The organism is Absiella sp. AM09-50 (genome assembly GCF_003433845.1).
Classification (GTDB): domain Bacteria; phylum Bacillota_I; class Bacilli_A; order Erysipelotrichales; family Erysipelotrichaceae; genus Hoskinsella; species Hoskinsella hominis.
In genome coordinates, this window is record NZ_QVFI01000007.1 from 1 (window position 1) to 57,671 (window position 57,671).

The 57,671-nt window shown below is 34.2% G+C and carries 52 protein-coding genes, 6 tRNA genes and 1 pseudogene (1 of these 59 running past the window's edge); 9 read left to right on the forward strand and 50 right to left on the reverse strand.

Annotation, left to right across the window (positions count from 1 at the left end):
• Window positions 1-425: 425 nt before the first annotated feature.
• Window positions 426-968 (reverse strand): NADH peroxidase, encoded by a 543-nt coding sequence (locus tag DW114_RS07955; RefSeq protein ID WP_117453251.1) that lies wholly within the window; start codon window positions 966-968, stop codon window positions 426-428.
• Window positions 969-1,127: 159 nt separating this feature from the next.
• Here DW114_RS07955 and DW114_RS07960 point away from each other — a divergent pair, with 159 nt between their 5' ends.
• Window positions 1,128-2,603 carry an alpha-amylase gene (locus DW114_RS07960; protein ID WP_117453252.1) on the forward strand — a complete coding sequence of 492 codons (1,476 nt, stop codon included), beginning with the start codon at window positions 1,128-1,130 and terminating at the stop codon, window positions 2,601-2,603.
• On the opposite strand, the gene DW114_RS07965 is transcribed toward DW114_RS07960, so the two are convergent.
• From DW114_RS07965 to DW114_RS08005, 9 genes are all read right to left on the reverse strand, one after another.
• Complete coding sequence (locus tag DW114_RS07965) at window positions 2,551-3,318, reverse strand: YwaF family protein (protein ID WP_117453253.1); 768 nt, start codon at window positions 3,316-3,318, stop codon at window positions 2,551-2,553. The genes DW114_RS07960 and DW114_RS07965 overlap by 53 nt on opposite strands.
• A 67-nt stretch (window positions 3,319-3,385) precedes the next feature.
• On the reverse strand, window positions 3,386-4,756 hold the full coding sequence (locus DW114_RS07970) for an MATE family efflux transporter (protein WP_117453254.1): 1,371 nt from the start codon (window positions 4,754-4,756) through the stop codon (window positions 3,386-3,388).
• A 45-nt stretch (window positions 4,757-4,801) separates the two neighbouring features.
• Window positions 4,802-5,359, reverse strand: coding sequence for a DUF1836 domain-containing protein (locus tag DW114_RS07975; protein ID WP_117453255.1), 558 nt, complete (start codon window positions 5,357-5,359; stop codon window positions 4,802-4,804).
• A 92-nt stretch (window positions 5,360-5,451) separates the two neighbouring features.
• A complete protein-coding gene (locus DW114_RS07980) occupies window positions 5,452-6,132 on the reverse strand; it encodes an ECF transporter S component (protein WP_117453256.1) in 681 nt (226 codons plus the stop codon).
• A 276-nt stretch (window positions 6,133-6,408) separates the two neighbouring features.
• Window positions 6,409-7,260 (reverse strand): hypothetical protein, encoded by an 852-nt coding sequence (locus DW114_RS07985; RefSeq protein WP_117453257.1) that lies wholly within the window; start codon window positions 7,258-7,260, stop codon window positions 6,409-6,411.
• A 25-nt stretch (window positions 7,261-7,285) separates the two neighbouring features.
• A complete protein-coding gene (locus DW114_RS07990) occupies window positions 7,286-8,251 on the reverse strand; it encodes a P1 family peptidase (protein ID WP_117453258.1) in 966 nt (321 codons plus the stop codon).
• A 131-nt stretch (window positions 8,252-8,382) separates the two neighbouring features.
• Complete coding sequence (locus DW114_RS07995; protein WP_117453259.1) at window positions 8,383-11,850, reverse strand: MBG domain-containing protein; 3,468 nt, start codon at window positions 11,848-11,850, stop codon at window positions 8,383-8,385.
• Between the two features lie 271 nt (window positions 11,851-12,121).
• Window positions 12,122-14,206 (reverse strand): elongation factor G, encoded by a 2,085-nt coding sequence (gene fusA / locus DW114_RS08000; RefSeq protein WP_117453260.1) that lies wholly within the window; start codon window positions 14,204-14,206, stop codon window positions 12,122-12,124.
• 13 nt (window positions 14,207-14,219) lie between these two features.
• Window positions 14,220-14,891, reverse strand: coding sequence for an ankyrin repeat domain-containing protein (locus DW114_RS08005; protein WP_117453261.1), 672 nt, complete (start codon window positions 14,889-14,891; stop codon window positions 14,220-14,222).
• A gap of 402 nt (window positions 14,892-15,293) precedes the next feature.
• Between DW114_RS08005 and DW114_RS08010 the strand changes: the two genes are divergently transcribed.
• The 6 genes from DW114_RS08010 (at window position 15,294) to DW114_RS08035 (ending at window position 20,308) form a co-directional block, all read left to right on the forward strand.
• Window positions 15,294-15,755 (forward strand): MarR family winged helix-turn-helix transcriptional regulator, encoded by a 462-nt coding sequence (locus tag DW114_RS08010; RefSeq protein ID WP_117453262.1) that lies wholly within the window; start codon window positions 15,294-15,296, stop codon window positions 15,753-15,755.
• A complete protein-coding gene (locus tag DW114_RS08015) occupies window positions 15,745-16,383 on the forward strand; it encodes an HAD family hydrolase (protein ID WP_117453263.1) in 639 nt (212 codons plus the stop codon). Before DW114_RS08010 ends, DW114_RS08015 begins: the two co-directional genes overlap by 11 nt.
• 12 nt (window positions 16,384-16,395) lie before the next feature.
• The gene (locus tag DW114_RS08020; RefSeq protein WP_233509441.1) at window positions 16,396-17,205 is read left to right on the forward strand and encodes a putative ABC transporter permease; all 810 of its coding nucleotides are present in this window, start codon (window positions 16,396-16,398) and stop codon (window positions 17,203-17,205) included.
• Entirely contained in the window at window positions 17,205-17,750 is a 546-nt protein-coding gene (locus tag DW114_RS08025) for a CDP-alcohol phosphatidyltransferase family protein (RefSeq protein ID WP_117453264.1), read from the forward strand. Before DW114_RS08020 ends, DW114_RS08025 begins: the two co-directional genes overlap by 1 nt.
• 12 nt (window positions 17,751-17,762) lie before the next feature.
• On the forward strand, window positions 17,763-18,836 hold the full coding sequence (ytvI, locus tag DW114_RS08030) for a sporulation integral membrane protein YtvI (protein ID WP_117453265.1): 1,074 nt from the start codon (window positions 17,763-17,765) through the stop codon (window positions 18,834-18,836).
• Between the two features lie 140 nt (window positions 18,837-18,976).
• Window positions 18,977-20,308, forward strand: coding sequence for a polysaccharide deacetylase family protein (locus DW114_RS08035; protein ID WP_158552221.1), 1,332 nt, complete (start codon window positions 18,977-18,979; stop codon window positions 20,306-20,308).
• A gap of 57 nt (window positions 20,309-20,365) precedes the next feature.
• On the opposite strand, the gene DW114_RS08040 is transcribed toward DW114_RS08035, so the two are convergent.
• The 31 genes and pseudogenes from DW114_RS08040 to DW114_RS08195 all read right to left on the reverse strand — a co-directional run bounded on the left by DW114_RS08040 (window position 20,366) and on the right by DW114_RS08195 (window position 47,989).
• A complete protein-coding gene (locus tag DW114_RS08040; protein ID WP_117453267.1) occupies window positions 20,366-21,316 on the reverse strand; it encodes an L-lactate dehydrogenase in 951 nt (316 codons plus the stop codon).
• Window positions 21,317-21,444: 128 nt separating this feature from the next.
• On the reverse strand, window positions 21,445-22,488 hold the full coding sequence (locus tag DW114_RS08045; protein WP_117453268.1) for a ribonucleotide-diphosphate reductase subunit beta: 1,044 nt from the start codon (window positions 22,486-22,488) through the stop codon (window positions 21,445-21,447).
• A 15-nt stretch (window positions 22,489-22,503) separates the two neighbouring features.
• Window positions 22,504-25,017, reverse strand: a complete 2,514-nt coding sequence (locus DW114_RS08050; RefSeq protein WP_117453269.1) for a ribonucleoside-diphosphate reductase subunit alpha — start codon at window positions 25,015-25,017, stop codon at window positions 22,504-22,506.
• Between the two features lie 103 nt (window positions 25,018-25,120).
• Entirely contained in the window at window positions 25,121-25,765 is a 645-nt protein-coding gene (locus tag DW114_RS08055; protein ID WP_117453270.1) for a hypothetical protein, read from the reverse strand.
• Between the two features lie 70 nt (window positions 25,766-25,835).
• Window positions 25,836-28,457 carry a heavy metal translocating P-type ATPase gene (locus DW114_RS08060; RefSeq protein ID WP_117453271.1) on the reverse strand — a complete coding sequence of 874 codons (2,622 nt, stop codon included), beginning with the start codon at window positions 28,455-28,457 and terminating at the stop codon, window positions 25,836-25,838.
• 10 nt (window positions 28,458-28,467) lie between these two features.
• Window positions 28,468-28,731, reverse strand: a complete 264-nt coding sequence (locus tag DW114_RS08065) for a metal-sensing transcriptional repressor (protein ID WP_117453272.1) — start codon at window positions 28,729-28,731, stop codon at window positions 28,468-28,470.
• 143 nt (window positions 28,732-28,874) lie between these two features.
• Window positions 28,875-29,591, reverse strand: coding sequence for a purine-nucleoside phosphorylase (deoD, locus tag DW114_RS08070; protein ID WP_117453273.1), 717 nt, complete (start codon window positions 29,589-29,591; stop codon window positions 28,875-28,877).
• Window positions 29,592-29,850: 259 nt separating this feature from the next.
• Window positions 29,851-30,864, reverse strand: coding sequence for an RNA-guided endonuclease InsQ/TnpB family protein (locus tag DW114_RS08075; RefSeq protein ID WP_117453274.1), 1,014 nt, complete (start codon window positions 30,862-30,864; stop codon window positions 29,851-29,853).
• Window positions 30,865-31,172: 308 nt separating this feature from the next.
• Window positions 31,173-31,246, reverse strand: a tRNA-Gly gene (locus DW114_RS08080).
• 6 nt (window positions 31,247-31,252) lie between these two features.
• Window positions 31,253-31,328, reverse strand: a tRNA-Lys gene (locus tag DW114_RS08085).
• A gap of 17 nt (window positions 31,329-31,345) precedes the next feature.
• Window positions 31,346-31,421: transfer RNA gene (locus DW114_RS08090), tRNA-Gln, on the reverse strand.
• Window positions 31,422-31,428: 7 nt separating this feature from the next.
• A tRNA-Tyr gene (locus tag DW114_RS08095) sits at window positions 31,429-31,512 on the reverse strand.
• Window positions 31,513-31,530: 18 nt separating this feature from the next.
• Window positions 31,531-31,606 (reverse strand) — tRNA-Thr (locus DW114_RS08100).
• A gap of 7 nt (window positions 31,607-31,613) precedes the next feature.
• Window positions 31,614-31,689, reverse strand: a tRNA-Val gene (locus DW114_RS08105).
• A 162-nt stretch (window positions 31,690-31,851) separates the two neighbouring features.
• Entirely contained in the window at window positions 31,852-32,148 is a 297-nt protein-coding gene (locus DW114_RS08110) for a cyclic-di-AMP receptor (protein WP_158552220.1), read from the reverse strand.
• 146 nt (window positions 32,149-32,294) lie between these two features.
• On the reverse strand, window positions 32,295-33,746 hold the full coding sequence (locus tag DW114_RS08115; protein WP_233509439.1) for a deoxyguanosinetriphosphate triphosphohydrolase: 1,452 nt from the start codon (window positions 33,744-33,746) through the stop codon (window positions 32,295-32,297).
• Window positions 33,747-33,810: 64 nt separating this feature from the next.
• Window positions 33,811-36,399 carry a translation factor GTPase family protein gene (locus tag DW114_RS08120; protein WP_117453276.1) on the reverse strand — a complete coding sequence of 863 codons (2,589 nt, stop codon included), beginning with the start codon at window positions 36,397-36,399 and terminating at the stop codon, window positions 33,811-33,813.
• 102 nt (window positions 36,400-36,501) lie between these two features.
• Window positions 36,502-37,482 carry a diaminopimelate dehydrogenase gene (locus DW114_RS08125; protein ID WP_117453277.1) on the reverse strand — a complete coding sequence of 327 codons (981 nt, stop codon included), beginning with the start codon at window positions 37,480-37,482 and terminating at the stop codon, window positions 36,502-36,504.
• Between the two features lie 227 nt (window positions 37,483-37,709).
• Window positions 37,710-38,081, reverse strand: coding sequence for a hypothetical protein (locus DW114_RS08130; protein WP_187426191.1), 372 nt, complete (start codon window positions 38,079-38,081; stop codon window positions 37,710-37,712).
• 256 nt (window positions 38,082-38,337) lie between these two features.
• Entirely contained in the window at window positions 38,338-38,649 is a 312-nt protein-coding gene (locus DW114_RS08140; protein ID WP_117453279.1) for a helix-turn-helix domain-containing protein, read from the reverse strand.
• Window positions 38,650-39,153: 504 nt separating this feature from the next.
• Window positions 39,154-39,933 carry a hypothetical protein gene (locus DW114_RS08145; protein WP_117453280.1) on the reverse strand — a complete coding sequence of 260 codons (780 nt, stop codon included), beginning with the start codon at window positions 39,931-39,933 and terminating at the stop codon, window positions 39,154-39,156.
• Entirely contained in the window at window positions 39,920-40,573 is a 654-nt protein-coding gene (locus DW114_RS08150) for a hypothetical protein (RefSeq protein WP_117453281.1), read from the reverse strand. The genes DW114_RS08145 and DW114_RS08150 overlap by 14 nt, the downstream gene beginning before the upstream one ends.
• Before the next feature lies 1 nt (window position 40,574).
• Entirely contained in the window at window positions 40,575-41,681 is a 1,107-nt protein-coding gene (locus tag DW114_RS08155) for a nucleotidyltransferase (RefSeq protein WP_117453282.1), read from the reverse strand.
• Between the two features lie 47 nt (window positions 41,682-41,728).
• Complete coding sequence (locus tag DW114_RS08160; RefSeq protein WP_117453283.1) at window positions 41,729-42,745, reverse strand: DUF6076 domain-containing protein; 1,017 nt, start codon at window positions 42,743-42,745, stop codon at window positions 41,729-41,731.
• A gap of 556 nt (window positions 42,746-43,301) precedes the next feature.
• Window positions 43,302-43,502, reverse strand: a complete 201-nt coding sequence (locus tag DW114_RS08165) for a hypothetical protein (protein WP_117453284.1) — start codon at window positions 43,500-43,502, stop codon at window positions 43,302-43,304.
• 33 nt (window positions 43,503-43,535) lie between these two features.
• Window positions 43,536-44,348 carry a hypothetical protein gene (locus DW114_RS08170; RefSeq protein ID WP_207732771.1) on the reverse strand — a complete coding sequence of 271 codons (813 nt, stop codon included), beginning with the start codon at window positions 44,346-44,348 and terminating at the stop codon, window positions 43,536-43,538.
• 344 nt (window positions 44,349-44,692) lie between these two features.
• Window positions 44,693-45,293: pseudogene (locus tag DW114_RS08175) on the reverse strand (recombinase family protein).
• Window positions 45,294-45,334: 41 nt separating this feature from the next.
• Complete coding sequence (locus tag DW114_RS08180) at window positions 45,335-45,685, reverse strand: TnpV protein (protein WP_117453285.1); 351 nt, start codon at window positions 45,683-45,685, stop codon at window positions 45,335-45,337.
• Entirely contained in the window at window positions 45,672-46,949 is a 1,278-nt protein-coding gene (locus DW114_RS08185; RefSeq protein WP_117453286.1) for a relaxase/mobilization nuclease domain-containing protein, read from the reverse strand. The genes DW114_RS08180 and DW114_RS08185 overlap by 14 nt, the downstream gene beginning before the upstream one ends.
• Entirely contained in the window at window positions 46,949-47,266 is a 318-nt protein-coding gene (locus DW114_RS08190; RefSeq protein WP_117453287.1) for a plasmid mobilization protein, read from the reverse strand. Before DW114_RS08190 ends, DW114_RS08185 begins: the two co-directional genes overlap by 1 nt.
• 198 nt (window positions 47,267-47,464) lie before the next feature.
• Window positions 47,465-47,989: a primase-like DNA-binding domain-containing protein gene (locus DW114_RS08195; RefSeq protein ID WP_233509436.1), complete on the reverse strand. Its 525-nt coding sequence runs from the start codon at window positions 47,987-47,989 to the stop codon at window positions 47,465-47,467.
• 167 nt (window positions 47,990-48,156) lie between these two features.
• Between DW114_RS08195 and DW114_RS08200 the strand changes: the two genes are divergently transcribed.
• Complete coding sequence (locus DW114_RS08200; RefSeq protein ID WP_117453288.1) at window positions 48,157-48,591, forward strand: helix-turn-helix domain-containing protein; 435 nt, start codon at window positions 48,157-48,159, stop codon at window positions 48,589-48,591.
• A gap of 111 nt (window positions 48,592-48,702) precedes the next feature.
• On the opposite strand, the gene guaA is transcribed toward DW114_RS08200, so the two are convergent.
• Window positions 48,703-50,010: a glutamine-hydrolyzing GMP synthase gene (guaA, locus tag DW114_RS08205; RefSeq protein WP_117453289.1), complete on the reverse strand. Its 1,308-nt coding sequence runs from the start codon at window positions 50,008-50,010 to the stop codon at window positions 48,703-48,705.
• Window positions 50,011-50,126: 116 nt separating this feature from the next.
• Window positions 50,127-51,545 carry an amidophosphoribosyltransferase gene (locus DW114_RS08210; protein WP_117453290.1) on the reverse strand — a complete coding sequence of 473 codons (1,419 nt, stop codon included), beginning with the start codon at window positions 51,543-51,545 and terminating at the stop codon, window positions 50,127-50,129.
• A 234-nt stretch (window positions 51,546-51,779) separates the two neighbouring features.
• Between DW114_RS08210 and DW114_RS22080 the strand changes: the two genes are divergently transcribed.
• Complete coding sequence (locus DW114_RS22080) at window positions 51,780-51,965, forward strand: rubredoxin (RefSeq protein ID WP_117453291.1); 186 nt, start codon at window positions 51,780-51,782, stop codon at window positions 51,963-51,965.
• Between the two features lie 77 nt (window positions 51,966-52,042).
• Here the strand turns inward: DW114_RS22080 and DW114_RS08220 are convergent, their stop codons facing one another.
• The 7 genes from DW114_RS08220 to rhuM form a co-directional block, all read right to left on the reverse strand.
• The gene (locus DW114_RS08220; protein WP_117453292.1) at window positions 52,043-52,489 is read right to left on the reverse strand and encodes a hypothetical protein; all 447 of its coding nucleotides are present in this window, start codon (window positions 52,487-52,489) and stop codon (window positions 52,043-52,045) included.
• The gene (locus DW114_RS08225; RefSeq protein WP_117453293.1) at window positions 52,467-52,874 is read right to left on the reverse strand and encodes a hypothetical protein; all 408 of its coding nucleotides are present in this window, start codon (window positions 52,872-52,874) and stop codon (window positions 52,467-52,469) included. The genes DW114_RS08220 and DW114_RS08225 overlap by 23 nt, the downstream gene beginning before the upstream one ends.
• 3 nt (window positions 52,875-52,877) lie before the next feature.
• On the reverse strand, window positions 52,878-53,456 hold the full coding sequence (locus DW114_RS08230; RefSeq protein WP_117453294.1) for a hypothetical protein: 579 nt from the start codon (window positions 53,454-53,456) through the stop codon (window positions 52,878-52,880).
• Window positions 53,457-53,685: 229 nt separating this feature from the next.
• Window positions 53,686-54,303 (reverse strand): sugar O-acetyltransferase, encoded by a 618-nt coding sequence (locus tag DW114_RS08235; protein WP_117453295.1) that lies wholly within the window; start codon window positions 54,301-54,303, stop codon window positions 53,686-53,688.
• A gap of 9 nt (window positions 54,304-54,312) precedes the next feature.
• Window positions 54,313-55,443 carry a GNAT family N-acetyltransferase gene (locus DW114_RS21630; protein ID WP_233509434.1) on the reverse strand — a complete coding sequence of 377 codons (1,131 nt, stop codon included), beginning with the start codon at window positions 55,441-55,443 and terminating at the stop codon, window positions 54,313-54,315.
• A 120-nt stretch (window positions 55,444-55,563) separates the two neighbouring features.
• Window positions 55,564-57,240, reverse strand: coding sequence for a recombinase family protein (locus DW114_RS08245; RefSeq protein ID WP_117453296.1), 1,677 nt, complete (start codon window positions 57,238-57,240; stop codon window positions 55,564-55,566).
• 55 nt (window positions 57,241-57,295) lie between these two features.
• Window positions 57,296-57,671 carry the 3' end of a virulence RhuM family protein gene (gene rhuM, locus DW114_RS08250; RefSeq protein ID WP_117453297.1) on the reverse strand. Its footprint extends 632 nt past the window's final position, so 376 of the gene's 1,008 nt are visible here — the last part of the coding sequence; its start codon lies beyond the right edge, outside the window — the gene reads right to left on this strand; it ends in the stop codon at window positions 57,296-57,298.

Here is a 57,671-nt window from a genome sequence, read left to right on the forward strand (position 1 = left end):
ATTGTAATCTCTGTTACGGCAACATTCAAGCCTTTGGTATTTGATAGAGTTCAGTTCATAAGAGAATATATTGAGCCATTTGTTTTAGAATAACAAATTCCAGTTTGTAGAAGAACTTAATAAAAGGGTAATCAAGAGGTTGTTAAACAAGGACTGTTTAGCAACCTCTTTTTCTATGGTTTAAGTTGTGATACTTGTAAATGGTTTGTTTCACAAACTTTTTGTGCCAAAAAGCAAGCCATTGACAAGTGTGGAGGCTGTTACTTTCCCCCACATTTTATGGTGTGGGGAAGTATAAAAAACAAAGGTATAAAAAATCATTTACCCACACTTTTCCACAACCACTTAAATAAAAAATAAGGTGTGTGAGAAAATTCCCACACACCCCAAAGTGCTTAAAAGTATTGATTTTACAAGGTTTCTGATTAGCCGAAGTATCTCTTTAACAGACCCTCAAATGCTTTACCATGACGAGCTTCATCACGAGCCATTTCATGAACTGTATCGTGAATTGCATCTAAGTTTAATGCTTTCGCACGTTTTGCAAGATCAAATTTACCAGCTGTTGCGCCATTTTCAGCATCTACTCTCATTTCCAAATTCTTCTTTGTTGAATCTGTGATTACTTCACCTAACAATTCTGCGAATTTAGCTGCATGTTCTGCTTCTTCATAAGCTGCTTTTTCATAATATAATCCGATTTCTGGATATCCTTCACGATGAGCAACACGTGCCATTGCAAGATACATACCAACTTCACTGCATTCACCTTCAAAGTTCATACGTAAATCATTGATAATATCTTCTGGTGCACCTTTTGCAACACCAACAACATGTTCAGCAGCCCAGCTCATTTCACCTTCTTGTTTTGTGAATTTTTCTGCTGGTGCCTTACAAATTGGACAGAATTCAGGAGCTGCATCTCCTTCGTATACATAACCACATACTTGACAAACAAATTTAGCCATTTAGATTTCCTCCTTCTAACTTTTACAATAACATTGTAACGCAAATGTGATAAAAAGAAAATCCATTTGCTCATAAAAATGTAAAAAATTTTTTTATCTTATATTTCACATTTTTCTCTAACAAAACTATGTTACCATAATAACATATGAGGTGATGTTATGACTAAGACAAATGGTGTAATTTTACAATATTTTGAATGGTATCTACCTAATCAGCCCCATCTTTGGAAGCTGTTAAAACAGGATGCAAAACATCTAGCTGATATTGGCATTACAGCAGTATGGATTCCCCCTGCATATAAAGGAGCTGCTGGTAATCAGGATGTTGGATATGGGGTATATGATCTATATGATTTAGGAGAATTTCCACAAAAAGGGAGTATTGAAACAAAATATGGCACAAAAGAAGAACTGTTAGATGCAATCAATGCCTTGCATATGTATGATATCGATGTGTATGCGGATATTGTATTTGATCATAAAATGGGGGCTGATGCGACAGAACAGATTTTAGCTGTATCTGTAGATCCTAGAGATCGTGAAGAAATAACCAGTAATGAAGAAACCATTGAAGCATGGACCAAGTTTACATTCCCTGGCAGAAATGGCAAGTATTCTGATTATATCTGGAACTGGGATGATTTTGATGGAATCGATTATGATCAGGCAACAAAAGAAAATCGTATCTTCCGCTTTTATGGCAAGGATTGGGATCAACAGGTAGATGGTGAATATCAAAATTATGATTATCTGATGGGCGCAGATATTGATTTTCAAAATCCGGATGTTATACAGGAATTAAATCGATGGGGTTCATGGTTTGTGGATACAACCAAAATCGATGGTTTTCGAATGGATGCAGTGAAACATATTCATTTTGGTTTTTATAAAAACTGGCTGGAAAAGCTACGTAAAGATACTGGCAAAGAATTATTTTCTGTTGGTGAATATTGGAGTGGGGATATTAATAAATTGATCCATTATATGCAAGTAGATGATTATATGATGTCTTTATTTGATGTTCCGCTACATTATCATTTCTATGATGCCAGTAGAAGCAATGGCCATTATGATATGTCCAAATTATTAGATGGTACACTTGTTTCTTATGATGAATTTAAAGCAGTTACCTTTGTGGATAATCATGATACACAAATTGGACAATCCCTTGAATCATGGGTATTAGATTGGTTTAAGCCGATGGCATATGCAATGATTTTATTGCGCCAGCAAGGATATCCTTGTATTTTTTATGGAGATTATTATGGTATCCCTCATAATCAAATTTCTGGACTTCGTGATACTTTAGATATCCTTTTATATCTTAGAAAAAACCTTGCTTATGGTATCCAGCATGATTATTTTGATGATCCTCATGTAGTTGGATTCACAAGAAGTGGGGATGCCAAGCATACTGGTGGACTTGCTGTTTTATTAAGTGATCAAATGGGAGGACAAAAAAAGATGTGCATCGATACGACGTATGCACATGTATGTTATCGTGATTGTCTACATCCAGAAAAGGATAGTGTAATTCTTGATGAAAACGGCTGTGGAAACTTCCTTGTGGATAGTGGAAGTCTTAGTATTTATATTCCTGATACGGATGGTTTTTTCGATAAAAAACCTGTCTAAGTAAAAATACCACAACCACCTGGATAATTGATAAAACGATTAAAACCACTGGTAAGAAAAATACGATGCCTGTCATTTGATATACACTGGCAATAAAAGAAATCTTTGGTGGTATTCCCACAAACATATATTGCGTATTATACATGACATTTACAATAAAGGCTATTGTGAACATACAAGACAGTATCACAAAGTTTTTCTTCATATGTTCATAGCTTAAAAGCGTTTCATCTTTTAGCTGTATCAAAGAAAACAAGATAAAAGCGCCATGCAACATATAGAAATTGATGGTACGATAAGAGAATACTGGATATAATCCACTAATATTCGCTGGATAAATCATTGCGACACCACCTGCAATCAAACCAACCACTGCACTGAAAAAGCGTAAGCTTTCCTTTTGTGTAAATACACAGAAGGCATTCATATAAACACATAGACTGCATAATTCTAAAGGCAGAATTTCTAACAGTACATGATCATGACATTTCCATAACAGCCATGCAGTATAGAGCGCTTCTTCTATTAAGAAATAGATTGCCATTTTAACCTGAAAACGTCTTTGTGCTATGGTATTTAATTTACCATAATAGCGATACAGTTTCATAATCAAAAACAAACTGATTGCCAGAAATACAATATGTATCAGGGAGAATGCCTCAAAAGGCAGCTGCATTCCCTGTATGTCTTTATAAAAAGTAAAAAAATCTTTCATTTTTCATCACCAAAAAAAAGTTTACCACAATCTTGTCTGTTTGGGTAAACTTTTTTCTTATGAATCCTTAATTTTCTACTGTGATATGTTTTGGAATCAGGAAATCAGGCTTTTTTATATTATGGATAAACCATGTAAATAGTACACTGCCTTTTCCTATAGAACTGATGGTGATTGCCCACCAGATCCCATTTAAACCAAATAAATCACTTAATACCATTGCCATTGGGATCCTTGCGGATGTTAATGTAATGCTGACAATAGAAGGCGGCATTGTTTTTCCAAGACCGCTGAATGCTCCTGCAGTCGTAATTTCCATACACATAAATAACTGGGAGAAGCCTAAAATCCGTAGATAATCCACACCTAATGGTAAAACATCTTGTTCATGAATAAATATCTGAAAGATAACTTGAGGACATAAAATCAATACCAGTGTACAGAATACTCCCCATGCCAACATTACAATCATAGAAATACGATAACCTTCTTTTACTCGTTTTGGATTTTTCGCGCCATAATTCTGCGCCACAAAACTGTTTAATGCGGCAGCATATCCTTCTGCGCTCATCCATGAAATGGATTCTATCTGTGATCCAACCTTTTGTACTGCGACAGCACTATCTCCCCATCCGGCAATCAAACGTGCAATCACCATGGATATGGTAGAAAACAACATACTTTGTAAAGCTGATGGAAGACCAATACGAAAGATTTCTTTCATATATAAAGGATGTGGTTTATGCAAGATATGTACCTCATGAAATAAAATCTGATCTTTTCTTATAGCAAGAATAAATAGCAACATTACCAGAAACTGTGCAATGATCGTCGCAAGTCCTGCGCCAAATACGCCCATAGCTGGTATAAAGCCAAATCCAAAGATGAATAATGGATCTAATACAATGTTTAAAAGCAATCCTGTTGTGGTTGCGATAAATGAAGTTTTACTATTTCCCATCGCTGTTAATATACCGGTAAATATCTGATTCATAAATGAAAAAATCACAAAACCACAGGTAATCATCAAATAATATTTTGCATCATGTATGACATCAGCACTGTTTAATTTAAAAAATCCTATCATTGGATCCGCAAAAATAACGGATAATATTCCAAATATAAGCGCAAACACGATTCCCATTTGAATAGAGCTTTGCGCATACCATGCGGCTTCTTTTTTCGCATCAGCACCCAGTGCATGGGCAACCTTGATTTGTCCTCCCATTTTCGCTAAGGTCGCAAGTCCATTTGATAACCACATAAACATACCAGCGGCACCAACAGACGCAACAGCAGCACTGCCAATCGCACCAATCCAGATCATATCAATCAAATTATATGCCATTTGTATGAAACTGGTTGCCATAATTGGCAAAGCCAGTTTACTTAATACGGGCAGAATCGGCCCATTCAATAAATTTAACTGCTTTCTCATAATGACTCCTTTTCCCATAAAAAAGCCTGTATCTTTACGACAAGGCTATTTTGTTTCCTCTTGTTCTTCCTGATAGGAATTCTGTAATCGTACCATCTTCTCTGCGACAAGTTTACATGCAAAGGAGATAGTCACAAACTTCATGGCACTATTGCGTAATTCCATACTATCTAATTGAAAAGCGCCTTCTCCGTTTTTCAATTGATTCGCAATCGTTGACAGGCTGCTTTCCAATTCTTCACAAAACATATTGTAAGCTTCTTTTAATCCACTGATATTGGACTGATATTCAATGCCTTCTTTTACTTTTGTGATTGTCAATACCTGTTTTAACACTGTAATTGCGATTAAATATGCCATATGCATACGATTATACCGTTTTTTTTCTGCTTTTGGAACCAGTTTCTGTTTCACATAATTATTAATCATTGCACTGGTTAATACATTTTCTTTGCCATCAGATAAAATGTATAGATATCCTTCGATCAGTGTAATGACCTGATCCATATATAAATCAAAGTTTGGCAGTTCTTCCCAACGTGGCAAATGAAATTCCATCAGAGAATCACTCCAGCTCATCAAATCTTTTTTTAGCTGTGTCATAGATTATCACTCTTTCTTCCTTATTAAGTATACCTGTATTTTAGGAAAAAGAAAAGGTGAAACTGCCTGCACTTGTTTCACCTGATATATTTTTAAGCAATGTTTTCGTTTAGTGTTTCCTTAACATTGACTGCTTCTTTTTTCTTTGTTTTTTGAAATTTTCTGACAAATGGTTCTAATGCCTTACAAACTGCCACACTGACTACAGAGCCAATCACCGCTTCAAACAGACCGTTTGTTGTGACAACTGTCATGATCGCACCAACCAAAGCATCAAAGCTGATTCCAATTGCCTGTGCATATGGCTGACCAAAGAACACATAAATACCACCCATAACTAGAATCGTATTTGTCATAGCACCAACAAGTGCTGATATGATCACACTGATGTGTTTGTTGCAGTTTTTATCCGTTAATGTTTCATATGTCCATCCTGCCATAAATCCTAACAGAATTCTTGGAACAAATGCGATAACCAAGCTTGTCCAGTTACCTGATACACCACCAATACTATAGAATGGTGTAAATATGAAAGATGTTAAACCAGGACGGAAAGTCGCATTTAAGAAGCTACATAATCCAAATACAAATCCCATCTGTGCACCTGCTTTTTTACCAAGTGTAATACCCGCGATAATAACTGGAATATGCATAAGTGTCGGGTTCAATGGTGGAATTGGAATAAATCCAAGTGGTGTAAATACCAAGACAGCTTCAATGGCTAAGAACATTGCCATAAAAGCAAGACGTTTTGTTTTTTCTGCGTTTTTCATGTTTTCTCCTCCTACTTTCGTTCCTTTAGGATACGATGTATTATCAAGGTGTCAAAGGGCATTGTCCCATTTCATTAATGTGCAAGCATCACTATGAAATATCTTCTATATGTTCCTTCAACGTTTTTATTATAGAGAAATTGGTAAACTTTTACAATATAAAATTTCAATGTAACCGTTATCACTTGTGATTTTTTTATCTTTTATCCGCTATTGCCTAATTTTCATACGAAAAAAGATGTCAAATCTTTTGATTGGCATCTTTTATTCTTGTATCTATTTACTTAATTTATCAATTACCTCTTGAAATTCGCCAAAATAGATATATCCAGATAAAGGATAAATTTGTGAAGTATATGTTTGGTAATAACAAACATAGGTAATGGTTTTCCATGGTTCTTTTCCATCCAGAATCAGTTCATCTGTTTGTGTATCATAGGTTGCTTCCATCTTTGTATCATCATAAACCAAATCCTTCATATCAAATGTTTTCATGTCTTCCCCTATATTTGAGAATGTAAATCCACCACGATTGGTATCAAAACTGCTTTTTTCCCTTATCGCTTTATAATTAGAGGCATAATTCACATTTAAATCTTTAGAAAATGCTTCTACATGAACCTGTATATCACAATCTAAATTCTTTACAGTACCATCCTTCATCGTTAATTGTACACGATCTGATATTACGTCATCTAACGCATTGAAAGATATCACCAAATCTCCCTGAATTTTACCATCAAGTTCATTATTTGTTTTTGCTTTTCCAGGCGCAGTATCTATCTTTTTTATGTTGTATAGATTTGCAGTAGCGGATATTTCATGATCTGATGTTATGATACCTACAGATGTAATCTGATTTTGAAAGTTCTTTATATCTTCTTCGCTATCTGATAGCACCTGTACGATAAATGATATTTTCTTTTCTTCGGGATCAAAGATTCCTTCTGTCCCATTGGACAATGTGGAAATCATCTCTTTACCAGGATCACCAACGTAATAAAATGCTGATGGAAAAAAACGCACATTTTCCTTTTGAAATATATCTGTTTTTGCCTGACAGGCCACTAGTAAAAAGCTGAAACACAATACGAATAATTTATAACCACTTTTCACATGATACTTCATAAAACTTCACCCCCGGTTCCTATCCTTATGAATGGATATCTTTATACGCTTTTAATCCATATGCGCTATCCGCTGCCTTTACTGCACGATTAATTGCTTTTGCCATCACTTCAGTTGCTAAAATACCAATGGCATCCGGCATCGCTTCTACTTCACCTGTGCTTAATACAAAAATCGTATCTCCATCACTCATCGTATGTACAGGATGAATCGCTCTAGCATATCCATTATGCGCAATTCCCGCAATCTTTGTACATTGTGCTTTATCTAATTTCGCATTTGTGACAATACAGCCAATCGTTGTATTTCCCTGTGCCAATGCTGCCATCTGTTCAATCTGTGCAATCACGGCATCCTTTGCGTCAATGATTGTATTCGTAGCCGCATCATAAATACCAGCTAATTGTTCATTTGTTTCATAATCCACTACATTTCCACAAGCATTTACTGCCACAACAGCCGCAACCTGAATGCCACCGGTTTCCATACCACTCATACCAATACCACTTTTCATCGCTTTATCAAAACCAAGTACTTTTCCTACACTGGCACCAGTTCCTGCACCATGGTTGCCTTCTTCAAACAGATTTTGTTCACTGTTTAAACATGCCTGATATCCCATTGTTTTATCTGGTCTTACCTTAGGGTCACCTACAGATAAATCAAATAATGAAGCACCACAAACGATTGGAACATGTGCAACTTGCATATCAAATCCACAATCATGTTCTTCCAAGTATTGCATAGCACCACTTGCGGCATCAAGGCCAAAAGCACTACCACCACTCAACATAACGGCATGAATTTGTTGTACCATATTGATTGGATTTAATAAATCGGTTTCTCTTGTGGCTGGTCCACCACCTCGTACATCTACACCAGCTGTGGCACCTTCTTTACAAATGATGACGGTACAACCAGTTCCTGCATTCTCATCTTCAGCTTGTCCAATTTGTATACCTTTGATATCTGTAACTTTGATTTCTTTCATATTATCGCCTCTTTGTCTTTCCTTACTTTTATTGTAAAACAAACATCTGTAAATAGCTATCTTATTTTCTACTTATTCTGATATCTTTGAAAAAGGTTTTCACACCATAGTTGATATGAAAACCTTTTATGTTATTTTTTAATTGCCTTTTTTCTTTTGTCCAATACAGCTAACGCCGCAAGAGATACCATTCCCATCATTGTGAATAACCCTGCTTTTGTATGATCTCCAGTTTGTACAGTAGTTACTGTATTGTCTTTCTTCACCATTTGTTGCGTTGCTTCTTGTTTAACTTCTTCTTTTTCAGGTACTTCTACATTACCATGAATAATGGTAGTAATTTCTTTAACTTTAATTTCAAATGCAATAGGTTCACTTACCAATCCATTATAATTATCGTTATCCATTACAATCGCCTTTACATACCAGGTACCTTTTTGTGTTGGTTGTGTATTGGTGTAAATACCATATTTTTCTTTGCTGTATACATAATGTACATCTCCATAAGCAGCTTTCGCATATGGTGCATTAGGTGTCTGTCCCTTATACCATCCCTTTATTTCTAAAGGCGTTATCCATGCATTCTTCGCTTTTTCCACATGTACAATAACATCCACATCTACAGAATTATAATTTTTTGTATCTGCTGGGGTATATAATGCTTTTAATGTATAATCTCCTATATGATCAAATGTAACAGGTTCTTGTGTCCATGTAAATCCTTCTGGTAAGGCAACATCATTTGATGTTTGTTGATAGCTTGTAAATAATTGTGGAGAATTTATAATAGGTGTAGCTTTATGAATGGTAAAAGATGCAACAGCACTTAATTCCACATATCGATCATCTTCTACGCTTGCTTTTACATACCATGTACCTGCATTTGTTGGAACATCTGTTGTGAAAGTTCCTGTTTCACTATCGCTATATGTAAATGTAACATCTCCATATAAAGCTTCCCCTTGAGGTTCTTTAGGTGTATCCCCATAAGTCCAATCAGATATTGTCAATGGCGTTTTCCAAGCATTATTCAATACAAATCTCAAAGTAACATCCAATTTTATGCCATTTTTATAACTGATTGTATATGTAATATCTGTGCCTCGTTTGATATCTTTTAAGATCATGCCATCTAAAGTAGCACCTTTTAGATTACTGATTTCTACATCTTTTCCATATAATTCTTTTAAATCATATGTGTCTGTATCTTCAAGAACAATTGTATTTGCCTTTTGATTTTTACCCATAAAATTTCTCACGGAAGCATCTTGTGCGAATTGTATATCATATAGATGATTCTTTCCACAATTTAATAGCTTCAGTTTTGCGTTATGTGTTAAGTCTAATGTTGAAAGATCATTGCTTTCACAATCTAATTTTATTAATTCAGGATTTTGTTGAACATCCAGTTTTATTAGTTTATTACCTGATACTTCTAAATATTTTAATTTTTTATTATTCTCCACATTTAATTCAGTAAAATTATTATTATTCGCAAATAGATTTACTAAATATAAATTTTGTGTGATATCCAAAGTATCCATAAAACAATCATGAATGGTTAGACTTTGCAAGTTTTTATTTTGTGATACATCAATTGATCTGATTTTTGTATTAGCTAATTGCAGGTCAATTAATTTTAGATTTTTTGTTACATCAAGGGTTGATATATCCGTTCCTGTAACACATAAATTAAATAAAGTAGGATTATGTGAAACATCAATACTTGTTAATTTCGTTTTTGAACAATCTAATGTATCCAATTTTGGATTTTTTGTCACATCCAAAGAAGTGATTCCAGTATTTTTTAGTCTTAATGTACTTAATTTATCACATCCAGTCACATTTACACTTTTTAGATTAGGAACATTATTCGCAGTAACTATTTGCAAAGACTTTATCTTGCTGACATCCATAGTTGTGATGTTTGTGTTATCACAATGCAAATTAACAAGGTATGTAAAGTTTTCAAGTCCTGTTAAATCTTTTATGTTTTTATTACCTGAAAGATCAATAGTCGTAGCTTTGCTTAGTTCAGAATACTCTAATCTGCCATCTTTATTTGTATCATACTTCGTTTTTATAAATTCCCTTAAGGCTACATCTGGGAAAGTTAATTCATCACAATAAATTTCTGGAAAAACAACAAAAGTCATTGCTGATTTCTTACTAATTTCATATTTGATATAATAGGCTTTATTTAGCTTAAGACCTTTTAAAATACTACCTTCAAATTGTGCATCTTCTATAAGATGATTGTTACCATCTTCAATACTGATAATTTTATCAGGATCAAAATTTGGATTCAATTTACTAAAGTCATAGCCATCCTTCACATGTGCATCCTTTAAATCAATATATTGATAATTATGACTCATATAGACAACATCTTTTGCTTCATCCGCTAATTTTAAATCAATCAAATGATTTTCGTTACAGTCTAAAAGCTTTAAATCTTTTTGATTGGTTAAATCTAAATAAGAAAACTGATTACGGGCACAACTTAATAATTGTAATTTCGTCAGATTTGTTAAATCTAAATTTGTTAATTCATTGTAACCACAATATAAATTTATTAATTCCTTTGAATTATGAACATCAAGCGATGTCAATTGGTTGCCTAAACAATTAAAATCTTTCAAATTCAAACAGTTTTCCACATTCACATGAGAACATAAGTTATTTTGAATATATGCAGTTTCAAGCTTCGTATTATTTGATAAATCTAAACCATCTAATGGTGTGTCAGCACGATTAGATTTATGTATATCCAAATATGTTAATTCCGTTAACATACTGACATCTAATGATGTTAATTTGACATTAGATCCAATAAGGTTTTTCAAGTTTGTATTATGCGATAAATCAATAGAAGTGATGTTTGTTTCACTGAAATTAAATAATTCAAGCTGCGTTAATGCACTTAAATCAATATCAGCGATTTTGGTTTTCTCAAGATTTACAATTTTTAATGCTTTATTTTGACTTAAATCAATGGAAGCGATAGGATTCTCGTTCAAAAGTAATAATTGTAAATTCGTATTCTTTGAGAGGTCAATATTTTCAATATCATGATGGGTAAGATACAAATTTTCTAATGCTGTTAAATACTCAATACCTTTTACACTTTGAATCCTATCATCGTCTAATGAAAGATACTGATTCACATCAAGACTTCTAATATTTGCGTTTTCCTGATCTGAAATATAGCCATTATTATTAATATCATATACTTTTTTCACAACCCGACGGAAAATTTCATCCGGGAAGTGTTGTTCATCTATTGGAACCCCTTTTTGTACATTTGTTTCAGCGATAGCTTCAGGTATAATGGTTTCCTGAAGAGTAGTTTCTGGTGTTTCTTCTTTGACAACTTGTGAATCTGTATTTTCATTTGTCGTAACACTTTCTGTTGTGTTTTCCACATCTAGTGTTTCTTGATTAGTTGTTACGTCGTAGATGTTTGTTTGATCCGTTGTGATTTCAGGGTTTTGTTCTTGTGCATAAACAATCGGACTTACCGATTGGAAAGCCGCAGTTACCCCCATAACAGCAGCCATTGTTGCTGCTGTTTTATTGGTTCTTTTTTTCTTTTTCATTCTTAAATCTTCTCTCCTCCTGTTGAGATTGTAGTCTTGTATAATTGTAAGACTACTTTTACGAAAAAAAGCATAGAATACAGAAGTAGCCAGCTTCTTCATTCTATGAGAGTGTATTCATAAAACTCAACATGACTGTATTGTAGTAAAAACAAACATCTATGTCAAGGTATATTTTCATTTTATTTCATTTTGTTACAATTATCTTACATCCGTCATATGACAGGCATAAAATAAAGGTAGAAATCATGATGGTTTCTACCTTATTTGTTTATTCTTCTTCCTCTTTTTTCGCATCCGCAATGATACGGTCTACTAGGTTGCTTGGTACTGGATCATAGCGGTCAAATTCCTGCGTATAAGTTCCTCTACCCTGTGTCATAGCACGTAATTCTAATGGGTAACGCATAACTTCCGCAAGTGGTACCTGCGCTTTGATTTCCTGATATCCATCAACCATATCCATACCCATGATGGCACCACGGCGTTTATTGAAATCACCAATGATTGTACCAGTGAATTCATCTGGTACACGTACAGTAACATTCACGATTGGTTCTAGCATGATTGGATTTGCCTGTTCCATACCTGCTTTAAATGCAAGACGGGCAGCCAGTTTAAATGCCATTTCACTGGAGTCTACATCGTGATATTTACCATCTAATAAAGTGGCTTTGATATTTACAACTTTATAGCCGGCAAGTGGTCCATGATGCATACATTCACGAAGTCCTGTTTCTACGGCTGGGAAGTATTGGCGAGGCACAGCACCACCAAATACTTTTTCTTCAAATACCATTTCTTCTTCATCTGGATTTGGTTCAAATTCTACAAATACATGACCGAACTGACCATGTCCACCAGATTGTTTCTTATGACGACCTTCACCAACGACTTTTTTACGAATGGTTTCATGGTATGGTACTTTTGGAGTTTCCAAGCGTACTTCCACTTTATATTTGTTGCGCAGTTTTGCCAAAATGACTTCTATATGCTGATCTCCGATACCATACAATATGCTTTGTTTGGTTTCTGGATTATTTTCCAAGCGAAGTGTTGGATCTTCCTCTACCATACGAGCTAGTGCATTACTCATCTTGTCCTCATCATTTTTAGATTTAGGGAATACAGCCATGCCATACATTGGTGTAGAGAATTTGATAGGATCTGCCACAAATGCTTTTCCTTTTTCACAAAGCGTATCATTTGTTTGTGTATATTGCAGTTTTACAACAGCACCGATATCTCCTGTAAACAACTTACCAACAGCAGTTTGGTGTTTTCCTTTAACGATAAAGATTGTTGAGATTTTTTCCATTTTATCCTTATTAGTGTTATAAACGTTAGAATCAGAACTTAATACACCAGATAATACTTTGATATAAGAGATACGTCCAACGAATGGATCGACAATAGTCTTAAATACCTGTGCACAAAGTGTTTCTTTTTCATTTGTTTCTAACATCACTTCTTCATTGGTATTGGCATCTTTGACGATGATACTTCCAGCTTCTCCATATGTTGGGAAGTATTTTACAATCAGATCCATCAAACGCTCAATACCAACGCTGTGTGTTGCGCTGCCTGAGAATACTGGACGGATTTCCCCATTACGTACGCCAAGACGTACCCCACGGGTTAATTCAGCTTCTGAGAATTCTTCTCCACTGAAGTATTTTTCCATTAATTCATCATCGCTCATTGCGATTGCTTCGGCAATCTGGTTTTTGTATTCCGCAACCATTGCTTCCATATCTTCTGGTACAGCCTGCGCTTTTTCAGGATCTGCCAAAGGTCCTTCAAAATACCATGCTTTATCTCTTAAGATATTGACAGAACCGATTGTTCTGCCATTTTCCATAATTGGTACTTCAAATGGAATAACAGCTTTACCAAAAGTATCACGTAATTCGTTATATGCTTTATCAAAAGATGTGTTTTCTTCATCCAGTTTATTCACAAAGAAGATTGTAGGCAGTTTTTTTGCCTGCGCACCTTCCCATGCTTTGATTGTTCCAGGCTGTACAGCATTTTTTGCGTCTACGACGATCAATGCGCTGTCGCCAACAGATAATCCTGCTTCACTGCCTCGGATAAAATCCATGTATCCCGGTGTATCGATAAAGTTGATTTTACAATCCTTCCATTCAATTGGCACAAGACTTGCATAAACGGAAATACCTCTGCGGATTTCTTCTGGATCATAGTCGATCAAAGAACTTCCTTCACTGGTTTTACCAAAACGATCACTTGCTTTTGTGAAGTACAGCATACTTTCCATAACTGCTGTTTTACCAACGCCACTGTGTCCTAAGACAACAACGTTTCTGACTTCATGTGATAAATAATCTCTCATATGGCTGCCCTCCTCACTTTAGAATTGGCTTCAACTGAGCCAGGCAGTCTTCACGTACATAGTGAATTGCTTTGTGACCTTCTTTATCAATCAGATCTTTATCAGCTCCATTTGCTAATAAGTCTTCTACTAATCCTACATAGCCACCATATGCAGCACGCATAAGGGCAGTACATCCATTATTATCGCAGATATTGACATCAGCACCACGTGTAATCAGTAAGCGGATGACTTCTTTCTTAAATGCAACACATGCTTCCATTAAAGCAGTTCTACCTACTTCATCCTGTGCATTAATATCTGCACCAGCATCAAGCAATACTTCTACACAACGATCGTGTCCTAAGAAGGCTGCACGCATTAAAGCAGTTCTGCCACGGTCATCTTTCATATTTACATCAGCACCTGCTTCGATTAATTTTTTACAGATTGTCTTATTGCCTTTTTTGGCAGCACCCATAATTGCTGTCTTGCCTTTATTATCTTCCACATTTACATCAGCACCATTGTCTAACAGCACACGAACGATATCCTTGTAATCACGTTTAGCTGCACGCATCAATGCCGTTCTTCCATCACCGTTCTGATAGTTGATATCTGCGCCTTTCTTAATTTCTGCACAGACTGTTGCAAAATCACCGTTTGCACAAGCATCCCAAAAAGCTTTGTTAAATTTCTGATCCATGATAAGTTCCTCCTTTTATCTGTGATGAATCAAAAGAAAAAAATAGACGTGAATTAGCGCAATCTGTTAGCTTTGCCTTTCACATCTACTTATAGCCGTGTTGAAACCCAGTACACTTTTTACTGGTACGTCACCTAAGCGCTCGCCAACTCCATGTTTGATATTCATATTGACGCACGCTCCTTTCATCACTTCGTTATCTGCTTATATTGTATCTTATTTTAATATTTTTGCAAGCGATTTCATTAACATTTTTCATTTATTTTTGTGACTGTAAGCATTTTCATTATTTTCATCCTATTTCTTACGATTTTGTCATTTTCTTACAGTATGTTTGACTTCTATATAGAAAACATATAAAATATGTAAAACACAAGTAATTAAGAAAGGATGCGAGTGCGCATGAATTCTGAAGTATATCAGCATCAGGTACAAGAACTAAACAAAAAACTAAGACATCACTTTTCTCATCTGCTGCGTATTGAATTTGACCACTTTCATATCACAGATATGCAATATAACGTTTTATCGGCAATCGATGAGCATGATGGCATCACAATTGGTGAATTAGCCAAAATGCTACAGCAGGATGCTGGCAATATGAGCAATCTGCTGAAGAAACTGGAACGTTTAGCTTATGTGATTCGTACACGCAGTGCAATCGATGAGCGTGTGATCAATCTGCATTTGAGTAAAGATGGCAGACATTGTGTAAAAACTATCAATGCCAAGATACAGACATATTATGAAAAAGAATGGAATCGTTATAACGATAAGGATAAAGAGATTATCTTACATGGATTAACGAAATTAAATCAGTTCTTTGAATCTTTTCTGGATAAGGAGGAACATGATGGAGAATAAAAAAGGCGTGCTGTTTGATATGGATGGCACTTTGATCAATACATATGAAAATATCAATCTGAAACAAGTACTCAGTGAATTAAAAACAGTCCCAAAAACATTGATACTGAAGATACTGGCATCCCGTGTAAAAAGTTTTGCACAGCTGGAAACAAAGATCTATGAAGAAATCGAAGATCAAAAGGAAGCACAGTGTTTGATCGATCGGATATCTAAATTTCTGGTGGAGCATTACGATAACACCACAATGAAAAAGGATGCTTTGGCTTTTCTGGATTATTTAAAATCAAATGACTATAAAATCTGTTTATGTACAAATAATGCCACAAGTCTAGTCGAGCATATTATTCAACATAAACAACTAGAAGGTTACTTTGATTATGTAATCACCTCGCAACAGGTAACACGGGCCAAACCCGATCCCCAAATGTATTTAGAAGCCGTTTCCCATATTGGTTTATCGTGTGAAGATTGTGTGGTATTTGAAGATGCTGAAAATGGTGTTATGGCAGCGAAAAATGCTGGGATCGATGTTATTGCGATTTGTGATAAAGAAAAGAAGAAATTTTCAGACTGTTCGATGATCATTAAAGATTTTAGTGATGAACGATTGTATGAAATATTTTAAAGGAGAAGGCCTATGTTGATCGAATGGATTTTATATTTCTTTATATACAGCTTCTTAGGCTGGGTATGTGAATGCATTTATTGTGGGGTACCCGCAAAGAAATTTATTAACCGTGGCTTTCTAGCCGGGCCTTATTGTCCTATCTATGGATGTGGTGCATTAGCTGTCATTTACACCCTGACCCCTTTCTCAGATAATGTTGTGATCTTGTTTGGCATGGGCGTTATCGTCACAAGTGCTTTAGAATATATCACAAGTTATATGATGGAAAAACTGTTTCACACCAAGTGGTGGGATTATTCAAAACATCCCTTTAATATTCATGGGCGTATCTGTTTAAAAAATTCTATCCTGTTTGGATTGATGGTACTAGTTGTATTTTATGGTGTTCATCCTGGTATTATGGATATCGTTTCTTTGATACCGGATACCATACAGAAAGTTGTTGTGGTTATCATAAGCGCTGCCTTCCTATATGATGGATACACTACAGTACATGCATTGCTTCGCAAAAATGTGGACTTCAGGGAAATTGAAAATAGTATTAAAGAATTGCGTGAAGCATTTAAAAATGCCAATTTATTCCCTTTGACACAGCCATTAACAGATAAGGTTCAACAAGTTTTAGACAGCACGAATGCGGATGAAATCTTACTAGCTCATATTGATAAGATTCGTATGAAGTTTGATAGTTTTTATCAAAAACGTAAGTTTACATATGATCGATTAAGCAAAGCATTCCCTAATCGAATCGAGGCGATTTCACGTAAAAATGCGGAACGCCTGTTTGAAATCATAACACGTCATAAGGAGGACCGCTGATGAAAAAGAACGAAATATTCACGATACCAAATTTTCTAACGCTGCTGCGTATTATCTTCGTACCTGTATTCATATATTTATATATGCAGGGAGAACATCTTGCAAGTGCCGTCATGATTTTGGTATGTGGGGCAACTGATTTTCTGGATGGTTATATTGCACGTCATTATCATCAAATATCAGAACTTGGAAAGGCAATGGATCCTGTTGCGGATAAGCTGCTTCAGTTTGCGATTGTTTTCTGTATGATTTTTACAGTAAAACATATGATCTGGTTATTCTTATTATTTATGATCAAAGAATGCAGTATGTTGGTCTGCTGGTTTATCTTAAAGAAAAAAGGCGGCTATATGAATGGCGCCATGTGGTTTGGGAAAATCAGTACTGCAGTATTCTATATAGCAATGTTTGCGTTAATTGCGCTGCCAATTCAAAATACATTGTCTGGGACAATATTAATGATTGTTACAGCATTCTTCCTTGCATTATCTTTCATTTTATATATGAAAACATACTTCTCTATGTTTAAAGATTTAAAACATTAGGCAGGTGGACATATGGATACAGAAAAACAGAGAGCATTTATTATACATTTCCTTTATTTTCTTATTATATTCACTTTGATTTTCATCTTTTTCCGCTATGTGATTTACTTTATTATGCCTTTTTTGATTGGATTTGCGATTGCCTTTATGCTGCGTCCTGTGATTAAGCAACTGGCAAAGAAAACCGGTGGACACGATAAGACCTGGGCCATCATTACCATTTTGTTGTTTTATTTAACCATTGGTATCTTCATTACCCTGTTGTCTGTCAAAGGGTTTCATGTATTAAGAGATTTCTTTGAAAATGTACCCCAGTTATATGAAATGTATTTACAGCCATTGATTGATAACATTTTAAGCAGTGTGGAAAATATCTGGTTAAATACTGATCCTGTGATTGCCAGCAATATTGAATCATTCTTGAATGATATATCATCCTCTCTTACAAGTATGATATCTTCCATTTCTAAAGGTGCCGTTTCTGTGATCAGTGATTTTGCGACAAGAATTCCTAATATGGTAATTTCTTTCTTCTTTGCGATTATCTCCAGCTTCTTTATTTCTGCGGATTATACGCATATTACATCCTTTATCGCACGACAGCTTCCTCCAAAACAGCGAAACATTATGTTTGCGATTCGTCATTATATTAGTGATACCATCATGTCTTTCATCATTGCTTATGGTAAATTGATGAGTTTGACATTTATTGAATTAAGTATCGGGCTTCATTTTATTGGCGTGGAAAATGCTTTGGTCATTGCTTTTATTATAGCGGTATTTGATGTATTGCCGGTGCTTGGTACTGGCGGCATCATGATTCCATGGATTCTATTTTCCTTTATCAACAGTCAGCCAAAGCTGGCGATTGGATTGTTGATTATCTATTTGGTTGTTACGATTATCCGAAATATCGTGGAACCGAAAATTGTTGGGAAACAGATTGGTTTACATCCATTATTGATGTTGTTATGTATGTATCTGGGTGTGAAGCTGTTTGGTTTCTTAGGTTTATTTATCATGCCATTCTTGATTTTAATCATACAAAATTTAAATCAGGAAGGACTGATACGCTTATATCGTTGAAAAGACCGATTTGGTCTTTTTTTTAAGATTTGTTAAGAGATTGATGATTGTATTTTAATGATACCTATGACATAATAAAAACGCTCTTTCAAGGGATAAGTATCAAAAAATTATCCATGATAAATAAAGGAGGTTTTCCTATGTATGAAAAGGCAAAAAAACGTAACATTAAAATATTAATCGCACTATTATGTCTTGCTGTCATTGCAGGCAGCTATGGCATTTATGTATTTATGACGAAGGATCCATATAAAGCGTATACTGCATATAAAGAGGATAATAAAAAAGCTGGTACAATGAAACATGAGGTACAAGATGAAGAAAAATTTTATCTTTCTGTTTATTATCCCGTGTTTGATAATGAAGTCTTAGATCAGGCTGTAAGTGCTTATCGTAATGACAAGATACAATCCGATTTAAAACAGAACAGTAAAATTATTATCAATGTGGACTACGACAGTTATGATATTTTCGATGCTTATATCTCTATCGCATTTCATCAAACATTGATGGATGAAGATGGTCATGCGTTAAAAACAACAACTTCTACCATTAATTATGATAAGAAACGAAATAAAATTATGGAAACGAAGGATGTTTTAAGAAGAGATTATATGAGCTTGTTGAGAAACAAAGCAAAAGATGCCAATGTGGATGTGGAAAAAGTAACGAAAAACAATACGAATAATTTTATCATTGGTGAAAAAGAAGTACGTTTCTTATATGGAAACAGTATGGATCGCATGATCACAATTCCTTATGATGAAAATAAAGAATATATCGCATTGACAAATCCTAACATTCCTTCCCTGTATCAAAAGGAAGCTATCGTACCTAAACAAAAAGATCAGAATATTGATCCTAATAAACCGATGATTGCATTTACTTTTGATGATGGGCCAAGTGATTTGACATTAAAACTGATGGATGCTTTTGATAAATATGATGCCAACGCAACCTTCTTTATGGTCGGACCTAATGTGGAAAGACGAAGCGATGTGGTCAAAGAAATGTATGCACGAGGATTTCAATTAGGAAATCATACCTGGACACATGAAAAAGAACTGACGAGATTAACCCACGCACAATTAATGAAAGAAATCTATGATACGCAGGATGCGATATTTAAAGCCTGTGGTCATGATGCTGATTATTTGCGTCCCCCTTATGGCAGTTATGATACAAATGTATTAAAGGCCAGTATCATGCCAGTGGCATATTGGGGTGTGGATTCAGAAGATTGGAAAAGCCGCAATGTGGATAGTATCAAGAAAGAGATATTAAAAAGTGTATTCGATGGCGCCATTATTCTGGAACATGATATTTATGGCACAAGTGTTGATGCTGCTATTGAATTATTGCCTGAGTTAAAAGCGAAAGGATATCAAATCGTTTCTTTGGATACATTGATGAAATATCGTGGAGATAAGCTGACAAAATCTTCTTATATCACTCCATCTTTATATGAATGATGAAAAGCGTACATGATACGCTTTTTTTGTTAAGAAAAAGTCATCCGAAGATGACTTTTAAGCAATCGATTCCATACTTTTTTCATTAATTTCTCTAAGTGTATCACAACTGTGATTGAATTTTGCCTGATCAACTTCATTCAAAGCCAAAGGAATAATTTCCTTTATCCCCTGTGCATTGATCATTGCTGGAACACCTATATATAAGCCTTTTTGTTTATATTCACCATTTTGATATGCAGATACGGTTAATATCACATTTTCATCGTCTAAGATTGCATGCACCAAACGATTTAATGATAACCCAATACCATAATAGGTAGAACGTTTCCGTTTGATAATTTCATATGCGGCTTGTTGTACCTGTGTATAAATCGCATGCAGATCAGATAGATCTTTATGTTTTTCATCCAGTAAATCTAGTAAGCTTTTTGCGCCAACATAGGCATGGGTCCATGGTACAAAGCTGGAATCTCCATGTTCTCCCATGATATAAGCATGAATATTGCTGCTAGAGATATTTAGATATTCACTCATCAAATAACGCAAACGCGCCGTATCTAATATCGTGCCTGAGCCAATGACACGCTCTTTCGGATAACCACTGACCTTCCATGCTAGATAAGTCATAGAATCAACCGGATTACTGGCAATGACCAGAATCCCGCCAAAGCCACTATCACGAATCTGTTCTACGACACTTTTCATGATTTTCGCATTTCGATTCGTTAACTCTAATCGGGTTTCCCCATCCTTTTGCGCAACACCTGCGCTTACAACAACAATACTTGCATCTTTACATTCTGAATAATCTCCTGCTTTGATGCTCATTTTACCTCTTGCATAAGGCAGCCCGTGTTGTAAATCCATCGCTTCTCCGATAGCTTTTTCTTTATCTACATCAATTAATACCAGTTCATCAATTCCTCCGGTATTTAAAAAGCTGTATGCCATACTCATTCCTACAAAGCCTGTTCCTACCAGAACCAGTTTTCTTTTATCATTCATGATCAAGACCTCCTTATAGTAGTATTCATTAGATTTAAGATTCTATGCATTCATTTTCACGGTTACCCAAATCTAACATTAGTATAGCATAAGCAGTCTTATTGTACGTTGATAACACCTTGTAGTTTCTATAGATCATCTACCAGTGCCGTACTTTTTGCATAAGCAGAGCTTCTGGCCTCAAAGAAATCAGTTTTGATTAGATTTGCGTTTGCGTACATGGATACCCATTCCATACTGGATGGCTCTTTTTCATAGCCTTCATAAAGAGGACCAAAATCTAAAGAGGTACTACGCAGATTTCCCAGGTAATAAATATAATCAGATACCATTTCCATCGTTAAACCATCAATATCATTACCTAACACATATGCACCCCAGCGGATTTCTTCCTCTACACCATGGCGCAGCATAGCTTTATATTCTTCTATTAATTCCTCTGTGAATAATTCAGGATGTTCTTTGCGAAGCTCTAAAATCATAGAACGGAAAAGCCATAAATGTGTGTTTTCATCACGATTGATATAACGGATTTCCTGTACAGAACCAGGCATTTTTCCCATACGTCCCAAATTATAGAAAAACATAAATCCAGAATAGAAATAGATACCTTCCAAGATGTAATTCGCCATCATGGTTTTTACCAGATGATAAGCATCCTTATGTTCCTGAAAATCGTTGTATAAATTTCCAATAAATTTATTACGTGCCAATAGATGTGGATCATCCTTCCATTGATACAGGATATCATTTCGTTCTTGTGGAGAACAGATACTGTCCAGCATATAGCTATAGCTTTGTGAGTGCACTGCCTCTTGGAAGGCCTGAATCGTTAAGCACAGATTGACTTCATTTGCTGTGATATATTCTCCAACATTGGGTAAATTTGCTGTCTGGATGCTATCTAAAAATATCAAAAAACTTAATGTTTTATCATATGCTTTTTTTTCCGCATCCTTTAAGCGACGATAATCTTTTACATCCTGTTGAAGATTGATTTCCTCAGGAATCCAGAAATTATTCATTGCCTGACGATACCAGTCACTGGCCCATGCGTATTTCATATTATTAAAATCATTCAGATTGGTGGTGTTTCCATTGATCATACGGCGGTTTCTAACATCACAATCTCCAAATTCATTAAACAGTGGTTTTCTTTTTAACGTTTCCATACAAGTTTTCCTTTCCTATGAGGAGCATGATTCACATTCCTCTACTTCTAATGATTTACTGCGTACATAATATAATGTTTTTACACCATATTCCCATGCGTGAATAAACAGCATCAATACCTGTCGCAGAGTAAATTCATTGGTAATATACAGGTTCACAGATTGTGCCTGATCAATATGACGTGCGCGAATTCCGGCACTTTTTACGATCCATTCCTGATCAATCAGGTGTGCGTTTTTATATAGCCAGAATGTTTTTGCGTTTAAATCCGGTGCAACACGGGCAATCATACTACCTTTTTTCTCTTCTAAAAAATATTTATTCATGATTGGATCTACTCCAGCGCTGGTACCGGAAATAATACTGGTAGAACTGGTTGGTGCAATTGCCAGAAGATAACCATTTCGCATTCCCTGTGCTTTAACAACAGATTGTAGATCTTGCCATGCCGCATTTTTATAATTGCGTTTTTCAAAATATGCTCCTGTTTGCCAGTCACTTCCCATAAAGCAAGAATAGCAGCCCTTTTCTTTTGACAATGCACTACTTGCTTCGATTGCATAATAATTGATTTTCTCAAATAACTGATCAACAAAGTCTAAATGCTCTTGTGATTCAAAGCGGATTCCTTGTTTTACCAGCATATGATGATATCCACTGACACCCAGTCCTATCGCACGATACTTTTGATTGGTAATTTTCGCATAAGGTATTGGATAATAATTTAGGTCAATGACATTATCCAGGGCACGAATGACATGATGAATGATGGTACGTAAATGTTCATGATCGTTGACATCAAGATTACCTAAAGATAAGGAGGCAAGATTACATACCACAAAATCCTGAGGCTTGCTTTTGGATACCACGATGGTTTCTCCATTGATTTCTACGATTTCATCATCATATAATTCTATAGGACTCATATTTTGTGCGATTTCGGTACAAAGATTACTACAGTAGATAATCCCTTTATGATGATTAGGATTACTACGATTGACTAGATCCCGGTTAAATGTAAATGGTGTACCGGTTTCCACAGCACTTTTTAGAATTAGACGGACAAGGTCCTTTAAAACCACGGCACGTTTGGGTAAGGCAGGCTCTTTGATACAAGCCAGATAACGCTGTTCCCATTCCTCTCCATAATAATCCTCCAGATGATAACCCATCACCTTATAAACTTCATGTGGACACAATAGATACCATGTCGCATTTAAATCTTCTTTGGCCATTTTCCAGAACAAATCAGGATAACATATCGCCGGGAATACATCGTGAGCTTTCATACGATCATCCCCATTGTTGGTTCGCAATGCTAAAAATTCAGGCAGATCTTTGTGCCATGCATCCAGATAAACAGCCACAGCGCCCTGACGAACGCCCAATTGATCAACTGCTGTAGCAGTATCATTTACCAATTTAATCCAGCGGATCACACCTCCAGCAGCGCCTTCAAAGCCACGGATATCACTGCCATTTGCTCTGATTTTTCCAAAATACATTCCCATGCCACCGCCATACTTGCTTACCTGCGCAAAGTTGTCGATACTTTTATAAATGTTTTTTAACGTATCATCTACCGTGTCAATAAAGCAGGAAGATAGTTGATGAAATGGTTTTCTGGCATTCGACATGGTTGGTGTAGCCATCGTTACCTCCAGCTTGCTTAACATATCATAAAACTGTTTTGCCCAGTATACCTGATCTTGTTCCTTCATAGCTAAATGCATGGCAATGCCCATAAACATTTCCTGTGGTGTTTCCATGATCTCATGTTGATGGGAACATAGAAGATAACGTTTCGATAACAGATCCAAACCGCTATAGGTGAACAAATGATCGCGTGTATCATCCAGATATGCCGATAATTCATGAATGGATTTTGCGTCATATGCTTTTAAGATATAATCTCCATATATTTTTTGATTCGTTAAGTATACGATTTTATCATAAAAACTATTGATTGATAAGCGTTTCATGCGTGCGGAAATATCCTGATGCAGCTGATAGGATAAAAAACGTGCTGCGATATGCTCCCATTTAGGTGCTTCCTTACTGATGGATTCTACACTGGCTTTGATCAGCATTGCCAGGCGTTCATCCCGTTCCATATCTGGTTTCAAAAAAGTATGAAATTTCTGTTTTAACATAGATAATTGATATGCTTCCTGCGGGAAATCCTTTTGTATCTGTTGAAAAATATGCATCAATTCTTCATCCAGTAGTTCTTCACAAAATTGTTTTAATAATAATCGATTTTCACTTCGCTTAGATCGATAAAGAATATAATTTTTTGCTTCTTTGTAAAACTGGAATTTCATCAGCTGTTCCTCTACCATATCCTGAATCCATTCCACACTGATTTCCTCTCTTTGTGACATCTGCTTTTTTATTGCATCACAAATTTCTTCTAATGTTGTTTCCTTTATTTCGTTATGGGTAGCGATGAATGCTTTTTTTATTGCCTGTTTGATTTTTTCTTCATCAAATACCTGATAACTGCCATCTCGTTTACGTATATTCATAATTTACACATTCCTTCCTTGGCATTAGTATAACGAAATATGAAAAACTCATGCAATTATGATGCCCATGAAATATCAGGAAAAAGAAAAGACAACGCCATCCTTAGGACTTGTTGTCTTCTTTCATTTTGTTTATTTTCGCTGCATATGGGGATTCTTTTAACTCTTCTGAAGCCATATCCAGGTATTTCTTTTCATTCTCTTTGTCTTTCTTGTTGTGATATTGTACGGCCAGCATATAACAGATCATACCTTTATTCCAGCCTTCCACTTGATCTAATTGTTTTTGCATAGAATCAATATAATCAAACTTATCACATAATAAAATATCATACATCATCTTACATTCTTCATAAACTGCATCTTGACCCAGCGATTTGATACGCTCAAGCAATTCTTTACATTTCCCTCTTTTTTCTTCATCAAGATAGTAATAAAATGCTTTTACACTTACATCAAGATTTTGTTTTTTATTCAAACGAAGGGATAATAATTCATCAAAGGTTTCTTCCACTTTTTTATAATCCGGCATCATCATATAGGCATTCATTTTCATATATAGACGATTGAAATAAGGAAAGAAATATTTGCTGGCAAACCCATCAGCAATCTTAAAAAATGCATCAAACTCACGATTTTTCAACGTACTCATAAAACGTTTTAATAGATATCGTTTATATAGCTGTGTTCCTACAACCATAACAACCATAATAACAATAAATAGGATCCAAAATTTTGTATTATCCATAAGACACCTCTTTCTTGATGAGATAATTGTACTATATTTTCCTTATGAAATCACTATCCTATTCATAAAGTTATTTAAAATTTCTCAAACGCAATGCATTGGATACTACGCAAACAGAGCTTAATGCCATTGCCCCGCCTGCAAATACCGGCGATAACAATGGGCCGCCAAACAGATGTAAGACACCAGCCGCAATTGGGATACCCAAAGAATTATAGAAGAATGCCCAGAATAAATTTTGATGAATGTTTCTGATAACAGCTTTTGACAAGCGGATTGCTTGTAAAACGTCCTGAAGATTATCTTTCATTAAGACAATATCCGCACTTTCTAAAGCAACATCGCTGCCACTGCCAATAGCAATTCCTACTTCACTTTGCATTAAGGCAACTGCATCATTGATACCATCACCAACCATGGCAACTTTTTTACCTTGTTGTTGCAGCATCTGTACCTGATTTCCTTTTTGATCAGGCAGTACCTGTGCAATCACATGTTCAATGCCTGCCTGTTTTGCGATTGCCTGCGCTGTAATTTTGTGATCTCCTGTCAACATTACAACATCAATGCCCTGATTTCGTAGTTGTGTAACTACTTCTTTCGCATTTGATTTTAACTGATCAGCAATTGCAAATATTGCTAAAAGTTCATCTTCCAAATACAGATAGACCACAGTTTTACCTTCTTTACGATATTTTTCTTCCTGATTTTGAAATTGCTTTGACACTGTGCTATCTGATTTGTTTCCGATAAATAATTTTTTACCTTCATAATCAGCTTCCAATCCCTGTCCATTGATGGTTTTAATTTGTGCTAATGATGGAATTTTGATATCCTCATCTGCGGCTTTCTTTAAGATTGCAGTTGCAAGAGGGTGCTTACTGCCTTGTTCTAAAGCTGCAGCCAATGCCAGAACTTCTTTTTCATGTTTTGAGGTTGCTATATCTGTAACAACTGGCTGACCAATGGTTAAGGTTCCAGTTTTATCAAAAACAATCGTATCAATTTGGCTGGCAGTTTCCAGTGCTTCCCCACTCTTGATAAATATACCCAGCTGGGCTGCTTTTCCAGTACCAACCATGATTGCTGTAGGAGTTGCTAATCCTAAAGCACATGGACAAGCGATAACCAGAACGCTTACAAATATTGTTAATGCAAAAGAGAAATCTTTTGTGGCAATATACCATAATATACCGGCAATAAAAGCGATAAGCATAACTGTAGGTACAAAATATAAAGAAATACGGTCCGCAATACGGGCAATTGGTGCTTTTTTGCCCTGTGCCTCCTCTACCATTTGAATTATCTTAGATAATGTTGTATTTTCCTGTGTAGCGCTGCATTTCATAACCATACGTGCATCAAGATCAATCGTACCCTGAATTAAAGCATCTCCATTTTGCTTTTTGACTGGCATACTTTCACCTGTCAACATGCTTTCATCCACATTTGCACCTGTGCCTACCACAATTCCATCAACTGGGATATGCTCTCCAGGTTTCACTACCAGCAGATCTCCTTCATTGATTTCATCTATTTGAATCGTGATTTCTTTATCATCTCGAAGTAAGGTTGCCTCATCAGGGCGCAGCTGCAACAAAGCAGATATCGCACCTGTTGATTTTTTCTTTGAAATACTTTCTAAGTGCTTGCCAAATTGAACAAGTGCAACAACCACGCCTGCTGATTCAAAATATAAAGTGTGAACAGCATGCATGTTGCCCTGCATAATTTGAATAAGCGATACTAAAGAATATAAATAGGCACTTCCTGTACCAACTGCGACAAGTGTATCCATATTTGGTGATTTATGAATAAGTGCTTTAATTCCACGTGTAAAGAAATGGCTGCCTAAGATCAATATGATCGTTGCTAAGATGAATTGGATAAACGCAAAATTAAAAGGGTGTGTCTTATAGTAAATGATATCAGGTAATGGTAACTCAAAACTACCCAGCATGTGTGACATTCCGATATATAATAAAACTGCAGCAATGCCTAAGGTGATATAGACACGTAGACTTTCATAGTCTTTTTTTATTGTCTGAGTTTTCTCCTCTTTATGGATATGTGCATGAAAACCAGCCTTTTCAATTGCTTGTATCATTTCAGAGATTTTAATTTTTTGATGATCATAAGATATGGTTGCCTGATTCATCACTAAGTTTACATCTGCAGAGATGATACCTTCTTTTTTTCTAAGTACTCGCTCAATAGAACTGCTACAGGAAGCACAGCTCATCCCTTCGATATCTAAAAGGCAAGTCGATGATACTGCATTTTCCTTCAGCGTGAAACCAGCTTTTGCGATTGCTGACTTCCATGCGTCAAAGTCACGTTTTGTGTATGATATCGTAACCTGATTCAATACCAGATTTACGCTCGCCTGCTGGATATCGTCAAATTTTGATAGAATTCTTTCCACACTGGCAGCACAGGAGGCACAGCTCATTCCTTCCACAGCGAATGTTTCACTATGAGATTCTTCTTTTTCGCTTAAAGAAAAGCCTGCTTTTTGTAATGCTCTATCACATGTTTCTGTGTTGATTTTTTGTTTAGAAGTGATGGTTACTTCATTCAAAATCAAATTTACTTCTGCATTTTCAATACCATCCTGTTTTTTTAAAATTCTTTCAACAGCAGCTGCACAGGACGCACAGCTCATGCCGTCCACATGATATGTTTTTCGCATAATAACCTCCTTATTTCAATAGTATAGATATAATATCCTCTATCTCTTTTAATTTTTCATCACTGTCTTGTTCGTTCATTGCGTTTTTTACACAACTTTGTAAATGCCCGCTTAGTATATGCATATTTGCTTTTTTCAACAAGGCAGTGGAAGCGAAAATCTGATTTGAGATATCAATACAATAACGATCATCTTCAATCATTTTAATGATACCTTCCAGCTGACCTTTTGCTGTTTTTAAATTCTGTAATGCTTTTTTTCTTTCTGGCGTCATAGATTACCTCCCCCCACCGGTGGTGGGATATTCACATTATAGGAAATAATATATAAGAAGTCAAATCATATGCCTTTATGCTTTTTGTAATAGTGACTAGATAAAAAAAGTATTCCTTAAACGATTAAGGAATACAATTTTGATTATAATTGAATCGTGGCTTCCAATGCAACTTCCATCATATTATTGAAAGAAGTTTGACGTTCTTCAGCACTCGCCCCTGCATGTGTAACCAAAGAATCAGAAATCGTCAATAAACAAGCCGCCTTTTTGCCTAGAATCGACGCATTGTGGAATAAAGCAAAGCTTTCCATTTCAACACATACACATCCATGTTTCTGATAAAAATCATTATGATCATCAACATTATCTTCGTGATAAAATACATCACTTGAATGGATACGTGCTTTTGTTAAATGCTTGTTTAATTTTTGTGCTGCGTTTTCTAATACGTCATTTAAAGAATCACTAGGATATTGAATATCACCAGATTTACCAGCCTGAGCCAAAGCAAATGTAGATTCACTCCAAGCACTTTCTGCTAAAACCAAATCGTATAATTCTAAAGTATCCGTATAAGCACCAGCACTGCCGATACGTATAATGTTTTCAACATCATAAAATTTATATAACTCATAAGAATAGATACCAATACTAGGCATTCCCATACCAGAGCCCATTACAGATACCTTATGTCCTTTATATGTTCCTGTATAGCCAAACATATTTCTGACTGTATTAAACTTGACTGGATTTTCTAAATAAGTTTCTGCGATATATTTCGCACGCAAAGGATCTCCAGGCATTAAAACTGTTTTGGCAATATCTCCAGGTTGTGCTGCATTATGTGGTGTTGACATAAAAATTCCTCCTTATAAACTACTCATTCATTATATCATTAGAAATATAAATTTGCATTATAATCCAGCACCAAATACTGTAAATTTAGCGTCAAATACTTGTAAATACTCAAAATAAAAGCATGCTGAAACCAAAATTTCAACACGCTCTTTTAAGGTTCGAACTCTATGGCAGGTTTCGTGCATTTCGCATGTGGAGTGCCTTCTCCCGTCCCATAACTGTATACAAGGATATTATGGGCTAATCACATTTCTGTGATTATAGTGTTTGTAGAATATTAAGTGCTCCTACAACATCACGATGGGCATGATAACCACAGGAGCAATGATAATCACGATCATCTGCATGGTTGATTTTACCACATTTCGGACATTTTTGTGAAGTCATATATGGATTTATATAACGTACTTCTATTCCTTCCAGCTCAGCTTTATATTCAATAAATTCCTGTAAACGTCGATATGACCATAAATATATATTTTCACATTTACGAACATTGAACCTTCGATTGATTCTTGTTAATTTTTCCATTTTTATAACACCAATATTTTCTTTAACAGCAAAATCTACAATTTGTCTTGATATTTGATGATCATAATTTGTTAATACATGGCTTAATTTATGCTTAAAAGCGATTAGTTTCTTATATTGTTTCATTTTTTGCAGCTTTTTGATGTGACCACGTAATTGTCTTTGACGATAACGTATTTCACGACCATTACCAAAAAAGCGAACTTTACCCTCACTCGTTGCAACAACAGCAGGTACCTTGATTCCGATATCAATTCCCATCTGTTTTTTCGAATATATTCGTCTTTCTTGTAATTGCAAATAAATGACAGCGTACCATTTCTGATGGCTATGTACAATTTGGAGATTCATTGGTTTTCCCATCTTCAATCGTTTTAATTGTTGCTCATTTTGATAAAAAGGAACATACAACTTACGTTTTCTATCCGACAGCCCTAACTCTAAAATCAAATTTTCTTTAATCCAATATGAGGAATTACTCCAATAACTGGAATAGCAAAATCGAAATGGTGTTTCTTCTTTCTCATTAAACCAATTTTTTGCTTCTGCCAAAACCAGATGCTTAGAGTTGTAAGATATCCGATTGCTAATATCCTTATAGCGATATTCGTATGTCTTATGCTCTTTCAAAAAGATGTCGTGAATTCTTCCTACTTCTGATTTAAAATTTTTCTCATAATCTAAAAGGTCTTTTTCTATCTCATTGTTAACAATTAATGAGAGTTTTATCATTAGATACATATTATCACACTCCCTACATTATATATATACGTAAAAAAGGTGTGAAAATCCTAAAAAATTTTTAAAATAGCAAAAACAACCTATGACTAGTTAAAAAAGTGCAATTATCGTAATGGTCAGCGGAAAACATTGTCCCCACCATGTCATATTAATAAAAATGCACCTTAAATGTTCGTAGGCCAAGCGATCGCATTCCAGGTTCGTCCCCAGCCAATCAATCTATATAACCAAATCCCCCACAGGAACCGTCCAATAGCAGACTTCAGCCAAAAAAACACCAACCTTGCGATTGGTGTACGTTTCATAGATGGAGCGGATGATGAGAATCGAACTCACGTAGTCAGCTTGGAAGGCTGAAGTTCTACCATTGAACTACATCCGCAATAAATGGTGACCCGTGGGCGATTCGAACGCCCGACCCTCTGATTAAAAGTCAGATGCTCTACCAACTGAGCTAACGGGTCATTTATTGTTTATTGATTGGCTGGGGTAACTGGACTCGAACCAGTGGAATGCCAGAGTCAAAGTCTGGTGCCTTACCGCTTGGCTATACCCCAAGAAGTATGGTGGGGAGGGACGGATTCGAACCGCCGAACCATAAGGAACTGAGTTACAGTCAGCCGCGTTTAGCCTCTTCGCTACCTCCCCAGCATTTTTTTATTAAGATGGTGCCGACTAGAGGAATTGAACCCCCAACCTACTGATTACAAGTCAGTTGCTCTACCAATTGAGCTAAGTCGGCAAATTCATGGTGGAGGTTAACGGACTTGAACCGCTGACCCTCTGCTTGTAAGGCAGACGCTCTCCCAACTGAGCTAAACCTCCAACTCTTTATTTCTTAGCACTTCCTTGCCTCAGTGCCCTAATATAATACCATCTACATTTATATCTGTCAACAACTTTTTTTCTTTTTTTTAATTTTTTTATTTATTTTTTTCTTAAGCCTTAAATCTCCCTTAATAAAAGGCCTTTAGACGATTTACAAAACTAACTGGCACCCATTCCAATAATCTTTGCATACTCATCTAACGCAATTTGATAGATTAAAACCTTGCCAAAAAACGGTAAATTTTTATCTTTATTATGATGGCGGCTTGCATTACGCAATTTATCAATCACTTGTTCAACTTGATTTTCTTCAACTCCAAGCAATAAAATAGTTTCACCATATCTAACAAATTCACCTGTGCTTGCAACTTCTGTTGCAGTAAAGCCACCCTGAATCAGCGCAGATGTTATTTCATCAATAAATTCATCATTTGCTACAATCAACAATAATTTCATCCTTAAATACACCTCATGTATTATCATAACATAATTTCTTATAAAATACATATCATCCTAATATAAATTCATCTATTATCTGAATCTCTTATAACGATATAATTTTTTTAATTTGCTTTATCATAAAAAGAGATGAATCATCACATTCATCCCATTCCATTTAATTCTCTATATAACTGTTTTGCATAGCTGTCTGTCATTCCACACACAAAATCTGTAGCCAATAAAAGTCTGCGATATAATTTTTGATTATCACTTAATCCACTTTTGCATTCTTCATGGTAGTTATCCAAATAATTTTTAGACATTAGCTGGATATATTTCATTTGTATCTCACTAATATCTTCAGTACTATCATATGAAATTAAAGCATCCACAAAACGATCTAATAAAAAAGTAATCACTTCATTCCCCATCAATTCTATACGAAGAATGGAAGAATGATTATATATTCGCTCAAATGCGAATTTTTTCAGATTATTAATCAGTGCGCCCTGACTTCCTGTTGTGATTAATTCTTGTGTAAATTGTCCTGTCATGATTTCTTCATAATGTTCAATAAATGCCATAGTAATCTGAGATACACAAAATAATTGTTTTTTTGTCAGCCATCCAAATACCGCAGCTTTATATGGATCATCATCACTATCTTCTAATTCTTTCGCATCTTTTAGAAGTTTCATCAATAATTCTGCACCATATGAATCCTCAGCTGATTGTATAACCTGTAATAAATCATCATATGAATACATTCCTTTATTATATCCATCTTCTAAATCTGCAAATGTATAAGCTAAATCATCTGCTGCTTCTAATATAAAACATAATGGATTTCTGCTTATTCCTGTTCCTGTATTTTCTTTGATTTTTTGAAACAGATTTTCTTCACTTTGGAAGTATCCAATTTTCTTTTGTAGCAGCGTTCTGTTTGCATTATTTTCTGCCTGCGTTTTTTCAATAGAATTTACTGGATATTTAATGATTGTATCCATTACCGAAGATGTCAAGTGTAACCCATTTGGTCCTATCAGTCTGTGTAGCTTTGTGATTATTCGTAATGCCTGCGCATTGCCTTCAAAATTATATAAATCTAATATCTGTTGTTCATCCAAAACATCTGTTAATGGCTTGCCATGAAATTGTTTGATATTCAGATTTTTTTTAAACCAGTTTCGTATTGCAGTTTCCCCAAAATGTCCAAATGGCGGATTTCCGATATCATGTAATAATCCTGCACAATTCAAAATCTCCATAGCTTTTTGTACGTCTGGTAATTCTTCTTCACTTTCAAGATTCATTTCTGAAATTTTCTGACATACCTGCTTCCCCATCAATTTCGCCAAAGATGACACTTCTAGTGAATGTGTCAGTCTGGTTCTTACAAAATCGCTTTGGTCAAGGGGAAATACTTGTGTTTTATCTTGTAAACGACGAAAGGAAGCACTTCTTATAATTCTATGATAATCACTTTCTATTTCACTGCGGAAGCGGTTAGCTTCGTTTTTTTCTTTATCTGGAATTCTTTTTTCACTCATTATTTTATCCCAACTCATACGCATAATAATATCACCTCTTTCTTTTATTTTAACACATATCATAGCTTAATCACCTCATAATGCCTTTTTCACAAAAAAACAGCAAGGTTTGTTATGTAATGTATAACTAATCCTCACTGCTTTCTTCATCCATATATTTTTTTACATCTTCTAACAGATATGTACGATATTTTTTCTGTGTATGTTCATAACTGCTCATCTCAAGTTTTTCAATACGTTCTAATTCTAATTTTAATTCTCTTGATGACATTCTTCCAGCACCCTGACCTATCACAATCAATTGTTCCATAGCATCTGATGTGACTACACTAACCTGATATTCATTCGCCATTTTATGTGTAGCTCGTTCAATATACATATCCGCTGTCTGTGCTTTCCGTGTATAAACAACATAGATATTATGATATTGGTTCATTGATCCAACACCTTCTTGTACTTTATAGGCATCAAAAACAAGAATCAACAGGCAGTTTTTGTATCCTTGATAGTTACACATGGCATTGATTAGTTTTGTTCGTGCTGCATCCAAATTCTGCATTGCTAATTCTTCTAATTCAGGCCAGGCATGTATCACATTATATCCATCCACAAGAATACATTGTGGTTTTTTTATAATTGATATTTTAGGTTCTGTTATAATTTCTTTCTTTTCCATTGCTGGTGTATATCTTTTTTTGCTGGTTCCATATGTTTGCACAAATATTTTTTCTAGTTCTGTATCCATATCTATTCCTGGCTGATAATTTTTTTGTTTTTGTATTATCGCTTTGGGTTCTTCTGGTTTCCAGCAGTATTTTACATGCATATGTTTTTTCACTTCATTCCATGGTACATAATATCCAGCACCTTGCGAACAGAAAATAGATCCGGTTGGATGTTCTAAATCTGTTTCACTATCATATCCAATCTGAGCTAATATTTCTTCCTGGTTCTCACAAGGCTCATAGTCTTTTAAACTACATATCAACTTGCCTTTTCCCTTGGTATATGCTGTCACTTTTTGTTGATAGTCCTGCATCATGGAAACTGGTGCTTTTCCACATATTATACTGTTTGTATCTGTTGCGTCTTTGATTTCAAATGTACCATGCATGGTTTCGATATCAAAAATCGCTTTACTAATATACTCATTTGGAATATCCAGTTGAAATTCGTAGTATGGTTCTAATAGAATAGAGGTTGTTTTTTTCAATCCTTGACGTACTGCACGATAGGTCGCCTGACGGAAATCACCGCCTTCCGTATGTTTGTTATGGGATTTTCCTCCAATCAGGGTTATTTTAATATCTGTGATAGGAAAGCCACCCAGTACACCCGGATGTTCTATTTCTTCTAAATGTGTCAGTATCAATCGTTGAAATTGTCCAGATAATTGATCTTGTGGACAGTCTGTAGCAAATTGCAGACCGCTGCCTCTTGGTAAAGGTTCCAGCAATACATGTACTTCTGCATAATGTCGAAGTGGTTCAAAGTGACCTACACCTTCTATCGGTTCTGTAATCGTTTCTTTATAGATCACACTGCCTTTATCAAAGGCTACTTCTACACCATATCGATCTGATATCTGTTTTCTTAATACGTCAATCTGGATTTCGCCCATCAATGCAACACGGATTTCATCCGTTTGTTTTGTATATGTAACATGCAGCTGGGGATCTTCCTTAGCCAGTTGATTCATCTGTTTCAATAATAGATGTTGATCATAACCAACTGGTGGCACTATGCGATAATTCATATAGGACATTAATACCGGCTGTTGAAAATGTTCTTCTATGCCAATGCCATCCCCCGGTAAAAAGCTTTTTAATCCTTTGATGGCACATATTCTTCCTGCTTCAATCTCTTGGAGCATTTCATATTTATTTCCCGAATACAAACGAATCTGATCGACTTTTTCATCTTCTTTTAATTTTGTTTTAGACTTTAATATACCACCGGTGATCTTCATATGCGTCAATTGATTTCCCTGCTCATCATGGCTGATTTTATAGATTTTAGCGCCGAATTCTTGCGGATATTGTTTCTCCATTGTATATGTACGCATTCCTTCCAACAGTTCTTCTATGCCCTCCATTTTTAATGCAGAGCCAAAAAAGCAGGGGAAGATGAACCTTTTTGATATGGATTCTGCGATGTTTTCTGTGGAAATATCTCCTGTTTCCATGTAATTTTCTAAAAGTGATTCTTCGCATAATGCGATATTTTCATAAAATTCCTCATTTTTATGTGTAAAATCCACACAATTTCCGCTAAGTTTTTCTTTGATATTATCCATTAGTGTTTGTACATCTGCATAGGCAGCATCCATCTTATTAACGAATATGAAAGCAGGGATGTGGTAATGCTGTAACAGTTTCCAAATAGTCTGTGTATGTGCCTGTACGCCATCCATTCCATTGATTAGCAGAATTGCATAATCTAATATTGGCAGCGTACGTTCCATCTCTGTAGAGAAGTCAACATGACCCGGGGTATCTACCAGTGTAAATTCACAATCTTTCCAATTCATGATCGCTTGTTTTAGATATATCGTGATTCCACGACTTTTCTCTAATTCATTATAATCGAGAAATGCATCACCATGATCCACTCTTCCCGGTTTTCGTATATTGCCAGATAAATACAGCATGCTTTCACTCAGTGTTGTTTTTCCAGCATCAACATGGGCCAATATCCCTGTGACTATGCGTTTCATGTGATCATTCCTTCTTTCTTCTGCATTTAATTATATGGAAATTCTATGAAATTGCAATGCATTGTGTCTTTTAAAAAGAAAAAGGCATTTCGCCTTTTCTTGTTATAATAAATTTTTTCGTAATTCTTCTCCTGTTGCTGGATGCAGGTAAGCTGGAGCAATATCAAAAATAGTTTTACAACCATATTGTCCTTCTGATGCTAGACGATATGCCGCTCTAGCGAATGCGACCAACACACTGGATGTGAATTCAGGGTTGGAATCTAATGTTAATTTATATTCCATGACGTGTTTATTTTCATTATCAAAACCTGTTGTACCAGTTCTGAATACAATACCACCATGTGGAATGCCTTTATGATCTCTCATCAATTCTTCTTCACTGATAAAGTGAACCGTTGTATCATAATCTGAAAAATAATTAGGCATTGTTTTGATTTCATTTTCAATTCTTTCTAAATCAGCGCCTTCTTCTGCCACAACAAAGCATTCACGTGTATGTTTTTGTCTGGTTGTTAAATCTGGATTTTCACCATTACGTACACTTTCTAATGAAACTTCCACAGGAATTGTATATTGTCTAGCATCTTTTACACCTTCAATACGGCGAATAGCATCAGAGTGTCCCTGGCTAACGCCTTTTCCCCAGAATGTATAATCATTGCCATTTGGTAAAATTGCCTGACCATATAATCGATTTAATGAGAATAAACCTGGATCCCATCCTACAGAAATAATGCTGATATGTTTTCCATTCACACTTGCTTTGTTAACATCTTCAAAGTGTTCTGGAATTTTCGCATGTGTATCAAAACTGTCAATGACGTTGAAGTGTTCTGCTAGTTCAGCAGTTTGTTTTGGCAGATCATTTGCACTACCTCCACATAACACTAATACATCAATTTGATCTTTCATGTCATATACTTTTTTCATTTCATAAACTGGGACATTTGTGTGTGTCTTTACCGTTTCAGGATTTCTTCTGGAGAACACACCGACAAGTTCCATATCATTGCTTTTTGAAACAGCGCATTCTACGCCTCGTCCCAAGTTTCCATAACCTACGATACCTATTTTAATCATAACAAACCTCCTCGTTCGTTTTGAACAGGTATATTTTACCACTATTCAGTTTTGACGTATAGAAAAATTTTCTGAAAATTTCGTTTTTTTGTTTCAAAGAAATCTAATCCCCGCTTAAAAACCATGTAAGCTCGATTTAGTATCTTTCAAATTTAAAGCATTTATACCTTTATAAACATTTATCAAGGTATTGTTTCTCAAACATAACTTGCTGATTCATTTCTATTTTACAAAATACCTTCACTCTTTTTTCTATAATCTTCTCTTTTTCCATCATCAGTTTTACCATACTTTCTTGAAACCAATGTGCCAATATAAAGCCCAGTTAAACTTAATAACCCATATATCAAAGCATAAATCATCGCACTACTATTATAATATAAAAAGACTGTGGGAATATATAGTAATACTACACATAGAGAAAATAATGGATGAAATGTATTTCCCATTCCATAAATCATGGAACATATAAAACTTATGATGGGTAAAACCACTAACAAGACTAACATGCCAATTCCAGTATCTTTTATCATAAGGGGAACTAAATAAAAACTTATTGCGATAATCAAAAGGAAACTCCATAATTTTTTTATCTTCATTTCTAATATCCTCCTTCAGCTTATAATAATATCGTAAAAAACAGAGGAACCAATAAAACAACAATCACACCAATGACAAATATAGCAATAACATATCCCATATTTCTTTTACTATCTACCTTGTTTATTATATATGTGTATACAAAAAGCCAAATAAGTGCGATTGATACCATGATGAAGAATTCTGGTTTTTTTGTTGCTTCTTCAATACCATATAGTATCACATTAAGGAAATTACAAATGAATAATATGATTGCTATAATAAATAGCATATCCTTACTGCCATGTTCATTGCTTGTTTTTGTTTTTGTAACTCAATTAAATTATCATCCACTTTATTTACATAGTTTTTTTCTTCTATTTTTTCACCACTCAATAAGTCGTTAACAGTGATTTTTAGTATATTACATAAATCAATCATCCTTGATGGATCAGGCAGTCCTTTTCCACTCTCCCACTTGCTTACCGCTTTATACGTAATACCTAGCATTTCGGCTAATTGTGCTTGCGTTAAGCCTTGCTCTTTTCTACACTTTGCAATAAACTTTCCAATTTTTTCTTGATCCATAATATCCCTCCTTTCAATCATTATAATTTATATGCTAAAAAATCACACCTACTATGAGTAGAATTACATATTTCTGACATGATTTCATAATCTAATGAAGTTGCATATATAAAATTTTTCTGTTGCTTCATAGATTATTTTTTATTTAAAAGGTGATTTGTACAACAATAGAATAAAAAAAATCGTCATATTAAACGACGATTTTTAGATATAAAGCTAAATTGTTACTATTCCCACTCGGATAGTATTACTTAATATCAAACATATTTGTTCACAAATAATGTAATGTTTGGATATTTTTATCATATTTTTTCTTAATTATATTGACTATACAAGCTAATGGTAGCAGAATGGTATCTCAAAAATAACAAAAACTCAAAAATATTTACTCCAAATTACCAGATACTAGAGACTTTTTGAAAAAATTCGATTCCCATAAAATCTGATATGAACGAGCTTTACTAAATTAGAAAAAACTATGAGCAAAGAGATAGTGACAATAAATCACTCATTTTTGTTACTATAAAGTAAATAACTATCTCTAATCTTATTCCACTCCATACTTAATGAATAATTTAGCTTATTAAATATTTTTTCGTTTAAGATAAGCTTCGATTCATATATGGTATTCTCATATTGTAAAATAAGTTCCAATATTCTAGGTAACAAAAGTTTAGTCTCTGTTGGATTATTTTCATATAAGTTACAAAGCTCATTTGCCTTATCATATATAATTTCAGTAGAATTTTTTAAAGAGTTTATTTTGATAGCTCGATTAAAAAAACTACTTGAGACTATAAAATTTAGTAATATTGATGAATAATCATCCATTCCATACAAGAATAATTGAACTAAAAGAATAACAAAAGCAATGGCAGAAACAACAAAATAAGGTATAGACATTCTCGCAGAAACATTAGATGTAAATAGAGCATTTTCATGAATATTTGCTAGTAACTTTATATATCCATCTATAATTGAACCATTGTTGTAATATGTTTCACTATCATAATTTGGTATTCTTTTTTCAGAAAAACTATTATCCAAAAGACCTATCTCTCGTATGACATGAGCTTTATCAAAATAAACAGAACTTAAATATGAAGCTATATATTCCATAACCAAAATAATTCCTGATATTGTCAAAAATATTTTTCCTGGTATAACTAATGTTATTCCTTGAAAAATAGCCAATACTAAGGTTATGAAACCTAAAAAATCTTGAGCAATTACAAACTTTTTAGACACCTTCATATATTTATCTTGTGGATTATTTGTTGACATTTTTACCATCCTCCGTCAATATCATATAAGCTTCATTCAAAAACATATTTTTATAATTTTCATTTTGTATAATTGGTAAAATGTAATTACCATGACAATTTCTTAGTTTTTTCTTAGAACCACAAAAGCATTGTGAATGACCTCTATACTTATTATCATAAATCATAAAAACCATTTCTTTATATTGATCTACTGTTAAATTTAGATCATTCAAATAATAATCCAATAGCCCTTTATAACCATGATTTCTATCTCCAAATGGATAAGTTTTATATTTCTCAAACCAATCCAAAGTAAATATAAAAGAGTTTACAAATTTATCTATAAATGCTATTAAAGATGCATTTTTATTTAGGAAATAAATCATTTCGCCTATTGTTGCCAAACAAACACTACCATCAGTATATATATGTTCCATATCATTAGGATAGTCAAACACATAAAACTTAGGTACGTTAATTGGAAAATTTTTCAAAACAATAAATCTTACTTTTCTGTTTCCTTGAGCAATACAACCATTGAATTCTAAGGTATATTTATATATCCCTTCAAGAATGTATTCTTTCTCATTCTCTAACATTTTTAGCAATGGTTGTTCCTCTAGTAAAACCTGTATTTCATTGAATAATTTTTCATTCATCTTATTTCATCCATGGTTTTGTCGGTTCAATGATTTTCTTTGGTGTATCAAAAGAATCCGCAAATATATTAGTATTAATATCATTATGTATTATCTGTTTAAATTTTCTATCGTCTTCAATATAGATAAAATTACTCAATACTTCAATCCAATCTTCCATAAGTCTCAATCTTTTGATTGTATATTTTTCAACAAAGTTTTCTCTTAAATCTACAGGATTTAAAACTTTGCCATTTTGCATTATAGATATTGATTTATTTTTGTAGCCAACAACAAAAGATTTAATAATTTCTGATACTGATAAAAACCATTTTTCTTTTACACAGTCTGCAACCAAAGCTGATATTAAAATAGAAGATGGTTTATCGTCACGCAAATTGCTTCGATCATAATAAATATCCCTATGTCTCTTGATAAATTGTACAGCTCTTTGCAAGTTAGATCGATAGTAATATGTTGGTATTTCTTCAACACTAGCAAATTCCATTCTAATATCAAAAGGTATACTTTTAAACTGTTCAACCTTCATATCACTTGTTAAATGCCTATTACTAATATCTAAAAACCAATCACCAAAACCTAAAGGATTGCTAGTTAACCACTCATAAATATCCTTTTTTTCAGTAATCGCAACGGTTTTTTTTACTTTAGAAATGTCAACACCTGAAAGGATTATCACATTTTTAATATCATCAATTTCATCAACTGCTGGTACCACATCCAATGAAAATCCTATTCCATTAGATACTTCTGCATATTCTAGTGTCCAACAATTACTATCTTCTTTTTTGAGTTTATCGGAATATATTCCGCTTTCTTTAATAAGATCTCCTACATCATTTTTTACTCTTTCAGCGTTTGTCTCATCTTTATTTCTCTTCAAAATAGCTAATACATCTAAATCATAATCTTGGTTTTTGCCATCTCTATATGGTTTTATTGTAGTTCCAATTAAAAATGAACCTTGTGGTTGAAAATCTGAATCAAGTCCTTTTTCACTTAAATACTTACACAATGCTATATATTTATCTCTTGCATTTTTCTCCATAGTCGGAGATAAATCTAAGTCACTTAATGAATTTAAAATATAATTGTCTTTATTTAACATATTTACACCTTCCTCTTTCTATTAAGAATTCTATATTCTATTAAAATTTAAGCTCTAGTATCGAAATTTTTAAGCCATTCTAAAAATTTTTCTGTTGTGATAGTTCCATTCTTCATCTTTTTTCTCATATTTTTAACTTCCGATGTAAGCTTTTCAAAATTTTTTTTGGCTTCTCTATTTTCAGGGTGCCTTAATGTAATCATCTTGTATTTCATATAAATTCGACGATATTCTTTAGTTGCTAAATCATTTTTTTCTTTATTAGCTCGTGTAACTTGAGCCCCTATATCCTTACAAATTTTACTTTTATCTTGTGGTGATGGATATCCACAATAAATCATATCAATACGCCCTTCAGGAACGAAATATTCACCACAATTAGCACATTTTATAAATTTTACATTTTTATCTAGACAATGTGCTGTTTCAAATAATATCAATGACATTGATGATTTGATTGTATATATTGAATGAAACTTCCCTTCGAAGTTTGCTATTTTAAAATCTATATGTTGGAAATCTATATTTTCACTAAACATCGACAAAAACACATCTACTTGATTTGCTTCATATTCTTTTTTGCTTACCAAAATAAGAAAACTGTGTTTAAATGCAACAAAACAATCTGCCCACCAATAATAGGCAGATAACAAAAGTTGTTTATTAGTTGAATTACCCGTTTCATAATATCCGCTATCTTCAAAGATAAATTGTCCAACCCTATCTTCTTTTTCAATTTCCTTAAATATAGTATCTAAATCTCCTTGATCCATTTTGAATGTATCTGTAACCAAATCCATAAATTCAAAAGTAACTATTAATGCAGTCACTGTTCCAAATCTATCTTCTAACTCTTGAACAAACCATGGGAAAAATTCAGACAATCCAGTCTCAGAAGTTTTCTCGTCTATCCTTGAATATGACAAAATAATCTCCTTTAAATCAGTAGGGCGCAATCTCGCATATTCAGCAATCATTCCACCTATTGGATATTCTTTTAGCCCTTGATACATAACAACATTTTTTTCACCATCATAATCTACTAACAATCCATCCATTTCCATTGCTACCACCTCCTTAGTTCCGCCAATATATATTAACTGATAAATTTAAATTCGTTGCACAATACATATGATATTTATTGATTGATAACATTATACACTTAAATTTGTAACTATTCAACAATCATAACCAACCATTATTAATTGATAACAAAAAAAAACGGATATATCAAGCTAAATATTGAAACTTTAGAAAATTATACAATAAAAATGCAATAGAAATAAAACGCACTGAAAACCTTATAAATAAGGGTTGCCAGCACGTCTCAGACTACTCCCACTCGGATAGTATTACTTAATGTCAAACATATTTATTCACTAATTACATATATTTTTACTATTTATACTATACTTTTCTCTCAATTGTATTGACTATATAAGCTAACGGTCGCAAAAGCATTATAATTCTATACGTTTTTATATTATATATGTAATATGCTCATTAAAATTTCTATTTACTAATATTAAAATGACCGATAAAGATTAATTCTTAATGAATAAAGGCTTTAAGTCAAACAAATTACCTAAAGCCCAAAGTCAAAATCTATAAATTGTTCACTTACTCAAAATCCTCATATTCCTTTTTTAATCTAGCAGAATACTCATCTTTTGTTTCATCAGTATACAAATACTTTTCTAAAGTATCTGCACTACATCTTCCCTCATTAACATCTTCTAGTGTTTGTTTTGCAGCTTCTTCACCAAATTCATCCAATAATTTACAAAAAGTAGTTGCATCTAACTTGTTTTTCTCTGACATTTTTCCTCCCAATTAACCTCTAGTTTTATAAAATCATAATTCTGTTAAAGCATTTAATATTGCATCTTCTAATGCTTTTTGTTGTGATGCAGTTAACTCTCCTGAAGTACGTATAATGATTGATCCATATACAGTATGTGCTCCACCAGATAAAATTCCACCATCGAATGCAGATAAATAGTCATTTCTTTTTTTGGCTTCTGACACAGTTTTATATACCTCTACACTTCCTCCACAATCAGTTCCATCTTCAATCACATCACCTGTAAATAAACCATACTCATCCTTAACTAAAGGTGATGAAAAATATACTTGTGTAGTGTAACCACCTGGCTTATTTAAATTACCATTAGGATCTTTTTCTTCAGTGACTGCTTCAATTTTATCAATATCTTTTACATTTTTTAACCTTTCAATTATGAAATCGCTTGTAGGATTTAATAGCAATTCATATTTTTTTCTACTATCTTCTAATAGCTTTTGAGCGCTTTTTAAATCATTAATTTCTTCCGTAATATCAATCGCCTCAAGTACCTTTGTTTTTTCATTAATATCCTTTACTTCTCTAGGCATCTTAGGAATATCTATTTCAATTTTTTTTGCACTTTCAATAGTATTTTTTAAAGAAGTTTCAGTAGATTTATCTAATTCCTCTTTATCAAAACTTAATAACTCTTCAGCATTTTTAATTTCTTTTTCTTTTTCTTCAATTTGAAGTTCAATTCTCGTAACTTGAGCATCAAACAGTTCTTTTGCCTTATCATATTCGGGATCTGATTTACAGCCTGTTAGTAATGGGCATACTAACAACATAATAACCAAAATCTTTGAAACCATTTTTTTCATTTTATTTAACTCCTTTCATATCCCTCTTTCACAAGTTATTTATCCATTACAATTTGGACAACTACTATATTCTGATTCATCATATACAGTTCCACAAAAAGGACACATTGTCATTACATTCACCTCGTTTTCTTGTTACTATATGTGTATACATTCTAAATTGTCTAAATAAAAATTCAATTTCAAAATAGTGTAGGTTTCTGTAAAATTGCTTTTTTATTCTTACAAAGACATAATAACACGAAATAGTCTAATATTCCATATTTAAACGCTTTTTCACAAGCGTAATTTAGTTGTATTTTATGTGTCAAAAATCTACACATTTCTGCAAATTTGCTTTTTTTCTATAATATAGACTTTTCGTAAACTTCTGCTCTATATCTAAATGTTGACATTGGCATATCACACGCTTTCGCAGCAGCAATGCCTGTAATTTTCCCATTTTTCCACTTTTGATAAATATTATGAAATTCTATAGGCAATGGCTTAGGGGGGCTTCCAAACCTAACCCCTCTAGCCTTTGCTGCTGCAATTCCTTCGGCTTGTCTTTGTTTAATATTTGTTCTTTCGTTTTCAGCTACAAATGATAAAACTTGTAGGACAATGTCACTTAAGAAAGTTCCCATTAAATCTTTTCCTCGACGTGTATCTAATAATGGCATGTCTAATACTACAATATCAATTTTCTTTTGTTAAAATACGCCATTGTTCTAAAATTTCAGCATAATTACGCCCTAAACGATCGATACTTTTAATATATAAAATATCATCTTTTTTAAATTTTTTTACCATTTTTTGATATTGTGGCCTTTCAAAATCTTTACCAGATTGTTTATCTATAAATATCCTTTTTTTATCTATCTTTAACCCTTTTATTGCCAATAATTGTCGATCTTCATTTTGTTCTTTTGTGCTTACTCTAACATAAGCATATGCATCTTTCATGAAAAATCCTCCCTTACGTAAATTGGAAATATCAAATAATATCAGTTATAGATATATTCCTTCAAAATTATTTCTTTCACAACATTATCAATGTTATTCATTTGTTGAACCCATTCCATTTGGTTGTGTGCTTTTAATTCTTCAGTAACATTCCATTTAGTTTTATATTCTTCAACAAGTCTATCATACATTTCATTGACTTCTTTATCTACTTGTTCAAGATAAGTTGATAATTCATTCTTAGCCATCAATGAAAATAAATGTCCTTGTTCATTTTCTTTTAAATATTTAATTTTCATTCTTGCAAAATATGAATTTGCTTTTACTTCTTCAAGTCCTTTTAAATTTGGAAATAAACAATCATTCACTTCACTATAATTAATATCTTTCATATCTGTTTTTACCTCTTTCTTCTTGAATGTTTGATATTGTTTGTTCCATTTGTTTAGAACGTTTTTCAATACCATTACATAATTTCATTTGTTTTCTTAATTCTTTAATTTCTTTGGAATAAGACTTTGTTTCAGTTTGTAATTTACTTTTAAAATCAGTATCCTTACAACGTCTAATTCTGTTATAAAGTTTTTGTCTTTGTTCTAACTTTTCTTTTAACTTAGTTTCAATATTCAATTGAATTTTTTCTAAATCATCTATTGTTTTAATATCATATTTAAACATTAAAATCGTTTGATCTGATATTTCATCCATATGTTTTAATGCTTGATAATACTCTTTGCTATGCTTAAATCGTCTTGAATTTGGTTTAGGTAAAATACCTAGTACATATTGATAATGTATAATTAATTTTTGAAATCCAGTTAACTCTCCACGTTCATATTTCTTACACCAATAATCAATATCAAAGTTTTTCTTATCATATATTGTTTGTATCTTAATTGGATGTCCTAATATTCTTTCTCGAATACTTTCAAATGTATAACTATTACCAAGTGATTTTACTCTAATAAATTTACTAGATGATACTTGTCTTATCTTAAAACCATCCTCAGCCCCTTTAACTTCAAACCCCATTGTATCCAATTCTTTCACAAAACTTGTGAATGTTAAACTAATTGAAATTGCATAATCAATAGATTCTTTTGCTAATTCTCGTAAAGGTTTTTCTCGGTAATAATTATCTTTTTCTTTTGTTTTATCAATAACTGATAAATGATATTTTCTACATAAGTCATCTGAAACTTCTCTCATATTATGAATATCTTTATTAGTATTACAATATCGTTTACCATCAACACATGAAGTTGCATTAATCAAAAAGTGATTATGAATATGTTCAGTATTTAAATGTGTTGCAACAACAACTTCAAAATGATCTCCCCATAATTTATTGGCAAATTCAACTCCAATTTGATGTGCAAGTTCTGGCGTAACTTCACCTGCTTCAAATGATTGATAACCATGAAACGCTAATATTTCTTTATTATCATTAAACTGTTTCTTCGTATTAGTCATTGAGGAATACGGATCATGATACACACAGTTTATGCAAGTTACATATTCCTTTTCAAATGTCTTTTTATCATTCGTTACATAATCAACAACAGTTTCTAGTGCAACAGTTTTCTCTTTGTTTGATACATAATCAACCATATGGTCTAATCGACTTCTCACTGCCCATATACGTGTTGTAGCCATTATTTTATCGGTGTCCTTACTTGTTTATCAAGATTTTTAATCATGTCCTCTAGTTGATTTAAAACAGTTCTTACATCGGTTTCTAATATCGGTTGTTGATAAAGCTGTCTAACTAATTGATTTAGATTGACTCCTATATGATTAAATTCATTGATAAGTTTATGATATTCAAGTGGTGGTTTTTCTTTTGGAACAATACCACTTATAAGTGAACGAATATATCGTTCTCGACTATATCCTGATTTGATAACTCTGTCATTTAACAATGATAACTCATCATCATTTAGTCTAATTTTAATATTATTTCTACTTGCCATCAGCATCAACTCCTTTCTCATGGGTATTAGGGCTACCCTAACTTGTGTATTTCGTCCCCGAAATACGTTGCTTGCTAATACAATAAGACACGATTTTAGTCTTTTATCATATGATTCTTTCATTATGAAACATCAAGATATACCGGGTATACTGGTATATGCGTATACCGATATACCTGGTATATTGCTACATTTACTTTAGATTGGTTCATATCCTCGTAAATGTACTTTTTGAATTTTCCCATCATCTGATTCAACATTCTTTGTTGTATCAAAGTATTTATATACACCACTAGAAACAGCTGAAAATTGTTTTGAAAAGTTTGCCACACTTTGAGGAGTTACATAATTATCCTTACACCAAGTAATATAAATAGAATAAATATCTCGTGTTAATGTTCTCTCATTTAAAGGTTTCATATCCTTGAAGAATGAATAAATAGGAGAAGATATATTAAAAAACAAATCCTTCATATCATGATCATCTTGAATGTCTAGAAATCTATCAAGAACACATAATTTTTTATATCCCTCATAACACCAATTAAAAATACCTGATAGATTTTTTGCTAACCTTTTTTCTAGATTTCGATTTACCTTCTTTTGATGTTCTCCTTTAGGTTCATCAACGTATTGATTTACAAACTTCACATAGGATAATCGTCGAATAAATCCATAATTGATTTCTTTTGAATAAGGTATTTCATTTAACGCAAATATCAATTTGGCTCTTGGTTTAAAATTATAAAAATCTTTATCCTTATAACATGCCGAAACAGTTTCACCAACAACTACCTTTTTGTTATCGTCAATAGAAATGTGAACTTTTTTGTTTAATATTTATTTTAGATATGATATACTAGTAATAACGAATGGTGGTGAGATAAAAAATGAATATAGGAGAAAGAATTAAATATGTACGAATGCTAAGAGGAATGCGACAAGAAGAACTTGCCGGCAAAGTAGGTCTTGGTTATAACGAAAATGGTCGTACTCGTATCTCTCAATATGAAAATGGGAAACGAACACCTAAAGAAGATATGCTTGAAAAAATCAGTGAAGCATTAGATGTTGAATCATATTATCTAAGCACAAAAGAACATACGGCAATTTTGGACTTCATTTTTATGTTGTTTGATTTTGATCAAGACAACCTATTTAATATTACAAAAGAAAATGAACGTTACTTAATAGACTTAGACTATAACATCTTACTTGATGACTTAATGGAAGAATGGATGCAAAAAAAAGCTGATTTAAGAAGTGGTAAAATCAGCAAAGAAGAATACATAGACTGGAAAATTAATTATACTGGTAAAAAATAACTAACTATTAAAATATACATAACTAAGTCTAGTGGTATCAAAACGGTATCAGAACAACCCTTAAATATGCAAAAAACGCCCATTTCTAGGCGTTTTTTTCGATTTCAATTGTTATTCCCACTCAATTGTAGCAGTAGGTTTTGGTGACAAGTCATAACAAACACGATTGACATTTGCTACTTCCTTCAAGATACGATCTGTAATCTTCATCAACACTGGCCATTCAATCTGTTCGATTGTCGCAGTCATTGCGTCGACTGTATTTACAGCACGAATGATCACAGGATACTCAAAGCATCTTGCATTATCTCTAACACCAACAGATTTGAAATCAGGTACAACTGTGAAATACTGCCAAACTTTTTTATCCAATCCGGCATTATGGAATTCTTCTCTTAAAATTGCATCCGCTTCACGAACTGCTTCTAAACGTTCTTTTGTAATTGCGCCTAAACAACGAACACCTAAACCAGGTCCTGGGAAAGGCTGACGGAATACCATTTCATCAGGCAATCCTAATTCTAATCCACATGCACGCACTTCATCTTTAAATAACATACGTAATGGTTCAACTAAAGAGAAACCTAAATCTTCTGGAAGTCCACCAACATTGTGGTGAGATTTTACCATCTTAGCAGTTTTCGTACCACTTTCTACGATATCAGGATAAATTGTACCCTGTCCTAAGAAGTCAATACCTTCCAATTTGCGTGCTTCTTCTTCAAACACACGAATAAATTCAGCACCAATGATTTTACGTTTCTTTTCTGGATCAGCAACGCCTTCCAGTTTGCCTAAGAATCGCTCACTTGCATCTACATAAATCAAGTTTGCGTCTAACTGGTTTTTGAAAACTTCTACAACACTTTCAGATTCACCTTTTCTCATCAATCCATGATTTACGTGAACACATACCAGTTGTTTTCCAATGGCTTTGATCAATAAAGCCGCAACAACAGAGCTGTCAACACCACCTGATAATGCCAGCAACACTTTCTTATCTCCCACTTGTTTACGAACCAATTCAATCTGATCTGCCACAAAGTTTTTCATATTCCAGTTTGCTTCAGCCTTACATGTATCAAATACAAAGTTCTTTAAAACATTCAAACGTTCTTCTTTATCATCAGACCACGCATCCATTGCATTTTCGCATTTTGCTAGTTCATGACCTACTGACATTACAGGATAACCTGCTTCATATACATGCTCACATACATCAATACGCACGCCATCTACGATATGATTAGGTCCGCCATTAATGATAATACCTTTTACATTTGGAAGGTTTGTTAGTTCTTCTTTTGTGATATCATGTGGATAAATTTCACTGTATACACCTAATTCACGAATTTCTCTGGCAAGTCTAGTGTTTTCTTCACTACCTAAGTCTAAAATTACAATCATGTCCTGTTTCATTAGTTTTTCTCCTATCTTTTCATCTTCGCCTATAGTTTATCACATTTGATAAATCTTTACATATATTTATGTGGAAAAAGACAGATTAAATTTTACATAATCTGCCTTTCTATAATCTAATCTTCGTCGTCTTCTCTACCATCAAAGCAATATGTACAAAGTTTACATTTTTCTAATCCAATGGCTTCTACCATATCATCAATACGGTGATAGCGTAAAGATGTGAAATTTGATCTTTGACGGATTTCTTCACACATATTATTATAACGTTCACTATCTGGATCAGCATATTCTGCAAGTACTGCATCAGATACATCATCACCCTCCAGTTTACGGATAACACGGCGTGTAATCAAATCCATTTCAGAACTTGAACGTGAGAAATTCAAATATTTACAACCAAAAATAATTGGTGGACAAGCAGGGCGAACATGTACTTCTTTTGCGCCACTGTCATATAAGAACTCGGTTGTTTCTCCAAGCTGTGTTCCACGTACGATGGAATCATCGATCAGCAATAATCGCTTATCTTTAATCAATTCCTGAACAGGAATCAATTTCATTTTCGCAATCATAGAACGCTGTGCCTGACTGGTTGGCATAAAAGAACGTGGCCATGTTGGTGTATACTTAATAAATGGACGGGCAAATGGAATGCCTGATTGATTTGCATATCCTACTGCATGTGCAATACCTGAATCAGGAACACCTGCAACACTGTCCACATCAACACTATCTCGTTTTGCTAATAATTCTCCACAGCGATTACGCATACATTCTACATTTACACCTTCATAAGTAGATGTTGGATATCCATAGTAAACCCATAAGAATGAACAGATTTTCATCTTATCCATTGGTTTTTGTTTAACTTCAATACTTGATGGTGTGATAAATACAATTTCACCAGGTCCTAAATCACGATAATGGTGATATCCTAAATTTAAGAATGCGCTACTTTCAAAAGTTGCACAGAACCCTGTAGGTTTTTCACCTAATACAATTGGTGTTCTTCCTAAACGATCTCTTGCGGCATAAATTCCATCTGGCGTCATAACCAGAATGCTCATACTGCCCTTTACCAGATTTTGAACATAACGCAATCCATCCACAATTGTTTCTTCATGATTAATAAGTGAAGCTACTAATTCGGTAGGATTTACCTGACCTGTACTCATTTCCAGAAAGTGTGTTACACCTCTTTCAAAGCATAAATCCTGTAACTCAGCAATGTTGTTGATTCGTCCAACAGTTGTGATGGCAAATGATCCTAAATGAGATTTTACCAGCAGTGGCTGTGCTTCGTTATCAGAAATACATCCGATACCTAAATTTCCTTGAAATTCATCAATGTCTTTTTCAAATTTTGTACGGAACGGTGAATTTTCAATGTTATGGATGGCACGGGCAAAGCCTTTTTCTCCGTGGATTGCCATTCCACCTCTCCTTGTTCCCAGATGTGAGTGGTAGTCTACACCAAAGAACACGTCTAATACACAATCTTCTTTTGAAGCTACTCCAAAAAAACCGCTCATAATTACCTCCAATTAAACTCTCTTTTTGTTTTGTACAAACGTACATTACAATTTTACTCTATTTTTTGTCTGATGAATATAGAAATGTAAAATTTTGTGAAAAAATCTTTTGAATCGTCAGATTGCATACCCTTTCATCCCTGATTTCTGATTTTTCTTCAAGCATTCTACATGACAGAGCGTTTTTTTTCCTATATAATACAATCGCAAATAAAGAAAGAGAGGACATTGACTATGGAATATATGTGTAGTGTATGTGGATATATCTATGATGGAGAAGATTTTTTAAAGGAACCAGCGGATTATCAATGCCCATTATGTGATGCTGGCAAAGATGAATTTCGCCCACGTAAAATTGAAAATGAAGTAAATGCCGCTACCAATGAATATCATAAAAAAGTAAAAAATACACAAGAATAATCTTTCGCCATACCCCCATTCATTTTAATGAAAAACGAAAATGATCGTGCAAGCAAATTAGCCTATACGATCATTTTTTATAATTCTTCAAAATATACAATTTCTTCTTCGGTATCACAAAATCCACTTGCAATCTCATACAACATATCTTCAAATCCACTATTACCAATAGCATATTGTTCCATCATAGAATCCATCACCATTTTTCTAGCATTCCAAGAAATATTTTTCTCTTTGCCCATTTTTGATAATTCCCATAATAGGAAAATAGCATCATCTTCTTCTCTATAATCGCCACCACCATATTCATTGAATGCCATAACTGTTGGCAATATTCTTTCATCCCATAAATTTATAAATTCAGCATCTTGTGCTTCTTCTTTACGCTTTTGATCATTCTTTTCATACCAATCGTTAATGAGCTCCTCGCCTTCTGGATTTAATTTTAAAAGCTCATATATTATTTGAATACAGTCAGTTTTTAATGCATTTTCCAGTAATTTATTTAGTGTTTTTTTCTCCATCTAAAACTTCCTTTACTTTCTCTTTCTTTTTACATTCCATACAGACAATATGTGTCGCATATCGTTTTTCTACGACTTCATTACCACTTTTTGAAAAGCGTAACATTTTCTTTGTTTTCTTATGGCGATAGCATGTCCAGTTTTCTTTATAGCCATTTTTCATCGCATATTGATGATATGCCTTTAAAAAAGTATTCAAATGACCTAGATTAGATCCACAAACTCTTTCTAAATATGGAATTTCACCTTTTTGCCATCGACTAACATCTTTAGGATTTAACCATCCCAAAGATACCATCGTATCAATACAAGTAGCATATCCTCTTTGATATAATTGTTGTCGTATCGAAGCTTCTGTTTTTGATGTAATCTGTTCCTTATTCATAAATCACCCATTGATCTCCTTTTTCAATTCTTTGTATTTTTCCTGTAGTTTTTTTCTTGGTGTTACTTTTTTTGCGACAGCCATATACTCATATACATCCACCCAATCTTCATCAGCTCCAAAAATATCAATATAATCCAGCATTTTATACATTGATACTTCTTCATCTTTTTCTTGATCATATTTCAGATAATCATCTACTTCTTTTTTACCAATGCCAAATGCTGTTAAAAAGATGAAAATCAAGTCATTATATTCCCTCATAACGGAAACTAACTCATAAGGTCTTTGATATTTAGATTTATATTTTTTTAATTTATCTGATACATTTTCACGCATGATCTTTGCGATTCTGATGACATCTTTTCTTTGCTCTTCCAATTCATAGTTTGCTAATAATCTATCATATAATTCTATATGCAATGTCATAGAATCTAAATCTATATTACAAGCCAATTGTATCATTAATTTAATTGCTTTATCATCTAGTCCTAAAGGAATCATTCTTTCAATAATACAATTATATAAATCTACCTGACTTATATAACCAACAGAGCCAAAAGGATCATCTGTATCAAACAAATATACGCCACAAGCATTTGTTAATAATTTATATTAATAACATTTTATATACTTCCACAAACGCTTCATTTACCAATTTCACATCTTTATCTTTTAAAGTATCTCGTAATTCTTTTACTTTCATATGATTATTCCTTTCCATTGGTTTTTTATATCATATCATGAACATAATTTAACCACTATGCCATTTTATATAATATTTGCTTCACTTTTATCAAATGATTATATTTCATAATTTCGTATCTTCATCTTCTAAATATTCCTTCATTTCTTTTTGCCAATACGCCTTATCTTCCTCTGTAATTTTCCGTATTATTCTGCATGGATTTCCAGCCGCGATTACACCATCACAAATATCATTGGTTACCACGGAGCCAGAGCCAATTACCACATTATTTCCTATTGTCACACCTGGATTAATGACAACATTTCCACCAATCCATACATCATGACCAATGGTAACACCTTTACCACATTCAAGTCCCATATTTCTAACCATGGCATCAATTGGATGTGCAGCAGTATAGATACTTACTCTTGGTCCTAAAAACACATGATCGCCAATTCGTACTTCTGCTTCATCCAATATCAATAAACCGGTATTCGCAAAAAACTGCTTTCCAATATAAATCTGTGCACCCTTGTCACAAAAAAATGGTGGAATGATATTGGCATCCTCTTCTAAATGACCAAAAATTCCCTTTAAAATCCGCATACTTTCTTCTTGATGATCATATGGCAATGCATGGAATTTCTCTAAAGCTTCCCGACAATTCTCCCAGGCATGATCTTGTATATGATATGGATTATATAGTTTTCCCGCCAGCATTCGTTGTTTATCATTCATTATTTTTCCTCACTTTTCTCTAATCTTATTTTCTTTCTGCATTATATAATTTGTCAACAGGATTCCTTTACGTTCCACCTGCTGTTTTTTTACCACCTTATATCCTCTGTTTAGAAAAAATGGCTTTGCGGTGATCGATGCATGAGTAGAAAACATTTCAGCATTACTTTGCTTTTCTAATCGATTACAAAGCTTTGTAGCAATGCCTTCATTTTGATGATCCTTATGTATAAACAAATGATCAAGATATCCATTTTCCTCCATATCCGCAAACCCTAAGATTTCCCCACATCTTACATAAACCAAAGTGGTATTTTGTGATAAATGCTCATTCCATACCTTCTCATTCGCTTTACCATCTGCCCATACATCCAATTGTTCTTTTGTATAATCTTTCGCATTTATATGATGAACTGTTTCATAAAACAAACACAGAATTTGCGATAAATCTTCCTTTTGATAAGGACGTATCCATTCATATTCCTTCATTTCTATCTCCTTATACCATTTCTGTTCTGTATCAATATCAACTTGGTATTCATAATATTCTTCTGAAGCATCTAATTGTTCACGATTTCCTCCACATTCCATAAATATCCTTTTTGCCTTTTTCAGATTGTCATTATATTCTGTTTCATATGCTGGTATCTTTAAAAGGATTGTGAAAAAAGCTGATAACAAACCTGTCTGAAAATATAAAATCAATTGTGCCTCCTTTATATCTCCAGCCTGTAATTGATCGAAAAATGGTATGAAGGTTAAACAAAAAATAACCAGCAAGAACAAGCAAAATTCATCATGATCATTTACCGGACTATCATGACGTTCCTTTATTCCCCCATTTAAAGACCTGTAATATCGACCAGGATATAATATAAAGCTGCTTTTAACCCATGGTTGATCTCGTTTCATACTACCCGCATATCCTATAACTGTAACAATGCTTTTTACAACAACATAACTAATCGCAGAAATCCCCATTCCCTTTAATATATCTATCTTAAATTCTCCAGTAGTCATCAACACTGCAATGATATGAAAAAATATAATAAATCCGCTGACTATTATAAATCTTGTCTTCTTTGCTTGTATGACAGGTAATATATAGAACCTTATCGTTCGCATAAACTTCGCTATCATGATATCACCTCATCGCTATTATAACATGTTTTTATATATGAAATATTTGGAAGCTTGTTTTATTAACTTTCCTAATGCGTAAAAAAGATGCAAGCCATCCATACCTGCATCTGTTAGTTCTTATCTTCTTTGTAGTAATACAATACTTTCAACGTGTGTATCATTGTCCAAACTCATTTCCATATCTTCCTCAATAATCGGAAGCTTGAATTTGATAGATTTGAGCCACTGACCGTTCGGCTGCCGTTCCTCGTAGATATGGATTTCGGAGATCAGTGATTCCATAATCTTTCGCTTCTCCTGCTCATCCATGACGGCGTACAGCTTTTCAAAATAAATCAGCACTTTGTAGATATTGTCAGCAGTGAGTTTCTCTGCTTCAATTGCCATTTTCTTTGCTCTGGCTTCAATCAACAGATTCTCTGTATCTTCTATCTTATCATACATCTTATAAAGGCGATCATCAAGGTCTGCTTTACGCCTGATGTAGTGCTTATCATCCGGGTCAAGGGTATCAATCTCATCAATCAAACGAGACTTTGTGGCATAGCTCTGACGGAGCTGCTTTTCATAATTGGCAATCTCCTGCTCAATGGCAGAGGTGTCTATCTTCATATTGATTTTTTGCTGCATCATCGCCGCAAACTTCGGATTGCTGACCAGCTTGATAATAACCTCTGCAACGGCACTGTCCAGCAGTTCTTCATTGATTTGCTTCTTGTATTCGCATTTGTGACCCCGAGTCATGTTGCGATGTTTACATCCATAATAAAAGAAATCCTTATATTTTGTGCCGTCTGCTTTATGCTTGATGCTTTTATTGCCGTACATTCCGGCTCCACAAATAGGACATTTGAGTAATCCGGTCAGCAGGTGTACCTTATTATCTTTGCCGTTGTTGACTTTTTCATATTTTTTCGCCTGGGCAAGCAGTTTTACCTGTGCTTCGTGCCAGAGTTCTTCTGATACAATGGCTTCATGCAGACCATCAACCAACAGATAATTTTCCTGCTCCACAAGTCGGTAATCATTACGAGTTCCATGTACCTTTTCCGTTCTTCTCCTGCCGTAAGCGATTTTACCGCAGTAAACGGGGTTTTTCAAAATTCTGCGAATCAGTGCTGCATCAAACAGAGGATTTTTTCCATTCTGTCTCTGAATCTTATTGATACCGTGATTGGCAAGGTATTTCGCAAGACCATTTGCCCCCATATCGGTATGCACATACTGGTCAAAGATAATGCGGATTGCTTCGGCTTCTTCCTCGTTGATATACAGCATACCTTTCTCCAATTTGTATCCGTAGGGAGCAAATCCGCCGTTCCATTTACCCTCACGTGCTTTCTGGATTCTGCCCTCCATCGTCTGAACACGGATATTCTCACGCTCAATCTCAGCAACCGCAGACAGCACGGAAATCATCAGCTTACCGGCATCCTTGGAGGAATCAATGCCATCCTCCACACAAATCAGATTGACACCGAAATCCTGCATCACCTGTAAGGTGGAAAGCACATCTGCCGCATTTCTGCCGAAACGGGATAACTTAAACACCAGCACATAGGACACGCCATCCTTACCGGACTTAATGTCCTCCATCATGCGGTTAAATTCCAATCTGCCCTCGATGGACTTTCCCGATTTACCGGCATCCTCATATTCACCAACAATCTGGAAGTCATTGAACTCAGCATAGGCTTTCATTCTTGATTTCTGAGCATCTAAGGAGTAGCCGTCTACCTGAACGGCAGTAGATACTCTCGTATAAATATATACTTTTATTTTTTCTTCTTTCATATCGCCATCCTCATTTGTGCCACAGCTTGTGGCATAATTCAGTTTTCATCATCCGTTACTCTTTGCCGTCAGTTTTCTGTTCCAGCATTTTAATGGAATTTAGGTAATCTGTTTCCACATCACTGAGCGTTCTTGCCTTGTATTTTCGATATTCATCTGTGGCTTTATCTACCGCCTGTTTATGAGAAATGCTTCCATTTCCTATTAAAAGCTGTTCTCCGCTCATGGTAAGGATGCGATCCAGATGTTCTGCCCAATCCTGCATGGTCATTACCTGTTCACGCTCTGCCTGACGCTCCGCAAAATCCAGATAACCGGATACGAGCTGTCCCATAGCACGAAGCTCTTTCTCATCCAGATAGTTTTTCGCAATAACTGCTTCTTTGAGTGTGGGCTGATTTCCGGCGAAGGTGGTCAGTCCCATGAACTCT

Excerpts from the sequence above, each read along its gene's own strand:
- DW114_RS07955 (WP_117453251.1), bottom strand. The coding sequence starts at position 968 with ATGGCTAAATTTGTTTGTCAAGTATGTGGTTATGTATACGAAGGAGAT.
- DW114_RS07960 (WP_117453252.1), top strand. The coding sequence starts at position 1,128 with ATGACTAAGACAAATGGTGTAATTTTACAATATTTTGAATGGTATCTA.
- DW114_RS07965 (WP_117453253.1), bottom strand. The coding sequence starts at position 3,318 with ATGAAAGATTTTTTTACTTTTTATAAAGACATACAGGGAATGCAGCTG.
- DW114_RS07970 (WP_117453254.1), bottom strand. The coding sequence starts at position 4,756 with ATGAGAAAGCAGTTAAATTTATTGAATGGGCCGATTCTGCCCGTATTA.
- DW114_RS07975 (WP_117453255.1), bottom strand. The coding sequence starts at position 5,359 with ATGACACAGCTAAAAAAAGATTTGATGAGCTGGAGTGATTCTCTGATG.
- DW114_RS07980 (WP_117453256.1), bottom strand. The coding sequence starts at position 6,132 with ATGAAAAACGCAGAAAAAACAAAACGTCTTGCTTTTATGGCAATGTTC.
- DW114_RS07985 (WP_117453257.1), bottom strand. The coding sequence starts at position 7,260 with ATGAAGTATCATGTGAAAAGTGGTTATAAATTATTCGTATTGTGTTTC.
- DW114_RS07990 (WP_117453258.1), bottom strand. The coding sequence starts at position 8,251 with ATGAAAGAAATCAAAGTTACAGATATCAAAGGTATACAAATTGGACAA.
- DW114_RS07995 (WP_117453259.1), bottom strand. The coding sequence starts at position 11,850 with ATGAAAAAGAAAAAAAGAACCAATAAAACAGCAGCAACAATGGCTGCT.
- fusA (WP_117453260.1), bottom strand. The coding sequence starts at position 14,206 with ATGAGAGATTATTTATCACATGAAGTCAGAAACGTTGTTGTCTTAGGA.
- DW114_RS08005 (WP_117453261.1), bottom strand. The coding sequence starts at position 14,891 with ATGGATCAGAAATTTAACAAAGCTTTTTGGGATGCTTGTGCAAACGGT.
- DW114_RS08010 (WP_117453262.1), top strand. The coding sequence starts at position 15,294 with ATGAATTCTGAAGTATATCAGCATCAGGTACAAGAACTAAACAAAAAA.
- DW114_RS08015 (WP_117453263.1), top strand. The coding sequence starts at position 15,745 with ATGGAGAATAAAAAAGGCGTGCTGTTTGATATGGATGGCACTTTGATC.
- DW114_RS08020 (WP_233509441.1), top strand. The coding sequence starts at position 16,396 with ATGTTGATCGAATGGATTTTATATTTCTTTATATACAGCTTCTTAGGC.
- DW114_RS08025 (WP_117453264.1), top strand. The coding sequence starts at position 17,205 with ATGAAAAAGAACGAAATATTCACGATACCAAATTTTCTAACGCTGCTG.
- ytvI (WP_117453265.1), top strand. The coding sequence starts at position 17,763 with ATGGATACAGAAAAACAGAGAGCATTTATTATACATTTCCTTTATTTT.
- DW114_RS08035 (WP_158552221.1), top strand. The coding sequence starts at position 18,977 with ATGTATGAAAAGGCAAAAAAACGTAACATTAAAATATTAATCGCACTA.
- DW114_RS08040 (WP_117453267.1), bottom strand. The coding sequence starts at position 21,316 with ATGAATGATAAAAGAAAACTGGTTCTGGTAGGAACAGGCTTTGTAGGA.
- DW114_RS08045 (WP_117453268.1), bottom strand. The coding sequence starts at position 22,488 with ATGGAAACGTTAAAAAGAAAACCACTGTTTAATGAATTTGGAGATTGT.
- DW114_RS08050 (WP_117453269.1), bottom strand. The coding sequence starts at position 25,017 with ATGAATATACGTAAACGAGATGGCAGTTATCAGGTATTTGATGAAGAA.
- DW114_RS08055 (WP_117453270.1), bottom strand. The coding sequence starts at position 25,765 with ATGGATAATACAAAATTTTGGATCCTATTTATTGTTATTATGGTTGTT.
- DW114_RS08060 (WP_117453271.1), bottom strand. The coding sequence starts at position 28,457 with ATGCGAAAAACATATCATGTGGACGGCATGAGCTGTGCGTCCTGTGCA.
- DW114_RS08065 (WP_117453272.1), bottom strand. The coding sequence starts at position 28,731 with ATGACGCCAGAAAGAAAAAAAGCATTACAGAATTTAAAAACAGCAAAA.
- deoD (WP_117453273.1), bottom strand. The coding sequence starts at position 29,591 with ATGTCAACACCACATAATGCAGCACAACCTGGAGATATTGCCAAAACA.
- DW114_RS08075 (WP_117453274.1), bottom strand. The coding sequence starts at position 30,864 with ATGTATCTAATGATAAAACTCTCATTAATTGTTAACAATGAGATAGAA.
- DW114_RS08110 (WP_158552220.1), bottom strand. The coding sequence starts at position 32,148 with ATGAAATTATTGTTGATTGTAGCAAATGATGAATTTATTGATGAAATA.
- DW114_RS08115 (WP_233509439.1), bottom strand. The coding sequence starts at position 33,746 with ATGATATGTGTTAAAATAAAAGAAAGAGGTGATATTATTATGCGTATG.
- DW114_RS08120 (WP_117453276.1), bottom strand. The coding sequence starts at position 36,399 with ATGAAACGCATAGTCACAGGGATATTGGCCCATGTTGATGCTGGAAAA.
- DW114_RS08125 (WP_117453277.1), bottom strand. The coding sequence starts at position 37,482 with ATGATTAAAATAGGTATCGTAGGTTATGGAAACTTGGGACGAGGCGTA.
- DW114_RS08130 (WP_187426191.1), bottom strand. The coding sequence starts at position 38,081 with ATGAAGATAAAAAAATTATGGAGTTTCCTTTTGATTATCGCAATAAGT.
- DW114_RS08140 (WP_117453279.1), bottom strand. The coding sequence starts at position 38,649 with ATGGATCAAGAAAAAATTGGAAAGTTTATTGCAAAGTGTAGAAAAGAG.
- DW114_RS08145 (WP_117453280.1), bottom strand. The coding sequence starts at position 39,933 with ATGTCAACAAATAATCCACAAGATAAATATATGAAGGTGTCTAAAAAG.
- DW114_RS08150 (WP_117453281.1), bottom strand. The coding sequence starts at position 40,573 with ATGAATGAAAAATTATTCAATGAAATACAGGTTTTACTAGAGGAACAA.
- DW114_RS08155 (WP_117453282.1), bottom strand. The coding sequence starts at position 41,681 with ATGTTAAATAAAGACAATTATATTTTAAATTCATTAAGTGACTTAGAT.
- DW114_RS08160 (WP_117453283.1), bottom strand. The coding sequence starts at position 42,745 with ATGGAAATGGATGGATTGTTAGTAGATTATGATGGTGAAAAAAATGTT.
- DW114_RS08165 (WP_117453284.1), bottom strand. The coding sequence starts at position 43,502 with ATGTCAGAGAAAAACAAGTTAGATGCAACTACTTTTTGTAAATTATTG.
- DW114_RS08170 (WP_207732771.1), bottom strand. The coding sequence starts at position 44,348 with ATGAAAAAAATGGTTTCAAAGATTTTGGTTATTATGTTGTTAGTATGC.
- DW114_RS08180 (WP_117453285.1), bottom strand. The coding sequence starts at position 45,685 with ATGAAAGATATTAATTATAGTGAAGTGAATGATTGTTTATTTCCAAAT.
- DW114_RS08185 (WP_117453286.1), bottom strand. The coding sequence starts at position 46,949 with ATGGCTACAACACGTATATGGGCAGTGAGAAGTCGATTAGACCATATG.
- DW114_RS08190 (WP_117453287.1), bottom strand. The coding sequence starts at position 47,266 with ATGGCAAGTAGAAATAATATTAAAATTAGACTAAATGATGATGAGTTA.
- DW114_RS08200 (WP_117453288.1), top strand. The coding sequence starts at position 48,157 with ATGAATATAGGAGAAAGAATTAAATATGTACGAATGCTAAGAGGAATG.
- guaA (WP_117453289.1), bottom strand. The coding sequence starts at position 50,010 with ATGAAACAGGACATGATTGTAATTTTAGACTTAGGTAGTGAAGAAAAC.
- DW114_RS08210 (WP_117453290.1), bottom strand. The coding sequence starts at position 51,545 with ATGAGCGGTTTTTTTGGAGTAGCTTCAAAAGAAGATTGTGTATTAGAC.
- DW114_RS22080 (WP_117453291.1), top strand. The coding sequence starts at position 51,780 with ATGGAATATATGTGTAGTGTATGTGGATATATCTATGATGGAGAAGAT.
- DW114_RS08220 (WP_117453292.1), bottom strand. The coding sequence starts at position 52,489 with ATGGAGAAAAAAACACTAAATAAATTACTGGAAAATGCATTAAAAACT.
- DW114_RS08225 (WP_117453293.1), bottom strand. The coding sequence starts at position 52,874 with ATGAATAAGGAACAGATTACATCAAAAACAGAAGCTTCGATACGACAA.
- DW114_RS08235 (WP_117453295.1), bottom strand. The coding sequence starts at position 54,303 with ATGAATGATAAACAACGAATGCTGGCGGGAAAACTATATAATCCATAT.
- DW114_RS21630 (WP_233509434.1), bottom strand. The coding sequence starts at position 55,443 with ATGATAGCGAAGTTTATGCGAACGATAAGGTTCTATATATTACCTGTC.
- DW114_RS08245 (WP_117453296.1), bottom strand. The coding sequence starts at position 57,240 with ATGAAAGAAGAAAAAATAAAAGTATATATTTATACGAGAGTATCTACT.